The organism is Parapusillimonas sp. JC17, from assembly GCF_052180245.1.
In the GTDB taxonomy this organism is placed as follows: domain Bacteria; phylum Pseudomonadota; class Gammaproteobacteria; order Burkholderiales; family Burkholderiaceae_B; genus Parapusillimonas.
The window spans coordinates 4,646,586-4,704,256 of record NZ_CP197474.1; the positions used below are offsets into that span (position 1 = coordinate 4,646,586).

50 protein-coding genes (2 of these 50 cut by a window edge) are annotated in these 57,671 nt (G+C 60.9%); 4 read left to right on the top strand and 46 right to left on the bottom strand.

Going from position 1 to position 57,671, the window contains the following annotated elements; translation table 11 throughout:
* A protein-coding gene (locus tag ACSBPU_RS22205; RefSeq protein WP_442594294.1) for a cytochrome c biogenesis protein ResB crosses the window boundary here: on the bottom strand, positions 1-1,807 show its 5' portion. 254 nt of this gene lie to the left of the window's left edge; 1,807 of the gene's 2,061 nt are visible here — the first part of the coding sequence; its start codon is at positions 1,805-1,807; its stop codon lies beyond the left edge, outside the window.
* Between the two features lie 120 nt (positions 1,808-1,927).
* Complete coding sequence (locus ACSBPU_RS22210; protein ID WP_442594296.1) at positions 1,928-2,629, bottom strand: c-type cytochrome; 702 nt, start codon at positions 2,627-2,629, stop codon at positions 1,928-1,930.
* 152 nt (positions 2,630-2,781) lie between these two features.
* Between ACSBPU_RS22210 and yihA the strand changes: the two genes are divergently transcribed.
* Both yihA and hemB read left to right on the top strand, forming a co-directional pair.
* Positions 2,782-3,405, top strand: a complete 624-nt coding sequence (gene yihA, locus ACSBPU_RS22215; protein WP_442594298.1) for a ribosome biogenesis GTP-binding protein YihA/YsxC — start codon at positions 2,782-2,784, stop codon at positions 3,403-3,405.
* Entirely contained in the window at positions 3,402-4,412 is a 1,011-nt protein-coding gene (gene hemB / locus ACSBPU_RS22220; RefSeq protein WP_442594300.1) for a porphobilinogen synthase, read from the top strand. Before yihA ends, hemB begins: the two co-directional genes overlap by 4 nt.
* Before the next feature lie 256 nt (positions 4,413-4,668).
* On the opposite strand, the gene dsbD is transcribed toward hemB, so the two are convergent.
* From dsbD to galU, 44 genes are all read right to left on the bottom strand, one after another.
* Positions 4,669-6,564 (bottom strand): protein-disulfide reductase DsbD, encoded by a 1,896-nt coding sequence (gene dsbD, locus ACSBPU_RS22225; RefSeq protein ID WP_442598487.1) that lies wholly within the window; start codon positions 6,562-6,564, stop codon positions 4,669-4,671.
* 135 nt (positions 6,565-6,699) lie between these two features.
* Positions 6,700-6,984 (bottom strand): divalent-cation tolerance protein CutA, encoded by a 285-nt coding sequence (gene cutA / locus ACSBPU_RS22230; RefSeq protein ID WP_442598489.1) that lies wholly within the window; start codon positions 6,982-6,984, stop codon positions 6,700-6,702.
* Positions 6,985-7,295: 311 nt separating this feature from the next.
* Positions 7,296-7,679, bottom strand: a complete 384-nt coding sequence (gene rplQ, locus ACSBPU_RS22235; protein ID WP_180068534.1) for a 50S ribosomal protein L17 — start codon at positions 7,677-7,679, stop codon at positions 7,296-7,298.
* 196 nt (positions 7,680-7,875) lie between these two features.
* Complete coding sequence (locus tag ACSBPU_RS22240; protein WP_180068532.1) at positions 7,876-8,865, bottom strand: DNA-directed RNA polymerase subunit alpha; 990 nt, start codon at positions 8,863-8,865, stop codon at positions 7,876-7,878.
* Positions 8,866-9,011: 146 nt separating this feature from the next.
* Positions 9,012-9,635, bottom strand: a complete 624-nt coding sequence (gene rpsD, locus ACSBPU_RS22245; RefSeq protein WP_180068530.1) for a 30S ribosomal protein S4 — start codon at positions 9,633-9,635, stop codon at positions 9,012-9,014.
* 11 nt (positions 9,636-9,646) lie between these two features.
* Entirely contained in the window at positions 9,647-10,048 is a 402-nt protein-coding gene (gene rpsK / locus ACSBPU_RS22250; protein WP_180068528.1) for a 30S ribosomal protein S11, read from the bottom strand.
* 14 nt (positions 10,049-10,062) lie between these two features.
* Positions 10,063-10,428: a 30S ribosomal protein S13 gene (gene rpsM, locus ACSBPU_RS22255; protein ID WP_180068526.1), complete on the bottom strand. Its 366-nt coding sequence runs from the start codon at positions 10,426-10,428 to the stop codon at positions 10,063-10,065.
* Positions 10,429-10,463: 35 nt separating this feature from the next.
* Positions 10,464-10,577 (bottom strand): 50S ribosomal protein L36, encoded by a 114-nt coding sequence (gene rpmJ / locus ACSBPU_RS22260; RefSeq protein ID WP_003805360.1) that lies wholly within the window; start codon positions 10,575-10,577, stop codon positions 10,464-10,466.
* A gap of 33 nt (positions 10,578-10,610) precedes the next feature.
* The gene (infA, locus tag ACSBPU_RS22265) at positions 10,611-10,829 is read right to left on the bottom strand and encodes a translation initiation factor IF-1 (RefSeq protein WP_009523889.1); all 219 of its coding nucleotides are present in this window, start codon (positions 10,827-10,829) and stop codon (positions 10,611-10,613) included.
* Positions 10,830-10,837: 8 nt separating this feature from the next.
* The gene (gene secY, locus ACSBPU_RS22270; RefSeq protein WP_180068524.1) at positions 10,838-12,163 is read right to left on the bottom strand and encodes a preprotein translocase subunit SecY; all 1,326 of its coding nucleotides are present in this window, start codon (positions 12,161-12,163) and stop codon (positions 10,838-10,840) included.
* A 9-nt stretch (positions 12,164-12,172) separates the two neighbouring features.
* Entirely contained in the window at positions 12,173-12,613 is a 441-nt protein-coding gene (gene rplO / locus ACSBPU_RS22275) for a 50S ribosomal protein L15 (protein ID WP_180068523.1), read from the bottom strand.
* Positions 12,614-12,624: 11 nt separating this feature from the next.
* Positions 12,625-12,810 carry a 50S ribosomal protein L30 gene (rpmD, locus tag ACSBPU_RS22280; RefSeq protein WP_180068521.1) on the bottom strand — a complete coding sequence of 62 codons (186 nt, stop codon included), beginning with the start codon at positions 12,808-12,810 and terminating at the stop codon, positions 12,625-12,627.
* Between the two features lie 3 nt (positions 12,811-12,813).
* Positions 12,814-13,335 (bottom strand): 30S ribosomal protein S5, encoded by a 522-nt coding sequence (rpsE, locus tag ACSBPU_RS22285; RefSeq protein WP_180068519.1) that lies wholly within the window; start codon positions 13,333-13,335, stop codon positions 12,814-12,816.
* Positions 13,336-13,346: 11 nt separating this feature from the next.
* A complete protein-coding gene (gene rplR / locus ACSBPU_RS22290; RefSeq protein WP_180068517.1) occupies positions 13,347-13,712 on the bottom strand; it encodes a 50S ribosomal protein L18 in 366 nt (121 codons plus the stop codon).
* 21 nt (positions 13,713-13,733) lie between these two features.
* Positions 13,734-14,267, bottom strand: coding sequence for a 50S ribosomal protein L6 (rplF, locus tag ACSBPU_RS22295; protein ID WP_180068515.1), 534 nt, complete (start codon positions 14,265-14,267; stop codon positions 13,734-13,736).
* A gap of 10 nt (positions 14,268-14,277) precedes the next feature.
* Positions 14,278-14,673 (bottom strand): 30S ribosomal protein S8, encoded by a 396-nt coding sequence (gene rpsH / locus ACSBPU_RS22300; RefSeq protein ID WP_180068513.1) that lies wholly within the window; start codon positions 14,671-14,673, stop codon positions 14,278-14,280.
* A gap of 11 nt (positions 14,674-14,684) precedes the next feature.
* Complete coding sequence (rpsN, locus tag ACSBPU_RS22305; protein WP_180068509.1) at positions 14,685-14,990, bottom strand: 30S ribosomal protein S14; 306 nt, start codon at positions 14,988-14,990, stop codon at positions 14,685-14,687.
* Positions 14,991-15,001: 11 nt separating this feature from the next.
* Positions 15,002-15,541, bottom strand: coding sequence for a 50S ribosomal protein L5 (rplE, locus tag ACSBPU_RS22310; protein WP_180068507.1), 540 nt, complete (start codon positions 15,539-15,541; stop codon positions 15,002-15,004).
* A 12-nt stretch (positions 15,542-15,553) separates the two neighbouring features.
* Entirely contained in the window at positions 15,554-15,874 is a 321-nt protein-coding gene (rplX, locus tag ACSBPU_RS22315) for a 50S ribosomal protein L24 (protein ID WP_180068505.1), read from the bottom strand.
* Between the two features lie 11 nt (positions 15,875-15,885).
* Positions 15,886-16,254, bottom strand: a complete 369-nt coding sequence (gene rplN, locus ACSBPU_RS22320) for a 50S ribosomal protein L14 (protein ID WP_013743946.1) — start codon at positions 16,252-16,254, stop codon at positions 15,886-15,888.
* Between the two features lie 295 nt (positions 16,255-16,549).
* Positions 16,550-20,092 carry a cellulose synthase complex outer membrane protein BcsC gene (bcsC, locus tag ACSBPU_RS22325; protein WP_442594308.1) on the bottom strand — a complete coding sequence of 1,181 codons (3,543 nt, stop codon included), beginning with the start codon at positions 20,090-20,092 and terminating at the stop codon, positions 16,550-16,552.
* The gene (gene bcsZ / locus ACSBPU_RS22330; RefSeq protein WP_442594310.1) at positions 20,089-21,198 is read right to left on the bottom strand and encodes a cellulose synthase complex periplasmic endoglucanase BcsZ; all 1,110 of its coding nucleotides are present in this window, start codon (positions 21,196-21,198) and stop codon (positions 20,089-20,091) included. The genes bcsC and bcsZ (ACSBPU_RS22330) overlap by 4 nt, the downstream gene beginning before the upstream one ends.
* Positions 21,191-23,437, bottom strand: coding sequence for a cellulose biosynthesis cyclic di-GMP-binding regulatory protein BcsB (bcsB, locus tag ACSBPU_RS22335; protein WP_442594312.1), 2,247 nt, complete (start codon positions 23,435-23,437; stop codon positions 21,191-21,193). Before bcsB (ACSBPU_RS22335) ends, bcsZ (ACSBPU_RS22330) begins: the two co-directional genes overlap by 8 nt.
* Positions 23,438-23,441: 4 nt before the next feature.
* Positions 23,442-26,069 (bottom strand): UDP-forming cellulose synthase catalytic subunit, encoded by a 2,628-nt coding sequence (gene bcsA, locus ACSBPU_RS22340; protein WP_442594314.1) that lies wholly within the window; start codon positions 26,067-26,069, stop codon positions 23,442-23,444.
* On the bottom strand, positions 26,066-26,788 hold the full coding sequence (gene bcsQ, locus ACSBPU_RS22345) for a cellulose biosynthesis protein BcsQ (RefSeq protein WP_442598491.1): 723 nt from the start codon (positions 26,786-26,788) through the stop codon (positions 26,066-26,068). The genes bcsA (ACSBPU_RS22340) and bcsQ (ACSBPU_RS22345) overlap by 4 nt, the downstream gene beginning before the upstream one ends.
* 2 nt (positions 26,789-26,790) lie before the next feature.
* Positions 26,791-27,027: a BcsR/BcsP family cellulose biosynthesis protein gene (gene bcsR, locus ACSBPU_RS22350; protein WP_442594316.1), complete on the bottom strand. Its 237-nt coding sequence runs from the start codon at positions 27,025-27,027 to the stop codon at positions 26,791-26,793.
* A gap of 11 nt (positions 27,028-27,038) precedes the next feature.
* On the bottom strand, positions 27,039-28,712 hold the full coding sequence (gene bcsG, locus ACSBPU_RS22355; RefSeq protein ID WP_442594318.1) for a cellulose biosynthesis protein BcsG: 1,674 nt from the start codon (positions 28,710-28,712) through the stop codon (positions 27,039-27,041).
* 15 nt (positions 28,713-28,727) lie between these two features.
* Entirely contained in the window at positions 28,728-28,907 is a 180-nt protein-coding gene (locus ACSBPU_RS22360) for a hypothetical protein (protein ID WP_442594320.1), read from the bottom strand.
* 13 nt (positions 28,908-28,920) lie between these two features.
* On the bottom strand, positions 28,921-30,501 hold the full coding sequence (locus tag ACSBPU_RS22365; RefSeq protein ID WP_442594322.1) for a BcsE family c-di-GMP-binding protein: 1,581 nt from the start codon (positions 30,499-30,501) through the stop codon (positions 28,921-28,923).
* A gap of 156 nt (positions 30,502-30,657) precedes the next feature.
* Positions 30,658-31,827 carry an alginate O-acetyltransferase AlgX-related protein gene (locus ACSBPU_RS22370; RefSeq protein ID WP_442594324.1) on the bottom strand — a complete coding sequence of 390 codons (1,170 nt, stop codon included), beginning with the start codon at positions 31,825-31,827 and terminating at the stop codon, positions 30,658-30,660.
* 67 nt (positions 31,828-31,894) lie between these two features.
* Entirely contained in the window at positions 31,895-33,301 is a 1,407-nt protein-coding gene (locus tag ACSBPU_RS22375) for an MBOAT family O-acyltransferase (protein WP_442594326.1), read from the bottom strand.
* Between the two features lie 6 nt (positions 33,302-33,307).
* A complete protein-coding gene (locus ACSBPU_RS22380; protein WP_442594328.1) occupies positions 33,308-33,982 on the bottom strand; it encodes a cell division protein FtsQ in 675 nt (224 codons plus the stop codon).
* On the bottom strand, positions 33,979-34,641 hold the full coding sequence (locus ACSBPU_RS22385) for an SGNH/GDSL hydrolase family protein (protein ID WP_442594330.1): 663 nt from the start codon (positions 34,639-34,641) through the stop codon (positions 33,979-33,981). The genes ACSBPU_RS22380 and ACSBPU_RS22385 overlap by 4 nt, the downstream gene beginning before the upstream one ends.
* Before the next feature lie 25 nt (positions 34,642-34,666).
* Positions 34,667-37,234: a tetratricopeptide repeat protein gene (locus ACSBPU_RS22390; protein WP_442594332.1), complete on the bottom strand. Its 2,568-nt coding sequence runs from the start codon at positions 37,232-37,234 to the stop codon at positions 34,667-34,669.
* Between the two features lie 46 nt (positions 37,235-37,280).
* The gene (gene bcsB / locus ACSBPU_RS22395) at positions 37,281-39,446 is read right to left on the bottom strand and encodes a cellulose biosynthesis cyclic di-GMP-binding regulatory protein BcsB (RefSeq protein WP_442594334.1); all 2,166 of its coding nucleotides are present in this window, start codon (positions 39,444-39,446) and stop codon (positions 37,281-37,283) included.
* Complete coding sequence (locus ACSBPU_RS22400) at positions 39,436-43,518, bottom strand: cellulose synthase subunit BcsC-related outer membrane protein (RefSeq protein WP_442594336.1); 4,083 nt, start codon at positions 43,516-43,518, stop codon at positions 39,436-39,438. The genes bcsB (ACSBPU_RS22395) and ACSBPU_RS22400 overlap by 11 nt, the downstream gene beginning before the upstream one ends.
* A complete protein-coding gene (gene bcsZ, locus ACSBPU_RS22405) occupies positions 43,494-44,675 on the bottom strand; it encodes a cellulose synthase complex periplasmic endoglucanase BcsZ (RefSeq protein ID WP_442594338.1) in 1,182 nt (393 codons plus the stop codon). Before bcsZ (ACSBPU_RS22405) ends, ACSBPU_RS22400 begins: the two co-directional genes overlap by 25 nt.
* A 2-nt stretch (positions 44,676-44,677) precedes the next feature.
* The gene (gene bcsB, locus ACSBPU_RS22410) at positions 44,678-46,939 is read right to left on the bottom strand and encodes a cellulose biosynthesis cyclic di-GMP-binding regulatory protein BcsB (protein ID WP_442594340.1); all 2,262 of its coding nucleotides are present in this window, start codon (positions 46,937-46,939) and stop codon (positions 44,678-44,680) included.
* A 37-nt stretch (positions 46,940-46,976) separates the two neighbouring features.
* Positions 46,977-49,247 carry a cellulose biosynthesis cyclic di-GMP-binding regulatory protein BcsB gene (gene bcsB, locus ACSBPU_RS22415; RefSeq protein ID WP_442594342.1) on the bottom strand — a complete coding sequence of 757 codons (2,271 nt, stop codon included), beginning with the start codon at positions 49,245-49,247 and terminating at the stop codon, positions 46,977-46,979.
* Complete coding sequence (gene bcsA / locus ACSBPU_RS22420) at positions 49,205-51,427, bottom strand: UDP-forming cellulose synthase catalytic subunit (protein ID WP_442594344.1); 2,223 nt, start codon at positions 51,425-51,427, stop codon at positions 49,205-49,207. Before bcsA (ACSBPU_RS22420) ends, bcsB (ACSBPU_RS22415) begins: the two co-directional genes overlap by 43 nt.
* Positions 51,428-51,442: 15 nt before the next feature.
* Complete coding sequence (bcsQ, locus tag ACSBPU_RS22425) at positions 51,443-52,201, bottom strand: cellulose biosynthesis protein BcsQ (RefSeq protein WP_442594346.1); 759 nt, start codon at positions 52,199-52,201, stop codon at positions 51,443-51,445.
* A complete protein-coding gene (bcsR, locus tag ACSBPU_RS22430) occupies positions 52,198-52,677 on the bottom strand; it encodes a BcsR/BcsP family cellulose biosynthesis protein (protein WP_442594348.1) in 480 nt (159 codons plus the stop codon). The genes bcsQ (ACSBPU_RS22425) and bcsR (ACSBPU_RS22430) overlap by 4 nt, the downstream gene beginning before the upstream one ends.
* Positions 52,678-52,719: 42 nt before the next feature.
* Positions 52,720-53,175, bottom strand: a complete 456-nt coding sequence (gene bcsD / locus ACSBPU_RS22435; protein WP_442594350.1) for a cellulose biosynthesis protein BcsD — start codon at positions 53,173-53,175, stop codon at positions 52,720-52,722.
* Positions 53,176-53,204: 29 nt separating this feature from the next.
* A complete protein-coding gene (galU, locus tag ACSBPU_RS22440) occupies positions 53,205-54,041 on the bottom strand; it encodes a UTP--glucose-1-phosphate uridylyltransferase GalU (protein ID WP_442594352.1) in 837 nt (278 codons plus the stop codon).
* A gap of 503 nt (positions 54,042-54,544) precedes the next feature.
* Here galU and ACSBPU_RS22445 point away from each other — a divergent pair.
* Positions 54,545-55,972, top strand: a complete 1,428-nt coding sequence (locus tag ACSBPU_RS22445; protein WP_442594354.1) for an NAD-dependent succinate-semialdehyde dehydrogenase — start codon at positions 54,545-54,547, stop codon at positions 55,970-55,972.
* Positions 55,973-56,098: 126 nt separating this feature from the next.
* Positions 56,099-57,671: the 5' portion of an AMP-binding protein gene (locus ACSBPU_RS22450; RefSeq protein ID WP_442594356.1), read on the top strand. The gene runs 89 nt beyond the window's last position; only the first 1,573 of its 1,662 coding nucleotides appear in the window; the start codon lies at positions 56,099-56,101; its stop codon lies beyond the right edge, outside the window.

The following is a 57,671-nucleotide window of genomic DNA, read 5'->3' on the forward strand; positions in this document are numbered from 1 at the left end:
AAGACTTGAGCGTCATGAATACGGGCGCAGGATAATCGGGCAGGTTGGCCAGCCCGAGCAGCGCCATTTGCATCCATTGATCCGCCGCCTGGCCCTGAGGCCCATCATAGTCGATTGCCGGACGGCCCGAGCGCTCGCGCATGGCATTGCGCAATTCGATCAGGGACAGCTGGATCATCGGCACGGCAAAGCCGAGCACGTTCTCGCGGTCCTGTTCGGGCACATGGTCGATGATGCCGTTGAAGCCCGCGCGGCGGAATGTAAGCAACGCGTTCTCGGCCGCTTTCTGGAGCAGTTCTTCAGGCAGATCGCCGCTGCGGTTCTTCGCGACGAAACGCTGCACGGCCAGGCGGACCATGGCCGGGTCCGCCAGTGCGGCGCGCAAATCCATGAATTCGGCAACCGAATTCTTGTCGTCCACCGGTATGCGGATGTAGCGATACGGCACCGAGGCTGATTCCCGCACGCCCGCCAGGAACACCGGAACGCCATCGAGCACGATGGGGAGCATATAGTTGGTGAACTCATAAGCCTGGCCATCGCTGCCTATGATGCGGTATTGCACGCTGGGCCCGACATTCGTAAGATGTTCATTACGCGCACCCGCCGCGCTGCCGGTAACGGCCGCCACGTGCTCGATCATGGCCTTGGGCTGGGGTTCGGCGTCGCCCGACAGGTCCTCGACGTTGATGACACGCAGGCCGGAGAATTCGACCTTCAGGGGTATGCCTTTCCCCTCGCCCTCGACCGTCAATTCAGCATCTTTGCCGACCACGCCGTTCAGGTCGAAGGGGCGGCTCACGGCGCCCTGCAGCGGATACCCCACCATCTGCAGCGTGCTGCCGCCGTCATCGAAACTGGATTGATAGACCGTGACGCCTTTGTAGCGCAGAGGTTCGTTGACTTCTATGGTTTGAGAAAACGACGCGCCCGTTTCCGGATCGGTGACCTCGACTTCGCTCTTGAAACTGCTGGGCATACCCGTGGAGTAGTAGTCCACGATGAATTTGTTGAGCTTGAGCGCGAAGGGCAGCGGCTGCACCAGCACGCCGTTATCCACGCTGATGATGCCGTTGCTGCTGGTGGCGCCTTCAGGAACCAGCATGTTGGCCCGGAAGCTGGGGTTCGCTGGCGAAAGCAGCCCGGTGTCAGGGACATCGGAGATCAGCATGTTCTCGGTGAGGGGGACCTTGCCACCCAGCCATACCTGCAGGCGAACCGGCAGTTCGCTGTCCAGAAGCCCGCCCACGCAGACCACGACGATGGCCGCATGGGCAAAGATATAGCCCAGCCGATTCGCGCCGCCCTTCTTGGCAGCCACCATGACGCTGTCGCCATCGTGACGCAGCTTGTACTTATAGCCCTGGGCGCTCAGCCATTGCTGCATGCCCGCCAGGGCATCGGCCGTGGACAAGGCGGAAGTGGCTTCTACGCGATGGTGAAAGGAGCGCAGGCTGCTGGCGCGCACGTATTCGCGAAATGAACGCGCATCCTTGATCATCTTGGGCGAATTGCGCAACAGGCAGATGGTGGTGGATACGACCAGGAAGCCCATGACCACCAGGAACCACCAGCTGTTGTAGATATGCCAGATAGAGAATTTGTCGAACAGGGCGAACCAGAATGGGCCGAACTGATCGATGTAGGCGCTGGCCGCCTGATTCTGCTGCAATACCGTGCCGATGAGGCTGGCTACGCAAATGAACACCAGCAGGCTGACGGCAAAGCGCATGGAGCCAAGCAGTTCGAGGATGTCCGCGCTGAGTCGGCGCTTGGAAGTGGCAGTGTTCACAGAGGCAGAATTCATGAAAAAGAGGGGACGGCAAACGTGCCTCCCCTCTTATTTTAGACCTGAAAATGGGAATCAGACCCGGTACTCTGTAAGGGGTCAGACCCTGTACAGGGTCTGACCCCCAAGTTTTTTGTTTTAACGCAAGCCGGCGGCGTAGTCCGCTACCGCGGCGATGTCCGCGTCGGACATACGGTCGGCGATATCGTGCATGATTGTGTTGTTGGCGCGGTCGCCGCTGCGGAACAGCTTGAGCTGTTCGGCAATGTAGGACGGGAACTGGCCCGACAAACGCGGATAGGCGCCCGGTATGCCTGCGCCATTGGGCGAATGGCAGCCTGCACAGGCCGGCACCTTGCGGTCGGGCAGGCCGCCGCGCCAGATATGCTGGCCGCGTTCCATGGTGGCTTCATTGGTGGCGCTGGCCGCGGCTTCGGGGTTAGGGGTTTGCATAGCCAGGAACAGCGCGATGTTCTGGCGGTCTTCGGCCGTCAGCGGGGTAGCGAAAGCGGTCATGACGGAATTGGCACCGCCAGGACCACGGCGCGCGGGCGGGGTCTTGTCGTCTTTGGGGGCGAAATCGATCAATTGCTTGACGATGTATTCATGGGCCTGTCCCGACAGATTGGGGTTGGCGGGAATGGTGCTATTGCCGGCGTCGCCGTGGCAGCTGGCACAGGCCAGAATGCCGCGTGCGGCATCGCCGTTGACATAAAGTTGCTCACCCTTGGCGGCATCGGGCTTGGCGCCTGCCGCATCGGCGGCATGGACAAGTGAAACTACGGGAGAGCCCAGCAGCAGGCCGCTGGCAACTACGATTCTGGAAAGCACACGCTTCATGAAGACCTCGACGATCGCTATTCGATCCGGTGCCGTAGACACCACGATGACAATGCCACTTCCATGCAAGGAACCCGAAATGGAAATGACGCAACTGTTTCAAACCTGCGATTATACAATAGCGTATAAATTAAACCGATCTAGGTAACCCTGTGTCCATTTTGCATCGCGCCGCTTTCACCACCTCCGCCGCCCGGCTCGACCAGCTTCCGGCGCCGACCACGGCGGAAGTCTGTTTCGTCGGCCGCTCCAATTCCGGCAAGTCCTCGGCCATCAATGTGCTGACCAATCAGCGTCGGCTGGCCTTTTCCAGCAAGACACCCGGCCGCACCCGCCTGATCAATATGTTCGGCATACCGGATCCGGTCGAGCCCGACGCCTTCCTGGGCTTTCTCGTCGACTTGCCGGGCTATGGCTACGCCTCGGTGGCCCAACAGGCACGGGAAGAGTGGGCCGACGTGCTGGGCGGCTACCTGCGCGAACGCAGCTCGCTGGCCGGCATCGTGATGCTCATCGACATACGCCGGGGCGTCACCGACCTCGACCGCCGCCTGGCCGACTGGGTCGCCCCCACCCGCATTCCGGTGCTTGCTCTGCTGACCAAGGCCGACAAACTGCCCTATGGGCAGCGGGTACGCGCCGTCGCCGAGGTCCGGAAACAACTCGCCGATCTGGGCGCGCTCAAGGCACTGCCCTTTTCGGCCACTCACCGCATCGGCATCGAAGACGCCACCGCGCATATTGAAAACTGGATTTCTCCCAAGGTTGTGCCATGACATCTTTCATTCTCCCCGCCGACTTCCCCGCCGCACGCCCGCGCCGCAATCGCCGCGACGAATTCTCGCGCCGCCTGGTCCGGGAAAACGTTCTTACGACGAACGACCTGATCTACCCCGTATTCGTCCGCGAAGGCCAGGGCGTGCAAGAGCCAGTGCCTTCCATGCCGGGTATCGTGCGCTATTCCCCCGACACCTTGCTGGCCGTGGCGCAGGAATGCGTCGAACTGGGCATACCAGTGCTGGCGCTGTTCCCGGTCATCGATCCGCAATTGAAGACACCTGACGGCATCGAAGCCGCCAACCCGGACGGCCTGGTGCCGCGCATCGTGGCGTCGCTCAAGCAACGCTTTCCAGAGCTTGGCATCCTGACCGACGTCGCGCTGGACCCGTACACCAGCCATGGCCAGGACGGCGTCATCGATGATGAGGGCTATGTGCTGAACGAGCCCACGGTCGAGATCCTGTCCAGGCAGGCGCTTGTTCAGGCCCAGGCCGGCGTCGACATCGTCGCGCCTTCCGACATGATGGACGGCCGGATCGGCGCCATCCGGCAGGCGCTGGAGTCCGGACAGCATATCTACACCCGGATCATGGCCTATTCGGCCAAGTACGCCAGCGCGTTCTACGGCCCCTTCCGCGATGCGGTCGGCTCCGCCAGCAATCTGGGCAAGTCCAACAAGTTCACCTACCAGATGGATCCCGCCAACCGCAACGAAGCGCTGCGCGAAGTCGCCATGGACATCCGTGAAGGAGCCGACATGGTCATGGTCAAGCCCGGCCTGCCCTATCTGGATATCCTGCGCGATGTGAAGAACACCTTCGGCATGCCGACCTATGCCTATCAGGTAAGCGGCGAGTACGCGATGATCAAGGCAGCGGCCGCCAACGGCTGGCTGGAGCACGACAAAGTCATGATGGAGTCCCTGATCGCCTTCAAGCGCGCGGGCGGCGACGGCATTCTTACTTACTTCGCAATCGAAGCCGCCAAGCTCATGCGGGCATAGGTGGCAAGGTAGGGGTCAGACCCCGCATGGGGTCTGACCCCAGCGCCACACGGACATAAGTGCCAGGATAGGGGTCAGACCCCGTATGGGGTCTGACCCCATGCTTTTTTGCCGGCCGGGAGCCTCGCCGCTATGGACATTCGCGGCAACTGCGGTTATGGTGTCGATGTCTCGGGCGCTGGCGACAGCGACTCGAGTTTGTTGCGGTAGCATTTGCGCCAGTACAGTCCTGTACTGGCGTTTTTTCTTGCCGCGGTCAATCGCTCAACACGGTAGAAAGCACGGCCGAGAATTCCCGGGCATTCTTGAAACCCACCACGCGCGTGCGTTCAAGTTCCGAGCCTTGGGAATCGAAAAAAATGATGCCCGGCGGGCCGAACAGCCGAAAACGCTTGAGCAGCTCCCTGTCTTCGGGCGTGTTCCCGGTGACATCCGCCTGGACCAGGACGAACCGCGACATCAATGCCGCCACGCCTGGATCGCTGAACGTGAATTTTTCCATTTCTATGCAGGACACGCACCAATCTGCGTAAAAATCCAGCATCACCGGCTTATTGGTGTTCGCCAGCAGGTTATCGAGTTCCTGCACCGAATGCACACGCGTGAACGCGACAGGCGACGCCTGTGCGCCGGATCCTGCAAGCACCCCTGCGGCCGGCGTGAAGGGCGCCAGCGGCCGGAACAGATCGCGGCCGCCCGCCGATACGCCGACCAGCACGATCGCCGCCCAGACGGCAAGCAGCAGCCCCAGGGCCTTGCCCAGGTGCCGGACAGGACCGCTTTCAGTGCCTGCCGTGTCGAAAGTGCCCATCAAGGCCGACGCCCACAATGCCAGCAAGGCCCATCCCAGCATGTAGAGCCAGGCAGGCAGGATGGAATTGACCATCCACCATGCCGTGGCGACCAGGAGGATACCGAACAGGTATTTGACGCGATTCATCCAGGGGCCCGCCTTGGGCAGCAGCAGGCCCGACGAAGCGCCCACGGCCAACAGCAATAGGCCTTCGCCCCATGCCAGCGCAAACAAGGCGGTACCGCCCAGCACCAGGTCGCCGGTCTGGGAAATGAACAGCAGCACGCCGGCCAGCGGAGCAGCGATGCACGGTCCGACAATGAGGGCCGATATCATCCCCATCAGGAACACGCCGCCATAACGCCCTCCCGGGATCGCGGACAAGCGCCGGTTCAAGGCGGTCTGCATGCCGGTGGGAACCTGTAGCGTGAAGACATCGAACATGGCCAGCGCCAGGACCAGCAGCAGCAATGCGAAGATCGCGAGCACCCAGGGCGTTTGCAGCCAGACGGCAAGGCTTGCGCCGATCAGCCCGGCCACGATGCCAAGCACGGTGTATACCAGCGACATGCCCAGTACGAAAGCGGCCGCCAGGGAGAGCCCCTTCCAGCGAGATGCCGGCTTGCCACCGGCCGCATCGCCCGCCAGGATTGCCAGCAGGATGGGCACCATGGGAAGCACACAAGGCGTGAACGACAGCAGGAGGCCCAAGAGCAGGCACAGCGCAATCACCTGCAGCCATCCTGCGTTCGATAAATAGTCGGCGAAACCCGTATCCCCCAGGTTCAGCGCGCTGACCAGACCCCGTGCTTCGCTGGGGCCTGAAGCGGCCGAGAAGGCGGAGGCCGGCAGCTGGGCCACCACGCCGGCGCCGCTCGCCGCGTAGCCGCCCTCGACCGGCGTCAGCGTGATCTCTTGTGTCATGGGCGGATAGCACAGCCCTGCGTCCGCGCAGCCCTGGCTGGTGATGGCAAGCGTAAATGCCTGTTCGCGGCCGGGAAGCAGCGGCAACCTTACCAGGACCTGGTCATAATAGACTTCGAGATCCTGTTCGAAGGTGGGGTCGTATTTGACGATGCCTGCGGGATACTGCGGCTGGCCGATCGACTCCGCAGCGGCTTCGGGCTGTGTGGCGAAGGCGAAGCGCTCGCGGTACATGTAGTATTTGGGCGCAACGCGAAAGTGTACCGCCAGCTCGGTCGGCGACGTATGCGCCACGGACAGCACGAAGGCTTCGTCCGGCGGCAGGAAGTCCTCTTCGGCGTATGCCGGCCGTATCGCCGCAACAGCGGAAAACAGCAAGCCCAGGATGACGAATATCCGCAGCACCGCGGCCAATCCGGTGATGGCGACGCCCATGCGCATGAATCCGCCATTCGTATTGCACACGCTTGCCTGGGCCGCCAACGACCGCTGATACTGCAACATTCGACTTTCCTTATTGTGTTTAAGGGCCTGGTGACACCGAAAGCTAAGCGGCCCTAGCCCAACTGCCTATTCCCGGGATGCTTGGGCGCGCACCCATTCCAGATACTCGCTGGTACCCCCTATGACGGGCAGCACCAGGACTTCAGGGACCTCGTAGGGATGCAGCGCCAGCAGCCTGGCGATCATCTGCGGCGCCCGGACTCCCGTCGTCTTGATGGTGATGGGAATCTCGTCGGCGCCTTCCAGCGCACCCTGCCACATATACATGGACAATCCGGATTGCCCAAGGTTCACACAGGCGGCAAGATGCTCTTCGACGAGGATATGCGCAATGCGCTTGGCCAGCAGCATATCGGGCGCATTGGTCAGGACGACCACGACATCGTGGCTTGCCAGAGCGGCGTAACCGGAAGGATGCGGGACCGGCGTTTGGGCCGACGGTGATTCAGAGCTCACGCGCGATATTCCACAAAGGACAAGGGCCTGTCATTTTAACCGGCTCAAAAAAAACGGGCCGAAGCCCGTTTTTATGGGGTCAGACCCCGTACAGGGTCTGACCCCTTGTGCAATACGTGCAGGGCCAGACCCTCAAGCGGGGTCTGGCCCCTTGTACATACGCGTGGGGTGGGACCCCATACGGGGTCCCACCCCTTCATCCAAACTTATTCAGCGTCGGCAACTTCGACTTCAGGACGATCCACGAGCTCCATGAATGCCATGGGAGCGTTGTCGCCTTGACGGAAGCCCATCTTCAGAACGCGGGTGTAACCACCGTTGCGCTCTTTGTAGCGGGGGCCGATTTCGGCAAACAGCTTGACCACGGCGTCGCGATCGCGAAGGCGGGCAAATGCCAGGCGCTTGTTGGCCAGGGTGGGTTCTTTGCCCAGAGTGATCAGGGGTTCCACCACGCGACGCAATTCCTTGGCCTTGGGCAAGGTAGTCTTGATGGCTTCGTGTGTGATCAGGGAAACAGCCATGTTGCGGAACATGGCAAGACGATGACTGCTGGTGCGATTTAATTTACGCAGGCCACTACGGTGACGCATGATGATTTCCTTTGAATCTAATTGAACGGAGACATTTCCGTTGGTTGACCGGATCTTCTATCAGCCAGGCTGCGGTCCGGGAGGCGAAACTTTACCACAAAAAGCGTGCCCCTTTTCCTTGAGAAACCCCAAGGCGAAGGGCGCCGGTTCCGTCGCGGGGCCAGACCCCGTATGGGGTCTGACCCCATGCCATGGATCAGGGGCGTTCCAGGCCCAAAGGCGGCCAGTTCTCGAGCTTCATGCCCAGCGTCAGGCCACGCGCGGCAAGGACTTCCTTGATTTCGTTGAGCGACTTGCGGCCCAGGTTCGGGGTCTTGAGCAACTCGTTCTCGGTGCGCTGGATCAGATCGCCGATGTAGTAGATGTTCTCGGCCTTCAGGCAGTTCGCAGACCGGACGGTGAGTTCCAGGTCGTCGACCGGGCGCAGCAGAACCGGATCGATCTGAGGCGCACCACGCGACGGTACGCTGTCGTAGGAATCGCCGGCACCTTCCAGGGCGGCGAATACCGAGATCTGGTCCATAAGAATGCGCGCCGATTGGCGTACGGCTTCTTCGGGCGAGATGACACCGTTGGTCTGTATGTCGAGAACCAGCTTGTCCAGGTCGGTGCGCTGTTCGACGCGAGCGCTTTCGACGGCATAGCTGACACGGCGGACCGGACTGTAGGAAGCATCGAGAAGAATGCGGCCGATGGTATGGGTACGGTCGTCGGAAAGAGCACGAACGTTGCCGGGAACGTATCCGCGTCCCTGTTCCACCTTGATCTGCATCTCGAGCTTTCCGGCTTCGGTCAGCGTCGCGATCACGTGGTCGGGATTGATGATCTCGACGTCGTGAGGCAACTCGATGTCGCTGGCCACCACGACGCCCGGCCCTTGCTTGCGCAGGACAAGCGTGACTTCTTCGCGGTTGTGCAGCTTGAACACGACCCCTTTCAGGTTCAGCAGGATATCCACCACGTCTTCACGCACGCCGGCGATCGTCGAGTATTCATGCACGACACCCGTCATTTGGACTTCGGTGGGTGCGTAGCCGGTCATCGAGGACAGCAGGATACGGCGCAGGGCGTTGCCCAGCGTGTGGCCGTAACCGCGCTCGAACGGCTCCATGATGACTTTGGCGTGATTCTTGCCCAGGGGCTCGACTTCGATAGAACGGGGTTTCAGAAAACCTTGAGACGACATGGATATGTTCCTTTTCAATACCCTCGGCTCGTTACACCGATAAGGCTGACGGACAGACCGGAATACCCGGCGATTTCCATCGCGAAGCCCACCTCCGGAACCGGCAAGTGGGCTTCAGCGATGCGATGCGGTGCTGCTTGAAACGATTAGCGCGAATACAGCTCGACGACCATCGATTCGTTGACGTCGCGGGCGACATCAGCACGATCCGGAGCCTGCTTGAAGGTACCGGTGAGCTTGCTGGTGTCGACTTCGACCCACTGGGGCAGCCCGTTGCCGGTTGCCAGATCGAGCGATTCCTTGATACGGCCCTGCGATTTCGCCTTCTCGCGAACCGAGATGACGTCACCTGCCTTGACCAGCATCGAAGCGATGTCGGCGGTGTGGCCGTTGAGTTCGATTGCGCGGTGGTTGACCAGCTGGCGCGCTTCAGCGCGCGTGGAACCGAAACCCATGCGATACACGACGTTGTCCAGGCGCGATTCCAGCAACTGAATCAGGGTCTCGCCGGTGTTGCCACGGCGACGCTCAGCTTCAGCGAAGTATTTGCGGAATTGCTTTTCCAGAACACCGTACATGCGCTTGAGCTTTTGCTTTTCACGCAGTTGCAGGCCGAAGTCGGAGGTACGGGCACCGGAGGTGCGGCCGTGCTGACCGGGCTTGGATTCGATCTTGCACTTCGAATCGAGCGAACGACGTGCGCTCTTCAAGAACAAGTCGGTACCCTCGCGGCGCGAGAGCTTGCATTTAGGTCCAATATAACGTGCCAAGATGCTTCCCCTTAGATGCGACGACGCTTGGGCGGACGGCAGCCATTGTGCGGCACCGGCGTGATGTCTGAAATGCTGGCGATCTTGATGCCCAGCGCGTTCAGCGCACGCACGGAAGACTCGCGGCCGGGACCGGGGCCCTTGATGCGGACTTCAAGCGTCTTGATACCGTATTCCAGAGCGACGCGGCCAGCCGATTCGGCTGCAACCTGCGCTGCGAACGGTGTGGACTTGCGCGAGCCTTTGAAGCCGGCGCCACCGGACGTAGCCCAGGACAGTGCGTTGCCCTGACGGTCGGTAATGGTAATGATCGTGTTGTTGAAGGACGCATGGACGTGCGCGATGCCGTCCGATACGCTCTTCTTGATTTTCTTGCGTACGCGAGATGCGCCGCTGTTGGAAGCTTTCGCCATCTTCTAATCCTCGATTATTTCTTCAGAGAAGCAGCAGCGCGACGCGGCCCTTTGCGGGTGCGGGCGTTGGTACGGGTGCGTTGACCGCGTACAGGCAGGCCACGCTTGTGGCGCATGCCCCGGTAAGTTCCCAGGTCGATCAGACGCTTGATCGACAGTTGTACTTCACGACGCAAATCGCCTTCGACCGAGAACACGCCGACGTGTTCGCGGATGCGTTCGAGTTCAGCGTCGGTCAGATCTTTCACTTTCTTGGAATACTCGATGCCCGATGCTTCGCAGATCTTGCGAGCACGGGTACGACCAATACCAAAAATTGCGGTAAGACCGATTTCGGCGTGTTGATGCGGCGGAATGTTGATGCCAGCAATACGGGCCATGACTGTTCCTTGTTAAATCCGTTGCGTGTCGGCGATTAGCCTTGACGCTGCTTGTGACGTGGGTCAGTGCAGATGACTCGCACCACGCCGTGACGTTTGATGATCTTGCAGTTGCGGCAGATCCGCTTTACCGATGCCATTACCTTCATGGTTGACTCCTAGTTTCCTGTAACCGGCCGCTACTATTTAGAGCGGAAAACAATTCTGGCGCGAGACAGATCATAGGGCGTGAGCTCCACTGTGACCTTGTCCCCCGGCAGAATCCGGATGTAATGCATACGCATCTTGCCCGATATGTGGCCAAGCACTACGTGGCCATTTTCCAGCTTGACGCGAAAAGTTGCGTTGGGAAGGTTCTCGAGAACCTCGCCCTGCATTTGTATGACGTCGTCTTTAGCCATTCTTTTTCTTACCGCATTGGCAAGCCCGCGCCCTTGAAGTTGGCCTTCTTGAGCAACGAGTCGTACTGGTGGGACATCATGTAGGCCTGAGCCTGTGCCATGAAGTCCATTGCCACCACCACAATAATTAATAAAGAGGTGCCACCAAAGTAAAACGGTACGTTCCAGCGAGCCTGCATCAGTTCCGGCAGCAAGCAAACCAGAGTGATGTAGATGGCTCCGGCCAGCGTCAATCGCATGAGAATCTTGTCGATATAACGCGAGGTCTGCTCACCGGGGCGGATACCCGGAACGAACGCACCGCTTTTCTTCAGGTTGTCTGCGGTCTCACGGCTGTTGAACACCAGGGCCGTGTAGAAGAAACAAAAGAAGATGATTAATGCTGCATACAACGTGATGTACAGAGGCTGGCCGGGCGACAGGGCAGCCGCCAGATCGCCGAGCCAGCGCATGTTCGGATTACTGGAGAACCAGCTGGTCACGGTGGCCGGCAACAGGATGATGGACGAAGCGAAGATGGGCGGGATGACCCCGGACATGTTCAGCTTCAGGGGCAAGTGCGAGCTTTGCCCACCATAGATCTTGTTTCCGACCTGACGCTTGGCATAGTTGACCGTAATACGGCGTTGGCCACGTTCCACGAACACCACGAAATAGGTCACCGCAATGACCAGCACGAAGATGAACAGCGCCGACAACACGGACATGGAGTCGGTGCGGACCAGATCGAGCATGCCGGCAAGCGCGCTGGGAAGACCCGCCACGATACCTGCGAAGATCAATATGGAAATACCGTTGCCCATGCCGCGTTCGGTAATTTGCTCACCCAGCCACATGATGAACATGGTGCCGGTCACCAGCGTGACGACCGTGGTAAAGCGGAACAACATGCCCGGATCGATCACCAGCCCCGGCTGCGATTCGAGCGCAACCGAAATACCCACGGCCTGGACCAGCGCAAGAAACACCGTACCGTAACGCGTGTACTGCGTGATCTTGCGTCGCCCCGATTCGCCTTCCTTCTTGATGGCCTCGAGGGTAGGCACCACGACCGACATCAATTGCATGATGATGGACGCGGAGATGTAGGGCATGATGCCGAGCGCGAACACCGAGAAGCGTTCCAGTGCGCCGCCCGAGAACATGTTGAACAAACCCAGGATGCCGCCCTGGTTTTGCTGGAACATGTCGGCCAGCGCATCGGGATTGATCCCCGGCACGGGTATGTGCGTTCCTAGGCGATAGACCACCAGGGCGAGTATCAGGAACACGATGCGGCGCTTGAGATCGCCGTATCGGGAACCCGATTTACTCTGTGCCTGAGCTTTAGCCACCGTCACCCCTTAAGCCAGCGAACCGCCGGCAGCTTCAATTGCAGCGCGGGCGCCGGCCGTGGCGGCGATCCCTTTCAGGACGACCTTGCGGGACAGTTCACCGGACTTGATGACCTTGGCGTAACGCACTGCCTGGCCAATGACGCCTGCCTGCTTGAGCACTTGGACGTCGATTTCCTCGACGGGCAGGCGCTCCAGTTCGGACAGACGCACTTCGGCGGACAAATGCTTGCCCAGCGGTGTGAAGCCACGCTTGGGAAGACGGCGCTGCAAAGGCATTTGACCGCCCTCGAAGCCGACCTTGTGGAAGCCGCCCGTACGCGATTTCTGGCCTTTGTGGCCGCGACCGGCGGTTTTACCCAGGCCGGAGCCGATACCGCGACCCACGCGACGCTTGGCGTGCTTGGCGCCTTCTGCCGGTTTCAGCGTATTGAGTTGAGTTTCTGACATCTCGATTCCTTTCAGGCTTCCGAGACGGTAACGAGGTAATCCACTTTACGGATCATCCCACGCACCTCGGGCGTATCGATCAACACGCGACTGCTGTTGATGCGGCGCAGGCCCAGACCACGAACGGTGTCGCGGTGAGATTGCTTGGTGCCGATAACAGAGCGCACGAGAGTAACTTTGATTTGCTTCTGTGCCATGACTTACCCCAGAATTTCTTCTACTGTCTTGCCACGCTTTGCGGCAACATCAGCAGGAGTCGAGCAGGCACGCAAGCCGTTCAAGGTTGCGCGTACCAGGTTGTACGGGTTGCTGGAGCCGAGGCTCTTTGCGACCACGTTACGAACGCCCATCACTTCGAAAATAGCGCGCATGGGGCCGCCGGCGATCACGCCGGTACCTTCCGCCGCCGGCGAAATGAGAACGGTGGATGCGCCATGCTTGCCGACGACGGTGTGGTGCAGGGTGCCGTTCTTCAGGGCGACCTTGACCAGGCCGCGACGCGCCTGTTCCATTGCTTTCTGAACAGCGACGGGCACTTCACGGGCTTTTCCTTTGCCCATGCCAATGCGGCCATCGCCATCGCCAACCACGGTCAGCGCGGCAAAGCTCATGGTGCGACCACCCTTGACCACTTTGCTGACGCGATTGACCGCGATCATTTTTTCACGCAGGCCGTCGTCGTTTTCTTTTTCGGCGGCTTGCCTGCCTTGTGCTTTAGCCATTTGATAATTCCTTAGAATTTCAAGCCGGCTTCACGCGCGGCGTCGGCCAACGCTTTCACGCGGCCATGATAACGAAAGCCCGAACGATCAAATGCAACCAGCTCGATACCGGCAGCCTTTGCTTTTTCGGCTACGCGCTTGCCGACCAGGCCTGCAGCGGCAGTGTTGCCACCGTTGCCCTGTTGAGCGGCGAGCTCTTTGCGTACTTCGGGTTCGAGCGTCGAAGCGCTGACGAGCACGCGGTCGCCTTCCGGCGAAATGATGTTTGCGTAAATGTGCAGATTCGAGCGGTAGATCGACAGGCGATGTACACGCAGTTCGGAAATTTTCCGACGAGTCGCAACAGCACGACGCAAACGAGAGATTTTCTTGTCCATAATTCGTCCTTGCCTGCGCGTTTATTTCTTCTTGGTTTCTTTGATGATGACGCGCTCGTCCGAGTAACGCACACCCTTGCCCTTGTAGGGTTCGGGTTCGCGGTACGCGCGGATTTCGGCGGCCACCTGACCAACGACCTGCTTGTTCGCACCCTTGATGACGATTTCCGTCTGGGTGGGGCACTCGACCTTGATACCGGCCGGCATGTCGTGAATGATGTCGTGGGAATAACCAAGTTGCAGCTTCAGCGCGTCGCCTTGGACCTGAGCGCGGAAACCCACGCCTACGAGGTTCAAACGGCGCTCGAAGCCTTTGCTGACACCGGTAACCATATTGGCGACCAGTGCGCGCAGCGTGCCCGACATGGCCTTGGCCTGACGGGATTCATTGGCAACGGTAAAAGTCAGTTGGCCGTCTTCCTGGCGGATGACGACGTCACCGGTCAGCTCTTGGGTCAGGGTGCCCAGGGGGCCCTTGACGGAGATCTGGCCGGCACTGATCGTGGCTTCCACGCCCGAAGGCACGGCGACTGGGTACTTAGCAATACGTGACATGTGATTCTCCTTATGCCACGTAGCACAGTACTTCGCCGCCCACGCCGGTGGCGCGAGCTTTGCGATCGGTCATGACACCGCGCGGTGTCGACACGATGGCCACGCCCAGACCATTCATGACTTGAGGAATGGTCTTGCTGCCCTTGTAGATGCGCAGCCCAGGACGCGAAACGCGGTCGATACGCTCGATGACCGGACGGCCAGCGTAGTATTTAAGGGTGATCTCCAGGACAGGCTTGGCCTTGTCGCCGGTGACTTGGAAACTGTCGATATAGCCTTCGTCTTTCAGCACGGCAGCGATTGCTGCTTTCAGCTTCGAGGAGGGCATGCTTACCGACGTCTTGCTGACTTGTTGCGCATTGCGCACGCGGGTCAACATGTCGGCGATGGGATCGCTCATGCTCATGTGTATTTCTCCTACCAGCTGGCTTTGGTCATGCCCGGGACTTCGCCACGCAGCGCCATTTCACGCAGCTTGTGACGAGTCAAACCGAACTTGCTGAAAACGCCGCGAGGACGGCCGGTGACAACGCAACGGTTGCGCTGACGGGTCGGGTTGGCGTTGCGCGGCAGTTGTTGCAACTGCAGGCGGGCCTGATAGCGCTCTTCGTCAGTCTTGGACTGATCGTCGATGATCGCCTTCAGTGCCGCGCGCTTGGCCGCGAATTTTTCAGCCAGCTTGGCGCGTTTGATATCGCGATTGATGAGGGAAAGTTTAGCCACGTCATCGCCCCTTAATTGCGGAACGGGAAGCTGAAGGCGCTAAGCAGTGCCTTGGCTTCGTCGTCGGTCTTGGCCGTGGTGGTGATGCTGATGTTCATACCACGTACGGCGTCGATTTTGTCGTATTCGATTTCAGGGAAAATGATCTGCTCTTTAACCCCGATGTTGTAGTTGCCACGTCCATCGAACGCACGACCGGAAATACCACGGAAGTCGCGGACGCGAGGCAGGGCCACGGCGACCAGACGGTCCAGGAATTCGTACATGCGGCGGCCACGCAGGGTGACCATGCAACCGATGGGGTAGTCTTCACGGATCTTGAAGCCCGCGATAGCCTTGCGGGTCTTGGTGACTACCGGCTTCTGGCCTGCGATCTTGGTCAGGTCGGACACGGCGTGCTCGATGACCTTCTTGTCGGCGACCGCCTCGGACACACCCATGTTCAGGGTGATCTTGGTGATGCGGGGCACTTCCATGATGCTTTTGTAGCCAAATTTGGCTTGCAGGTCGGCCATGACCTTGCTGCGGTAAAACTCTTGTAAACGAGCCATGTTCTTCGCCCCTTAAGCCTTGGCGCCAACGACTGCGCCGCTGGAACGGAATACACGGACCTTGCTGCCGTCGACTTCTTTGACCCCGACGCGATCGGCCTTGCCGGTGGCGGGATTGAAGAGCGCCACATTGGAAATGTGGATGGGCATGGTCTTGTCGATGATGCCGCCTTGCGTGCCGGCCATGGGATTGCCCTTGGTGTGCTTCTTGACGACATTGATGCCTTCGACCAGAACGTGGTCGGCGTCGACGCGCTTGAGCACGGTGCCGCGGCGTTTTTTGTCGCGACCGGTCAGTACGATGACCTCGTCGCCTTTACGGATTTTTTCCATTTCGTCGCTCCTTACAGCACTTCTGGAGCCAGGGATACGATCTTCATGAACTTTTCCGTACGCAATTCGCGCGTGACAGGTCCGAAGATACGGGTACCGATGGGTTCCAGTTTGGCGTTGAGCAATACTGCGGCATTGCCGCCGAATTTAATCAGCGAACCGTCTTTGCGGCGAACGCCCTTAGCGGTACGAACCACTACTGCGTTGTAAATTTCGCCCTTTTTGACGCGCCCGCGGGGGGCCGCATCCTTGACACTCACTTTGATGATGTCACCGATGGCGGCATAACGGCGCTTCGAGCCGCCCAGCACCTTGATGCACATAATGGAACGTGCACCTGTGTTGTCGGCCACGTCCAGCGTGGTCTGCATTTGGATCATGATTTTTCCTGTTCCAACTTAACTGCGACACCCCTACAAGATAGCAAGGGCAACACAGCCAGTTTTGGTCCCGTCAGACTCTGGCCTGTAAGCTACAGGCCGAACCCTAGGTTGAAATCTTGCGAAAACAAAACGTTGCTTTACTTGATAAAAGGCGCAGGTAGGCTAAAACCCCCTTGGCACCCCTTATGCCCTGGGTATGTCCCTTGGGGCACCCTTCAAAAGCGGCCCAAAAGGGCGCCATAAAGGCAAGTAAGCATTGGATTCTACAATAGCAAGTAGATGAAAGCAAGCATTATTTGAAATCGGCATACGGCGCCAGCCCTGAGGGCGCAAGCTTCAGGTTCCCCTGCCAGGGCTCGAAGGTATAGCGCAAATACAACATCACCCGGCTGGGCGTGTAATCCTGGCCATGCTGCAGATCGAAACCCGCGCCCACCACCCAATGGTTGTTCAGCCGGCGCTCGGCCATGCCGCGCAGGGAATAGCCGAAGCCGTTGCTCTTGGAACCGGAAATCTGGTTGGCCGCCAGGAAGGCGTTTTCCGCGACCCCCATGCGGCCCAGTTCCTGCAGCGGGCCGGCAACAGGTCCAAGCAAAGGATAGTAATTGGAGTCCGAGCTGCGCGCAACGGAACGGGAAACCGAGCCTTCAAGGAGGAAGGACCAGTCGCTGCTGCGCCGAGCATAGCTGATGGGCAGCGAAATCGAGCTGTAGCGCTGGGGGCTGTAGTACCCGCCCTGGCCAAGGGTATATTCCCCCAGGTCCTTCTGATAGCGCCAATGCATGACATTGACGCCCACCGTCAGGCTTTCATCGGGCCGGTTGACCAGGCGCCGATAATAACCGGCCATGATCCGGGTACGATGGTTGTCCGCCACGTTTCTGCCGGTCAGGCGATGATGGCTCAGATCCGCCCAGACGCCGTCGGCGCCTCCCTGGTCCCAGCTCAATCCCAGGCTGGCCCCCGTGGCCATGACGCCCCCCCAGACAATGCCGGTGCGCGGGTCCCGGGCGCCGGCAAACGACAGCAGGGAGTTCGACATGGGGCGGCGCGACGCGGTAAGGCTCCATCCCAGTTGCTCCAAATCTCCTCGGTAGGTGATACCGCCTGCCCAGTTCGTGATGGGGAAGCCTTGGGGGGTCCTGCCCAGGTCGAAGGAAAGCCGGTCGCCCTGCCAGCCAACGGCGAAGCCGGTCCCGCTCGCCTTCTGCCGCAAGCCCGACGAGCATCCCGGCAGTGCCTGCAAGTCGCCTTGCGCATCCCGTCCTTCGAAGACACAGGTCCCGAACCGCGCGTCGATGACACCCGCCTCCGTCGTTTCAAAGCTGCCTGCATTCATGCGGACATGATCGGCCCGAAGAAAGCCCCTGCCGCCCGCCACGGGATGATCCAGCTGCAGTATCGTGGTGTTGGCATTCAGACGGGAAAGTCCCGGTGTGCCGTCCGTGCGCAGCCAGGTGTCATTGCTGAGGGTAAGCGTGGGGTTCTCGCGCTGGTACAACGCCTCGGCATCGCGGCGGATGCTGCGCTTCAGCCAGTCGTCGTCGGGCTGTTCCCGCATGGCCCGCGTAAAGGTAATCTTGTCGCCGTCGGCAAAACCGTCGGGCAGCATCCGGCCTTCGAGCATCGCCCTCTCGTAGAGCTTGAGGGCCTCCTGGGGCTGCTCTTCCGCCGTCGCCCTGGCATGATCCCTGATCAGCCAGGGCTGAGGGCCCTTGGCGCTGGCGACCGCATCGCTCAATTCGCGGCGCTGTCTGGCTGCGTCGCCGACCTGGCCCCACAAGGCTGCCACCCGTCGCCTGCCACTGGCATCGTCCGGCTGCAGGGCGGGAAGATCGGCGTCCATGAGACTGCGCAGTTCTGTGGTTTTTCCCTGGGCCGCCAAGGTTTCCAGTCGGCCCAGCCGGGCGTCGGCATTGTCGGGATCCTCGTGCAGGATGGCCATGTAAGCCGCCATGGCCTGGTCGCTGTTTCCTTGTTCCAGGTACCAGGCGGCAAGCTGAGAGCGGATTGCCGAGGTCGGCGGCTGCGCCTCGAGGAAGGCGATGGCCTCCTTGACATTGCCCGCCTCGTACAGCGCGCCGGCATGCAGGATCCGCTGCCGGGCCGACAGACGCTGATCCAGCTCGGCCATCTCGGGCAACCAGGCCTGACGCGGAATCCGGGCCAGCGAGTCACGGGCGTCCTGGAGCTGATCCGCCGACTCCAGAAGCAGCGCATGCGCGTAGCGGCTCGACGGTGCCGTGGAATGGCGGCGCAAATGCTTGTCGTAGGCGGCCATGGCTTCCGCCTCCCTTCCACCATTCCTGAGGGCGGTGGCCAGGCGGTAACTGAGCCATGGGTCGTCCATATCCAGTTGCTGGGCCTGCGCAAGAGCCTCCATGGCTTGCGGCCAGTCGCCATGTGCCATGGCGTGCGCGGCGCGCTCGTTCAGCATGGCGAGCTGCGCGTTGCGCCGCAACGGCGCCAGGCGGGACTGATGCGCGGCAGGCATGCCGTCCAGCATGGCAAGGGCGTGCTCGGGTGTCTCGCCGGCAAGATATCGACCTATCGCGCGCACCGTGGACTCGTCCGTCGGCGCCGTCCTGAATGCGCGAAGATAATATTCCCGGGCGGCGTCGCGCCGTGAAAGCGCCAATGCCGCATCGCCAAGCCCAATCAGTGCATGGAGGTCCGAGGGATTCTGGCGATGCGCTTGCTCATACAGGCGTTGCGCGACCATCCAGTCCGCGCGCTCCGCGGCCGCCGATGCATTCTGCAGCAACAGCCAGTATCGCGTCGACTCAATCAGGCTGACCCAGCGGGACGCATTGTCCACCCTGTCTTCCTTGTTCCTGGCCAGTTCGAACTGCTCAAGCGCGCGCGTCCTGTCGCCCGTTCGCATATAGGCCAATCCCAGCGCGCCGTGCAATTCCGCGTCATCGGGGTAAGCCTGGATCGCGGTGCGCAAGCGCGCTACTGCAGCAGCGCCGGCGCCCTGCTCGACGAGCCGCAAGGCTTCCCGGCCCCCACGCCATGCCGGGTCCGCGAGCAAGGCGGATTGACGGGCCAGCCTTTCCCCTGCACGGTCGGCGACAGGCAGACCCGGATAACGCTGGGTGAACGACTGCAGGGCCTTGACGCTCGCTTCGCCTGCCGGGAGGCTTGATAGGTATTCATACTCGCGGTTGGCGGCGGCTTCGCGCTGGGCCGGCTGCCGCGCCAGGCGTTCGAGGTACTGCAGCGCCTGCTCGGGATTTCCGTCGTTGAAGCTGTGATTGGACAGTGCCGACAACAGGCCGGCATGACGCGGATAAGCTTGAAGCAGACTGGTCAATTGCCGGACAGCGGCAGGACGGCTTTCGGGCTCGCGCGCACGCAACTGCCAATACTCCACGGCCAGGTCGGCGGTCGGATACACGCCCTGGAATACTTCGTCATAGGCTTTGCGCGCTTCTTCGATCCGTCCCGCGGCCGAGTACAGCCGCGCGCGCGTCAATACTTCGGCGGACGGCGCGGACGACAGCCGCACCAGCGCCGCGGCCTGGCGATATGCGGCGGAATCGGGAGCGGCCGCCTTCAAGCGCTCGAGCAACGCCGCGGCCTGATCGAGCTGTCCCCTTTGCACAGCCAGGCGCACTTCGGCCGCCAGCCCCTCCGGGTGATCCGGGGCGATGCGATATAGCCTCTGGACGGCGTCCTTGATCAGGTCGTCCCGATAAACCGACTCCCCCATGTGTATCTGCTCGACGAGCTGATCGGCCGCCCGGCCCTGCGCCTCGGACAAGGCATGGACGGGTAGGTGCAGGGCGCCGCCGGCCAAAGCGGCCAGCAAGGACAAACGCAGTGTTCTCATTCGCAGGTCTCCCACCGGGGGATCAAGCTGCCGTCTTTGTCGAATCGGTAGCGGCCTTGATCCCACCCCTCCCCAAACAGGGCAAGCATCTGGTTGTAATACCCCATGTCCTGGCTGGCGGCCCCCTTCAGCCGATCGCGCAGCCCATCCGCTTCGGCGTCCCCTCCGAACAAGGGCAGCAGGGCCGCCGAGAACCCCTCAGGCCCGTTGCCTTGCGCCGCGCCCCGTTGAACGTCGATCTTTTCCGGCGGCACACCTTGGCCGGAAATATAAGGACGCAAGGCTTTGAAATGCCGCTTGAGCGCCTGGGCGTGCGGCGCTTCGTCGTGCAGCATGCCCACCCACAGGTATACCCGGATCGCATCATAGCTGCCCGTCATTTCGTCTTCCGCCGTGGCTTCGAAGCCTTTGTTCGTCCAGCTGATCCAGTCCGGCGCCAGCCCCTTGGGAGCGCTGTCGATCAGAAAGCGGCTCGCACCCGATGCCACCGTCTCCCACGACCCGGCCAGCAGCACTGCCGCTCGCTGCGCCAGTTGCGGGGGCAGATAACTGGGGTTCAGCTTCCAGCGATGCTCGTGAACGAAGCCCTGCGCGCCGGGAAGCAAAGTCATGCCCAGGCCGGGAAGATCGGCGACTTCCTCACGCGCCATTCTCTGCAAGAGCAGCGTACCCAGCACGGTATAGCTGCGCTCCCGCCAGAGGCGTCCGGCCTCCAGCAGGCTGTATGCGATCCACAGATCGGAATCCGCGGCGGAGTTCTCATCGAGCACACCCCATTCTCCGGACGTGCGCCTGCCCCACAGCCAGGACGGCAGATGCGAGGTGAAGTCACCGCGCGCCAGATTCTGTTCCGTCCAGCGCGCCAACTGGCGAAACAATGTGCGGTCGTTGTCGACCAGCGCAAAAAACATGGCATAGCTCTGGCCTTCCGACGTGGTGATCTGCCTTTCGTCGGAATGGTCGATCACGCGGCCCTCGGGGCTGATCATCTGGGCGCGGACCTGTTCCCAGCGCGGCCAGCCGCCCGAGCCTTCGCACGCGGCATATCCGGCCGCCGGCAAAGCCAGGGCGGCAAGCATGCAGGCCAGAGCAAACCGCCTACGCATCTTTGGACAGCCGGCGCCGGGCCACCCAGCGCAACGACTTCCAAAGCAGGAAGGCGATCAGCACGACGGCGAACACGGCGATTCCCGAAAGCAGGACAGGCCTGTCGGAAAGGTGGAACCAGATCAATTGCCACCAGCCAAGCTTCCCCGAGAAGTAGCGCGGCCCGACGGTTTCGCTGGCCACTCCGGATTCGCGAACGATGACGACCGAACCTTGCATGGCGTCGCGCTTGCCCGGATCCGCGATGGCATTGCGCAGCAATGCATAGTCTTCGTCGGTGACGGCCATCAGGCCGACCAGGCTGCGCTGGGGAAAACGGCTGGATTGCATGCCGACGATGGCGGCAATGGGGGCGTTCGCCCGGACGCCTACCTGAGACACCGCGTCCATGTCGCTGCGGCTCGAATACTGCGTGCGGGGATTGTCCTCGCCTCCCCAGCCCGACCTCCTGGGCATGCGCAGGCGAGCCATCGTATCTTCCAGCAGCAGGTTGGCATCCGGCCGGCTCCTGAAGCCTTCGGGCGTCTGCCCTATCCATAGAAGATCGGCATCGACCTGGCTCGCCGCGTCCCAGTCGTCCATCAGCCGCAGCTTGTAGGCCGGGTAGCCGACTTGCGAACCGATGTGGCCAAGCGTCTCCAGCAGCGCGGCTGCCTGACCGGGCGTCGGCGCCGGCGGCACGACCACGACCGTTTCGGACAGGTCCGCCATGCGGCTGAAGGGAAAGCCGCTGCTGGCGAATGCGCCCAGATTCGGCATTTCGAGATAATGCTCATAGCCCGAGAAATCGATGACGGAGTTGCCGTCGATCGCCGCGCGCATGTCGGCCGGCAGCACGGTCTTGCACATGCCTGGCTGCGACGCGCCTTGCGTGCTGGCGTAGGAAAAATCGAACCGGATCTGGTTGTGCGTCCCGATCTTGAGCGCCGGAATAATCAGGCTTTCGTTATTGACCGATGGGTCGTTGCTGAGCACCGGCAGGCGAACGCGCGCGAGTCCGCTGCGCGCCGCGTCGGGCACCAACGGATAGCTTTCCACATAACGCCCATTGAGGCTCAAGGTGAGCCTGGAATCATCGTCGGTCCGGGGCGCCGTATAGCGATAGCGGATATCCATGGGAATGCCGTTATTGCGCCATACGAAGAGATCGGGAGGAAGATTCAGGCGGATCGCGATAGGGCGCGGACGCAATCCTTCGGCCTCCAGCTGACCGGGATACTCTTCCAGTTCCGAGAACAGCACGGGGCGATTGGTCGGCATCCAGTTCGGCGCGTCATAAGGCTTGCGCTCCGCCAGGGTGGCCACCTCGTCGATCTGCACGCTCTGGCCCCGAAACAGCGGTCCGCCCAGGGCCAGTGCCGCGACTGCCGTACTCAGGTCCTCATCGTTGCGCCCCAGCACGAGCAGCAGCTTCTGATAGGGATTGTCGGGTGCGCTGATCATTTCCACCGTCGGCCCATCGACATCGGGATAGGACTGAAGAATGCCGGGCCTTTGGCCGTTGACGGCGAAAATGACCGCATGGCCGGACGGCAGGGAGCCATAGGACACCGGAAACCGCAACGGCTTCCATTTGGCCTGGCTGCCGAAATAAGAAGCGAGCACCGACGCCGCCTGCAGCCGCGCGATGGACGGGGTATCCGCAAAGACGAATGGCAGTTCTTGGACAGCCATATCGTTCTTGTCGAAAAATGGTTCGGGAAAATAAGAAAGATCGTTCGCCAGCGGCAAAGCCTGCTGGTTGATCACGATATGGGTCTGGCGGCTGATATCCAGCCACAGGGAGCTGTGCGCCAGGTCCTCGCAGATATCGGTGTAGTGGCCGACGAACTCCAGGCTGACCCGGTTGAAGGACGCCAGGAACTGCGGATCGAGCGCCAGGGTATGCCGCTGTTGCCGGCCGGCCAGCGCTTCGTCGACCGGCACGACGCCCATCAGTTCGTCGTTCAGATACACGCGCAAATGCGACAGCTTGGGCAGCAGCGCGGGAGAAGGCGTGAATACGAGGTTCAGGCTGGCATGGCTGACCATCTGGTCGCTACGCAAGGTGAACTCCAGCGTCTGGCGATTGCGTACGCCATATAGCTTGAATTCCGAGCCCTGGGCCAGTTGGGGCAGCTCCAGCGTGAAAGACTGTTCAGGCTTCAGCTCCTGTGCCCGCACTAGACCATGCGCCGGTGCCAGGATGGCCAGCAAGGCAAGAAACCATAAGAAGAAAGCACGCAGGGAACAATGCATAGACTCAAACCAGATGTTTAAGAGAAGGGGTGGTCGGTTGCCGGCGGGGCAGGAACGAGATCGTCCATGTCGCCAGCTTGATGGCCCCATTCAATACAGCACTCAAAGGAAAAGGCAGATGTTCGGCAAGGCGCTTATAGCCGCCAAAGCCCATGATCACGATGTCGCGCAAGCCATGCAGCGGTCGATCCGGCGTAAATCGATCCTGCCAGGCCAGCCAGGAGTCGGCCCGTGCGAAGGTGCACTGCACGAAGTCGATCTGCTGTTCCTGTGACATGGGATCGAACTCGATGCCAACGCTGTTTCCGATGCAGCGCCCGACTTTCCCCGAAAAGCTGAATCGCCGCTCGCCTCGCGCCAACAGCAGATTGACCTGGTCGCCCCGGCCCATGCGGCGATGGCTGTTCAGGGTGAGCCCCGCTCCTCCTTCGGAAAAGTCGGTCAGAATCGCGGGATACACATGCCCGTCGGCCAATTGCAGATGCGCCGGCAAAGAAGCCGGGACACGATGGCTCTGGCGTATCTGCTTGACTTCCGCCGCCACGGCAATTGCACCGCCAAGTATCACCAGGTTGTAGAACACCCATGCCATGGTGATCAGCACGGTCGGGACTTCATGCGGGGGTCCGGTGAATATGCGCCAGATGCCGAAACCCAGCCCGGCGAAATTGGCGAGCGCCAGCCATACATAGGGATGCGAGATCGACCAGTCGAAGTATTGCTGCTCCACCAGCCCGCCCTTGGCGGTCACGTTGAAAGAGCCCTTGCGCGGGGCGAACAGCGCAACGGTGGTGGGACGGGCGATATACCACGCCAGGACGGTTTCATAGATCTCGCCCCAGAATGTCCGGCGGTATGGCCCCTGGGTATGCGCATTGGTCAGGTTGGCATGCATCATGTGAGGCACCACATTCAGCAATATGGCGACCGCCGGCGCATAGATGATGTAGGCGTGCGCCAGCAGGAACGCCAGCGGGGCGGTCAGGTAGATGATGCGGGGTATGCCCGATAGAAAATGCAGCATGGCATTCACGTAGCACAGCCGCTGGAAAAAGCTCAGGCCCTTGCCGAACAGAGGGTTGTCGGTTCGGAAGATCTGCACCATTCCGCGGGCCCAGCGTATGCGCTGGCCGATATGCGCCGACAGGCTTTCGGTCGCCAGGCCGGCCGCCTGGGGAATGCGAAGGTAGGCCGAATTGTAGCCATGACGGTGCAGGCGCAGGGCAGTGTGAGCGTCTTCCGTGACGGTTTCGACGGCAAATCCGCCAATGGATTCGATGGCGCTGCGGCGCAATACGGCGCAGGACCCGCAGAAGAACGCCGCATTCCATAGGTCGTTTCCATCCTGGACCAGTCCGTAGAACAGCGTGTTCTCGTTGGGCTGGGTGCCGAAATGCCCCAGGTTGCGCTCGAAGGGGTCCGGCGAAAAGAAGTGATGAGGTGTCTGCACCAGCGCCAGTTTGGGGTCTTTCAGGAACCAGCCCACCGTCATTTGCAGGAAGGAGCGCGTCGGGATGTGATCGCAATCAAAAATTGCCACCAGGTCGCCGTCGGTCTTGCCCAGTGCATGATTGAGATTGCCTGCCTTGGCGTGCCGGCCGTCCGGCCGGATGATGTAGTTGATGCCGACCTTTTCGGCAAAGGCGCGAAAGGCCTCGCGCCGGCCATCATCCAGCAAATGGATGCGCAGTTTATCCTTGGGCCAATCCATGCCCAGCGCCGCATAGACGGTGGGCGCCACAACGCTCAGGTCCTCGTTGTAGGTCGGTATCATGAGGTCGACCGTCGGCCACGCGTCGGTGTCCTCGGGCAATGCCGCGGGAGGACGCCGTAGCGGCATGGCCGTCTGCACATAACCCAGCACCAGGACGATCCACGAATACGTTTCGGCGCCCAGCAGCAACGAGCCAAAGAATACATCCATGGGGTCGCTCATGTTCAACGTCGATGTGTAGCGCCACCATATATAGCGGCAAGATACCGTCAACGACAGCACAATCAGCATGAAAGTCGAAAACTGCCCGGGTATGCGGCGCACGGCCATGGCCAGGCCCCATAGCAGGACGACGAACAGGAATTGCGCGAACAGAGTGAAAGGCTGCGTGATCAACAGCACGGTGAGGGCGAGAGCCAGGCATGCCAGCGCCACGTACAGCGTGCGCCGCGCGCTTCTGCCCATGCCGCCCAACGCCTTTTGGGCGCGATGCGCAAGCGAGGTTTCGCGCAGTCCGGCGGGAGCATGCTGCAAGCGGGCAATGATGCGGCCGCGGACTGCCAGCAAGCTTGCTGCCATGCCCCCCCAGATCGCTTTCGTACGCCGCCACCAGATCGGCACGCCCTGTTCTTGAGGCGGAATGATGAACAATACCCATAGCGCCTGAAAGGCATAGCGCAAGGGGTCCGCAGGCCGATAGGGACGACTCGACAGATGCAGGAACCAAGGGCGATACTGGGTGCGCACACGCTGCCAGGCCGGACCTTCCAGCTTCAGGAAAACATGCGCCAGGACCACGAGCACGGTGTAGGAGAAAGCCGTCCACTTTCCCATCTTCCAGTCATCACAGGCCTGACGGTGGATGCCCTTCAGCCCGCCAAGTGCCCTGGAAGTGAGAAAGAGAGACGACACGCTCATGCGTCAGCACCTCGCCGCGCCATACACCAGGTCGCCAGCGCGCGTGCATCGCCGGCAGCCGCGCTGTCCGGGAATCGTGCATACGCATTGGTTTTTTTCGCCAGCGCCTCATGGACTGCCTCGTCCCGATGCATGAGCACCGGCAGCAGCCGCGATCCATAACGGTGACGCCAGTCCAGCAGCAGGTCCCGGCTGAGCGGCCGGCTGGGATCGAAGGCGCTCACGAACATGCGCGTCTCCGGTGCGAACTGGGTTTGCGCCAATAAAACATGACAGCCCGCATCCGCGGTGGCCACGAGTAGGTCCAGGTCGGACCGCTTGCGCAGCAACGGGAACTCGCCGCCACCAGAGGGCAAGTCGAACAATACCCAGGAAAACCGCTCAGCCAGCCTGCCCAGAGCCGAGCACCAGAACGCGTCGGGATCCTCCGGCAAGTCCTTGTGTGAGCCGCCGCCCTGCCGGGCGTCCCTGCCATATGGCAATAGCCATAAGCCCTCTTCAAGAAAATAGGCCTGCTCGTGCCAGGGCAGCCGCGCGAGGCTTGCGGCGGCCCAGCCGTGGCGGTCCGAAAACGGAATATTGAAATGCAGGCGCAACATATCGGACCGGTTCAAATCGATGAGCAGCACCGGCTCGCCCATGGCGTGCAAGGCATCGCCGAGCATGGCAAGCATGCTCGTATTGCCGACCCCGCCGCGCAGGCCCCAGGAACTGATCACCTTCAAATCGGTTCTCCGTATGCGTCCTGGGTTGTCCGGGCATCCGCTTCATCGCCATGCTCCAGGCGCCCAAAGGCGTGCGTTTCCGCCAACAAGGGCCAGCGCCGGAGAGCTTCCTGGTGCGCTTGCGCGGCAGCGACGTCCACATAATCGAATCCGCCCCGAGGCAGGTGCTGTTTCAGCGACACGACGTCATCGGCCTGCAGTGCGAGAGAAGCGCGATCGCTTGTGTTGTGCATGACTCCGCCCCCTAACGTGGATACTCGATCCAGTTGCGATTGCCCAGGCGTACATAAGGCACGTCGTTATAAGGCATCAAGACCGTCCCGTCGTTCTCGGAAACCGGCTTGGTTTCGGGAAGGTCGGCTGCGAGTGCCTTCCAGTCGATTTTTTCCTGAGCAAACACATCTTTGGCGATCATGCGCGCCAACAGCTCCGACAAGGCCAAGTGGCTGGTCTGGCCTTCCACCCGCCACGGCTCTTGCGCAACGCGTCCCTTTGCTCCGATGACACGCACGCCCACCGGTACGTGCGTGATGTCGGGCGTGGGGATCTCGCGCATGCCGGCGATCTGCATCCTGTCGCCCTTGAGCGCCGCCCCGTGCTCGGGCACCAACATCAGCACGACCGGCCGGCCGCTTTTCTCCAGCTGGCCAATGAAGGCATTGAGTTCGTCGAGCAGCCTCTGGGCACGGGTAAGAAAGGGCGATGACCGGCCGCCGCCGTCGGCCGTCGCCTCGCGGTTCCCGTCATGCAGCGTAATCGTGTTGTACAGCAAGGCGGTACGCTCGGTGCCCGACGCCTCGCGCGTCTTCCACCAGCGCCCCAGCGTCTCCAGGTCGTCCCAGATGGGCGAGCCATCGAAACCGGTCATGGACGGGCGGACCTCGGTAGGAATATAAGGCTTGGGAAAACGCCCGCCGGCCGTGATCTCTTCAAGAAAGCCCTGGAATTCTCCGTTATGGTTGAGTACCGTCCTGGTCTCGAAGCCCAGGCGGCGCAAGTTCTCCAGCAAGTAGCATTGGTCGGGCGCCGGCTGATAGATTTCCGAATGCGAAGGCTGACCACAGCTCGCGCGCATCAGCCTGAGAACGGCGGGACCACTGTAGGCCGTCGCGGAATTGAAATCGTCAAAAATCAAATCCATGTTCGCGAGCAGGGGATGCGCTTCGAGCCCGCTCTGCCTGAGATCGTCCCAGGACAAGGAACATACATTGATCAGCAGCACATCAAAGGGCGCTGCCGTATTCGATGCCGGAAACTGCGTCTGCCGCGTTTTTTCCTGGTCGTAGAATGTCTGCAGCGCCAGGTTGAGCTGCTCGTTGGTCGGCTTGCCTTGCGGCGCAGCGCCGGCAGCGGGGGTGACGGGCTGGATGCGACCCGCCTCCGGGCCCTGCGCAAGCTGCGCCTGCGCGGCCGGCGGCATCGCCTGCGGCCACCAGGGCAAGGGCGGCAACGAGACCATGCCCGATAGAGCGACGAGGACGAGCGCGCCCACACTGAATACGGTCAAACGCAGCCACTGGGAAAGGAACAGGTAAGCAACCAATACGATGAAACCCGCGCCGACCATATCCCAGTTGACGAACCGCCCCAGCAGTTCCAGGAGATAGGCAGGAGAAAAATTGAGCACCTCCGGTTGGGCCAGCAAGCGATCGAAAGGCGGGAACCAGGAATCGTAGTAGAGCAGGGCAATGCCAAACGGAATCGCTATGGCATGCCGAAGCCGGTGCAGCCAGAGTGGCGCCAAGGGCACCAGCAGCGCCGCGGCGAAGAGCAGGTTGTAAAAAGCGTGGAAGTTCAGCGATCCCGCCCAATACAGCAACAGCTTGGCGGCAAAGTATAGATTCCATAGCCCAAGCCCCCGCCAGGGGCCCGCCGCGCTGGTAGTCTTTTCAGGGGTGTATCGCTCTCTTCTTAACATCCAGTATCCTGACGACTATCGTTGATCGTGCGCCCGGCGGCGCACGCCGCATTTCTTCAAATGACGCGCGGGCAGCACCCACAAGTCCAGCCATGCGATGACGTCCCGCATGAATAGACGCAATACGACGCCGATCGCCGCCCCAAAAAATGCGGCCAGCGCCACATACTTCCACCAAGCTAAATCACCTATCATCGACTTCACTCATTCAAATCAATGGCAACGCCATCAGGCGGGGCGCTTGCCGGCCGGCGCCCATGCCGGCCGGCACCCCTTTCGTCATCTGTTCCACGGATATGCCCCGCGTTGCGTCTGCGGTTCCCGGCGCGTTCGCCTTCTGCGCATCAAACAGCCGCCTCATCCGTCCATGCTCGGCGGCGATCTGGTCCATCGCTATGTAAGCGGCATGGTCGGAAAAGATTTCGCCGTAGGGGATGCCGAACACATTGCCAAGCGCCACCTCGACCAAATTCGGGTGGCAACCGAACAGGAACAGGTAGACCATTCCGCCTAGTTCGCAGGCGACGTCGCCGAAACGCCGCAGGTGCAGCTGGCCCATGGCCAAGTCCGGTGCCAGGCCCGGCACGGGGATCATGGCCACCAGAACGCCGGCAGCGGAGGCCGCCTCGTTCTGCTCCAGCATGTGGTCGAGATAATCCAGAAACTGGTCGACCCCGATGACCCCGCGCAACCTGACGGCGCGGCTACGCTCGATCAGTGCTTCGGGATCCTCCGCGAGTTCCCGCGCATACAGTTTGCCCTGCACCGTTTCGAGCAGGCTGAAGAAACGCGGCAAGGGCGTATCGGCGGGCACGATGAGCGTCGCGCCGCAGGCGAGCAGCAGCTGTTCATCCTGATAGCGTAGGGTCCTGTTCATTTCGCGGATGACGAGCTTGAGCGCCGGACCGCGCTGCTTGCGCAAGGCATGCAGCGTCCTGGCCAACGGCGGCAGATCGGTGCCCGACCTCAAGCCGAACACCACCGTCGCGGCAGTGGCCTGCATCGCCTGGCGCGCCAGTTCCGCTGCGCTGTCGAAGACATGCCAATCGTCCGCCATGAAGACGGGAACGCCTTCCAGGACCATGGCCTCGAACAGGAAACGGGCACGATCGTTTCCGACGGCGGCCGATGGCGCCCGCTGCCGAGATACCGCATACCCTTGCGGAGTCGAAGCCAGCCGCAGCTGCGTCAGGCCGACCGCGTCGATCGCGTTGCGCCAATGCAACACACTATAGTCATACTCGTCGCCCGATGGCATCAGGCTGGCCAAGCCGGACAGCACGTTGCTGAACCGCAACATGCCGTTTACGGCCTTCACGGCCGGCTCGCCATATGCCAGGACCAACAGGACGCAACCGTTGCTTTGCAACCATTCGCGCCAGCAACACAGCACTGCTTCCAGATGATCGCCCGCAGCGGAAAAGTATTCCGCCGAAAGACGCATGATGATGATGCGGCCCCGTGGACGCAGGCTGCGGTCCAGGTCTTTGGTCAGCGCACGCAGCGCCTTCAGGGGTTCGCCCGAAAGCCGATAGGTGCGCAAGTCGGCCGGCCCCTGATCCGGAGGCAGGTCGGCGAGCATGCTGGTTGGGTCAACGGAACAGATAAGGACGGCTCGCGCGTCGGGATCAGCGCCGCGCAGGAGCTGCATGATCAATGCAGAGCTATCGTTCTCGTCTACGAGAGCAACCCAGTACGCCTCGCCCTCGCGAAGCTGTGCGAGCTCTATGGGCAGGTCGTCAATCGCAAGATGACAGCCCTGGCTCGGCCCTCCTGAAGATGTGGCCATATTGTCTGCAAAAAACGTCCAACTGCGTCAAAATAAAACGCAAGGCACATTATGAACAGGCAATGGTTAGCCTGCATGTTGAAAACTGTAACGTTATCGGGAACCGATTTTAACGTCGATCAACATGGGATACGATGTATTTCCGGAAAAATTACATTAGTTAACAATGCATTGGGAGATTTCGCCGGATATTGCATCCTTACCAAATCCCGATGCCCACGCACATTCTTCCGGCTGCATTGGCATATTCAGCACTCGTTCTGGAATTTCCCAAATAACCAGCCGGGGGGGAGTTTCCAGGAACGACGGGCTCGCAAAATAGTATTTCGCGCCCCCCCAGAAGTCTCCGCCATCGCGGGCGAAGCTCGTGACACTTGTCGACAAGTGGTAGTCCAGATACCCAAGGAAGGAAGAAGTACGAGAAAACGATGTGCCGATCAGCGCAATATTAGGCAGGTTCTCGTCGCCGAACAAATCGCCGGCATCATCGTCCGCTGATTGCGACTTTCCGCCACCCGATGCCGCGGGTGCATCGACTTCATGAAACACGGGACTTCCAACCCATTCGCCTGCAGGCTGCAAGCGCGATGGAAGCCATTCGATGCCGGCCAAACGAACTAAATCTCCTTCCCGCCGTTGCGGGGCGCTTTCCTCCAACTTATATTGCTTGGATGGCTGAATATCGATACGCATGCGCTCAACGGCAACGGCAACTTGCCGCGCCGCGCGTTCGGCACCCAGCTCGCTCCAATGTGTATCGGTCCTGAGAAAAGGCGCAGCAACGTCGACCTCGGATGCTTGTCGTGACAACACCGGTTCGAGGTCGACGATGCGCACGCCGGCCGACGAAACATTGTCCATCCATGAGCGCAAACGCTCATCGAGCACCAGAGGACGAGGCAGTTCGCATAATTGCTCGCGTTGGATTCGGCTTTTGTCTGGAACAATCACGACCAGCAGCTCGATGTCTTTGCCCGCCAGCCACTGGTTCACCGCGGCGACGGTACGGCTTCTCAAGCGGCCGTTCTTTGCGGCATGCGGATGTACTGTCAGTTCGTCCGTGAGGAACAACCAGTCCGGACAACCTTGGCGTACCCGCGGCCCCAAGCTGCCCATGACCATCCAGCTCACACCGCGTTCAAACCGCGCCATGAACGCTGGAAACGGCGTCTTCGCCAGATCCGATGAAAGTTCGGTCGTCAGCTCACCGGTCAGGAACGCTCGTGCCGAGGGTTCAGGAGGAAACACGATACGGCCGGCTGCCACGGCGTAGATCAGCGACACAGCGCCACTGAGCATGACCAGCAACAATAGTATGCCTGGCATACTCCGCGCCAAGCGTCCTTGCGTTACATTTTCCGAAACCGCGTCCGTCATTATCTTTAGGGCCTGTTCAGAATTGAAAATAAAGAAACGGTACTGCGCCCCGGCTCACAATCAATGCAAACGACAGAAGAAATGCCGCAAGAGGCCACAAGGCCAGCTGCTCGCGAAGAGCGGCCGGCACACGATTGAGGTGCCTCGCCGGTATTGCCGGCACCATGATGCAAGCCACTCCCAGCAATGCAGCCACGCAATGCGACGGCTGCAACAACACGCGCAGCGCTGCGCCCATTTCCCAGCCGCCCAGGCCAAGCTGAGCTGCATACATCGACACCGCCGTTCCAAAATCGGGCGCTCTGAAGATGACCCAGGCCATGCAGACAAAAAGCAGAGTAGCAACCCGTGAAATCCAGCCAGGAACGGACGGCAAGGCCGTGCCTCTCCAGGCTCGCGCAGCGCACAGGGCAAGACCGTGCGCGAGGCCCCATATCAAGAAATTCCAGTTGTCGCTGCCATGCCACATGCCGGCAATCGCCATCGTCACCATTAAATTGACGTACGTGCGGCCCGGGTTGATCCGGTTGCCTCCCAATGGCACATACAGGTAATCGCGTATCCAGCCCGACAAGGAAATATGCCAGCGCCGCCAGAAATCCTGGATGCTCTTCGCGAGATATGGATGATTGAAATTCTCAGGAAAGTGAAATCCCAGCATCTGGCCAAGGCCTATCGCCATGGCGCTGTACCCGGCAAAATCGAAGAACAGCTGCAGCGAATATGCGCCACAGCCTAGCCAGGCATCCACGAAGCTAGGCTCTTCCAGTGAAAAGGCTATATCGACAACGGGCGCCAAGGTGTCCGCTACAAGCACTTTCATGCTCATGCCCACCATGAAGCGACGGGCGCCCAGCGAGAAATCGCTCCAGCTCAGTTGCCGGCTGGCCAGTTCGCGTTGAACCCAGTCATAGCGCAAGATCGGACCTGCAATCAGTTGGCCGAACATCGACAAGTACGCACCGTAATCAATGAAGTTGCGTTGTGCTTGCACTTGACCGCGATAGACATCCACCAAATACGAAATGGCCTGCAGGATGATAAACGACAACCCGATCGGCAAAGCCACACGTTGCCATTCCATGGGCATCGCGCCAGCGAGCATCCGCGCATCGTTATAGGTTTCGACCACCACATTGGCATATTTGAACCAGAACAGCGTAGAGGCATTGGCAAGGATCAGCAATGTAAGCCACGCGCGGCGCCACCATCCCGTGCCGGCGGCTTGAATGACCATCGCTCCGGCCCAGGACAGCACGATCAACCCTATGAAGAGCAACAGGTATACCGGACTCCACCAGCCATAGAATATCCAGCTGAAAAGCAGCAGGACGCCATTGCGCCATGACCGCGGGCTGGCCGCATACGCGAGAAAGAATAGCGGCAGGAAGAGAGTCAGGAACTCTAAGGAGGTGAAGACCATTTGGAGCTACTGGTTCGCCACTTCGTCCATGACAAAGAAGAACCGCGCCGCCGGGTCTCCCGGCGCAAGGAAAATGCTATAGCGCGCGCCCGCCTCCAGCCGTCCCATGTCCAACGGGCTGCCAACCGCCGCGCCATCGCAAACGAGCTCTACCGCCAGCTTCACGGGATTGACCAACCGTCTGCTGGCGGTGTCCTGCGCGATCGACTCGAATAGGAACACCTTGCGGCCGGCAACCTGTACGCTGGCCGAAGCGCACCTCGCATTCATGTTGTAGAAGGCTACGGAAGCCTTGACCGCTGTGAAGTCCTCGGGCTGCTCGCGCAGAATGGATAAAGAAAAAGGCGGCTCTTGCCCGGCACTCGCCACCACGGTGATGAACTCGCCGGCACTGGCCTTCAAGGCTATGTCTTGATCGAAACCCGCCGACACCAGTTTTCCCGTGATGTCCCTTCCCGCCGTCACCGGCAGAAAGCTCGTTGCCATGTTCGGTGCGCGAAGCTCGACCGAAGCGCCACTGCCTTTGGCCGAGATATCGAGCTTTTCAAGGCCGGCATTGACGAACCGGACAAATGCGGCGTCCTCGGTAGGTCCTGTCGGGTAAAGATCGACAGCATACGCGCATCCTCCGAGACCAAGCCATAGCAATCCCAGGATGCCTGATAAGCGAAAGCGGTTCATTTTTTCTCCAGTGCCTTGACGACCGGGGAAGCGGTGATCGCTTTGGTGATCGCCTTGCCCCAAGACTGATACCCGGATGCGGTGAAATGCTGGCCGTCCGTCGTCGCCCACTCGCCAGGTTTGGAAAACTTGAGGGAGTCGATGTAGTCGCAAGGTGCAACATTGGCGGAGAGGAATGCCGACATCTGCTCGACCCGCGCGAACGACTTCTTGTACTTGCCCCCTTCCGTTCCCCAAGCCGGGCCCACCCACACACAAGAAGTCTGCGTTTTGCCGATCGCTTTGGTCAGGCTGCCAATCTGCTGCCATGCCCAGGCTTTGGGAAATACCGGCTTGTCATAGCCGGCCATCGCATCACCCATGACTATGATCAGCAGATCGGGTTTCTCTGCGTCCAGCAAGCTTGTTATAGGTTGGGTCGGCCCGGTCCTACCCAGCAGCTTCGCCTTGTCGGAACCCACGCGCTCTGCGGAACCGCAAGTTCCCGGTACGGATTTCAGCCAGTCGCCCGCGTTCGTCCCGCAAACGCCCAGGGTGTGTACCTTCGCCCCTTGCTCCACGAGCCCCATATGCAGCGTTTCGATCAGATAGTGCGGTGTCGTAAGATGGCTGTCGCCGATGATCAGAATGGATAATCCTGCGAGAACGGAAGTCAGCATTGAATGCTCCTAATACGAAAAAATTTCAGCGCCCCGACGGGAGGGGATATGGAGAACGGCGTTGCTCACCGGCAAAAGGATTTGCGTGTCCCGCGGGAAGGGGTGCTCCAGTGGGCGGCTTGGCGCCTTTCTCCTGCTGAGCGACCGCCCTCTTGAGCAGGCTGACCGCCCGTCCATTCTTGCCTTGCGCTCGATAAATACGCGCTGCGCCGGCGAGTATTTCGACCTGGTCAGGCGCAAGCTCCACGGCGATATCGGCTTCCGTTGCGGCATAGCGCGTATCGTTGAGCTCCTGAGCAAGCAGTGCGGCGCTTAGATGCAATTGCGCGCTTCCAGGCTGTACGGCCAATACTTTCTTGTACAGTTCCAGCGCCTCCTCGTTGCGCCCTGCCGCGGCGTACATCCGGGCCAGCGCCGCCATGGCATCGACGTTGTCAGGGTATCGCGCCAGGACCGGGGCGATCATATCGTAAGCCGCAACCAGATCGCCACGCTCACGCAGGGACTCGGCCTGGCGGACGCTGTATACAGCCTTCAACTCGCCCAGCCCCTCTCTTTGGGAGCCGCTCAGTGACATGCTTTCCAGCTGCCGCATCACCGCCGCGGCCTCGGCGTCCTGCCCCGTACGCAGCAAAATGCCCGCATAGAGCAAAGAGGCATCCGCGCTCTGGGTGGCGCCGCCCGGGCGCATGGAACGCAATACGGACAACGCGCGCGAGGACTGGCCCATGTCAGCATAGACCTGCGCGACAGCACCGAGTATCTCGGGGGATTCCGCGGCACTCTCCTGCAACTGCGCAAGGTACGCCATCGCCTCGATGTCGTGCCCCTGGCGCCTCAAAGCGTCCGCTTGCTTCAAAAGCTGCTGCTGCGTCATGGACAGGCGCAATGCACTGACGGCACGCGTCTCGTATCCAGGCGGAATGCGCGCCAGCGTGTCCAGCGCAGCCTGGAAATGATTGCCTCGGCTGTACAGTGTTGCGCTGGCATACAGCGCTCTCGGGTCGTCCGGATCGTTCTTGAGGACGCCGTCGATCAGGCTGCGCGCCTCCTGCTCCTGGTTGGAGCGCATATACGAGCCGGCCAGCTCGAGACGTATCCAGACATTGGACGGATCATTTTGCAGTGCTTCTTCCAGCGCTGCATGTGCACGTGCCGGGTCACCCATCCTGTTCGCGGCCTTGGCCAAACCAAGGGCATAGGCCTCCCGCAGGCCCGATTGCCCACTCGCTGTTTCGGCCGCGTCCGGTGGCGCGGCCACAATCAGCGCCTGTGCTTCTGCGGCCCTGCCCTGCTGCGCCAGCGCCCCGACCAAGCCACGCAAGGCACCGATGTCGGCCGGGCGCGCGGCCAACACGCGGCGATACAGCGATTCCGCCATCACAAGCTGCCCCTCTTCAAGCAGCATGTCCGCTTCCATTGCGTCCGAAGCGCCTTCATTGGGGGCAAGCGCCCGCGCCTGCTTCAGCAGCTTTCGGGCTCCGTTGAAATCAGACGCCTGCCGCAACGCTTCGGCCTTTTGCATCAAGAGCCAGTATTCCGCCACACGCAAGGAAGCCTGCCAGGCCCTGGGGTTGCCCTTGCGAGCACGGGACAAGAGCTCGCGCGCCTGCTCCCAGTTTTCTTGTTTCAGCCTTATCACCCCCAGGCCGCCCAGCGCCTCGCTGTCATTGGGCCGCTTGGCCAGAACCGCCTTGAACTCGGCCTCTGCCACGGACAGGTCGCCACCCTCCAGCGTCTTCATGGCCGCATCCGTCCGCAGGCGCAAAGGATCCGGCTTGCTGGCCTGGACGGTGATCTTCGTCATGGCTTGCCCTTTGGCGAGCTGCTGGCGGATGTCCGCATCGTCGGGATTCTTCTTCAGATATTCTTCGAACAAGGGCCTGGCCTCCGGCCGAGGGGGCCCCAGCCATACCAGTGCGTCCCGCCAGCTTTCCGCAGCATCGCTTCCGATATCCCGCCGCTCCGCCAGCCGCGACAAGCGCCGGATGCCATCCAGCCGCGTCGCCTCGTTGCGTGCAAGATGCCTGGCCAGCGCAAGGCTCACCTGCGGGTCATCCGGCATCTTTTTTTCCAATCGGCGCAGGCCATCTATGGCTTCCTGCAAGCCCTGGTCGGTATAGCCCAGATATGCGTAGTATTCGCGACCCACGTCGCCCACAGGCTGCCCGCCTTCCACCGCCTCCCGGTACTTGGGCAGCGCCTGTTGCAGCTCGCCGGACGCGGCCAGCAGGCGCGCTTCCTCGAGAATGGCGGAACGGCCCCCGGTGCCCAGCACGATATCCTGCTCCAGCTGTTCCACGAGGCGGCTACCAGGATGCGCCGAGGCCAGTTTTTGAAGATAGGCCTTTGCCTCGCCAAGGCGGCCCGCCTTGATCGCGATGTTAGCCAGGCCGTACAAGGCATCGGCGTCGCCGGGCCGGGCCAACAAAAGCTTGTTCCACGTCTCGGCCTCCCGAACGGAGTCACCCTGCGCTCGCCAATACCGGCCCTGTTCCAGCAGCGTCCCAGCCAGGTTTTGCTGCGCGAACACGGTGCCTGATGTCAGAACGATCAGCACACAAGTGACTGCAAAGTAAAAAGTTCGAATCATATGCAATGCTTCAGATCTCGGCGTGCCTCGATGGCCACGGGCAATGTCAGAATGCGTCGGCCAGACCCGGCCAGTACTGCGCCAGCCGCCATTGGATGCGCGTCCATAAGCTCAGTTCGCCGACCGAATAGCTATATTCTTGCGCCAGAATGTTGACCTGCTTTTCGCGCACCATGGCCAAGCTACCCTGAATAGGCCGCTCATAGCCGGGCTCTCTGAGCAATGCCCGCTGCGCGAGCCCTTGCCCTTCAGGCTTTTCGCTGGAAATCAAAACTACGCTACGCCCGCTTTCCGCGGGTGACTCGAATCCCATGAACACGGCGCTCGCGCCATCGCTGCTATAGGACAAATCCGTCAAGCGGTTACGTTCAACCGTCCGGGGATCCAGCGGCGCCCAATCGCGCCGTTTGTCCTCGGCGGCAGCCATCACGACGGACCTTGTGCTGCCCTGGTGTACAGCCGCCATGCGCGGACGCCATTCCGACAGCCAGGCCTGGTCGCCGGAGGCGATGACCACCAAGTCCTTTCCCTTCAACGACAGCCCCTTCGCACCGAACGCTACCGTGATCGCCAAGGCCGGATATCCGGTCGACTCCCCGAACTTTCCCATGACAGCCAAGTAAGTTGAAATGTCGTGACGCGTCGGGTTGTCGGCGAGCACGACCGCGGTTTCCGCCAGGTCGGCCAATCGGGTGAAGGGGAAGCCGCTTTCCGAGAAAGCCTCCAGGTTGGGCATCGGCATGAAATGAGGATACGCAGACAGATCCACCGTCGACTCCGGATCGATGCGGCCAACCATGTCATCAAGCAGAATGTCGTGGCATTCGCCTTCTTTCAAATAATCGAACTTGAAGGTAAGCCGAAGTTCAGATCGGGCAAGCAGCAATTGCAACGGTATCTCTACATTGGCTTGCTGCCGCACCATGGGGCCGATATCCGTGTCCTGTACCGTTCGCTCTTCCCGGCCGTCCAATTGTTCGGCAGACGGCAGGTTGAACGATCTGAGAAACCGATCGTCGTTGCTCACAAGCAGCGTCGACTTCACGCGCCCTTCCCTGGGTGTGTACCAGTACCTGAGGTCCATGGGCACAGGCTTCGCCCTCCAGCCGAACAGGTCCGGCGGTACGCGCAGCGGTATGACGACCGGCCCTCCGGTGTACCCTCTGGTGGTCAGTCTCTGTTCATTCGCCAATTGGCCTAGCCGGACGGGGCCGTCGGTGCGCAACCATCTTGGGGCGTCGTATGGCAGACGAGGCTCTGCTGCGTCCATCCGCTCCACCTGGGCAGTGGGCCCCGACAACGAAGACGACGAGCGCACCAAGGCCATGGCGGCCTGCTTCAGCTCCGCATCGTCGCGCCCCATCACCAACAACAGCTTTCCTTTTTCATCGCCGGGATTCGGCACCATCGACAGCATGGGACCTGCCGGCGCAGGGGCATTGAGGCTGGGCAAGGCCTGGCTGCCCTTGATGAACACCACGGCGCTTCCGGCAGCCGGCAACATGCCTGTTTCCTGCACGGGGAAAGCCGCCCCGCGGTCGCCCGCAAGGCTTCCCAGCCAAGAGGCGACCATGCCGGCGGCCTCGAGACCGGTGGCGGACGGATTAGCATGGAAGACGAAAGGCAATTGCAGTTGGCGCTGATCGCGATGATCGACAAAGGGCAACGGCAGGATGGCCAAGTCATTGGGCAAGTTCAGCCGCTCCACCGCTATCTGCAGCTCGCTTTTGTTGCCTATGCTCGCCCACAAGCTGGAGTGCAACGGATCCTCGCATTCGAGCGTATAGTGGCCGGTCAATTGCAAGCGCAACTCATTGGAATCCGTCACTAAGTAGGGCGGCAGCTGGATTTCCTGCCTGAGGTTCTTGCCGGCGTTTTCGCGATCCAGCGGAATGGCCGCCGCGATTCCATTGTTGAGCAGCACGTTGATATACGAAAGGTCGCTCAATAGTGCCGGTGAATACGCATATTCCAGCTGCAGCTTTGCTCCGGTCGCCACTTCATCCGCCCGCAAATTGAACGTGACGCTGTCGCTTCCGTCCACGCCCCGCAAGGTGAACGGATGACGCGCACCCAGCTGCTCCAGCGTCATCGTATAGCCTCCCTCCCGGACGGTATCCGGCGCCGGCTGCGCAACCGCGCCCGGCGACGAGAAGGCGAGGCTGCATGCCAGCAGCGCCGGGAGCAGGCGACAGCGTGCATCAACGCCCATACGTTGCCCCATACGGCGAGCTGAAAGGCTCGACCGGCAAGTCCATGAGACGATTCTGCGGCTCGAAGTAGTAGCGCATGTAAAGCCCGCCCGCCCACTGGCTATAGTCGCTGGCGTTGTCCGCGCCTATCGTTGCGCCCATGACCAGCTGCGGCGTAACTCGATACTCGGCTGAGGCACGCAGGTTGTATCCGAGGCCCGTCTTGCTTTCGCCCTTGTATATGCCATTGGTCAAGCCTGAGAGCTCGGGCGAGGCCGAGCCGGCCAACGCATTCACCGCCCGCGCCTGCATTCCAGCATCGGTGGGGAACATATCGACGTCACTTTGCTTGAAATGCTGCAGGCCCAGCGCGCCATCCAGTCGGTAGGTCAGCTTCCCGTTGCGCTGCGCCCAGGTAACAGGCAGGCTCAGCGCATAGAAATTCTTGGGGCTGAAGTATCCGCCGTGGCCATACGTATAGTGCCCCTGGTTCTTGTTGAAGAACGTGGCATTCAGGTTCACGCCCATCATCAGCTTGGAATCGGGATCATCGATCACGCGGAAAAAGCTGCCGGCATTGAACTCGGTCCGATGATTGTTTTCCACGTTATGACCACGCAGACTGTGCCAGCCGGCAGAGCCGTATACGCCCGCGCTTCCCCAATCCTTTGAAATAGTGGCGCGCGCGCCCGTCGCCGAAACCCCACCCCACTGCATGCCTGTGCGCGGGTCCTCCGTGCCGGCGAACGACGTCAGGCTGTCGGTGACGGGACGCCGGGATAAATCCAGCCGATACGCCACGGTGCGCTGCTCGTCCATTGTTCCGCTGAAGAGCGCCCCACCGGTGTAGGTTTTGTATTGGAATCCGAGCGGAGTCACGCCGGCATCCAGCTTCAGGCCATCCCGCTCATATCCGATCGACATGCCGACACCGGTCGCCTTGTTGCTGTCGGGTCCCGCCAGAGCCATGACCTCCGGCCCGCCGCCAAAAGCGGCGCGGGAATAGAGGTCCGATCCCAGCCCGCCCGCGCTGAGGATGACAGGCGTCGCATTGAAGGTGACTTTGCCATCGCCCGCCGGGAACTTGATCTCCAAGGGCACCTGGGTTTCCGTCAGCTTGCCCATGCCGGCATCCCCGGACCTCGTCCGGAACTGCGTGCCGATGGTGGCCGTTGCGCTCCGCTCCTGTTGCAGATCAGCCAACTCTCTTGCGAGCGTAGAGCCCTGGAGCGGAGCGGGACCCGCCATAGGCGCTTGTGCGGCGAACTGCGGCGCGAGATAAGGGTCGGTGACGGGAGCGCCGACCGGGACCATGCCGCCGCCCGACACGTAGCTTGATGCCGGCGGCATGCCGACTGGCATCGCGGCCGTCGGAACCGGCATGGGCGCGTATGCCGGCGCCGCAGCCGGGGGCAGGCTCGCCGCCGGGCCGACGCCGCCGGCGGGAACATAAGCCGGTGCACCGGCCACCAAGGGCGTTGTCGGCACCAAGGTGTTATAGAGCGCCGGCATATCGAGCGCGGATGCGCTTTTCTGTCCCGGCATGCCCACGAAGGGATTCAGGGAACCGCTCGGGCTCCCGCCTGCCGAAGCGAGCATCGCCGGCGCACCTCCTTGCATCCCCTGATATACGACTGCCCGCTCCAGCAACTGTGCCGCCTCTTTGGTTTTTCCCTGGCTGCGGTATATCCGCGCCGCGCCGGCAAGGATCTCCGGTTGCTGCGGCGCAAGCGAAACGGCAGCCTCCGCCTCTTTCAGGGCGTAGGCGTATTCCTTCGCCTGCTGCCCCGCCAGCGCTGCGTTCAGGTGCAGCTGGGCATCGCTTTGATTGGAGATCAGCAGCCGTTCGTATAAGTCCAGCGCCTGCCGTCCCTGGCCGGCGGCGGAATACATTCTGGCCAGAGCTTCGGTCGCCTCGCGATTGGCAGGGTTTCTTTGCAATACCGGTGCAATCGCGTCATATGCCGCCACCAGATCGCCTCGCTCGCGCAGCGCGTCGGCCTGGCGCACCATGAAGCCGGTGGTCAGCTCGTCCAGCCGATTCCGCTGTTCAGGCGTAAGCGCCTGGCTCTCAAGATACCGGATGAGCCCAGAGGCCTCGACCATCTGGTTGGTCCTGAGCAGTATGCTGGCGTACAGCAGAGACCCGTCCACATTCTGCGCCTTACCGTCCGCTCGCAGTGGACGCAGCAGCGCAAGGGCGCGCCCCGGATCGCCGATGTCCGCATAAGCCTCGGCCAGCGCGCCCAACGTTGCGAGGTCGCCCTTGCTATTCGCCTCGACGTGCATCAGTATGCTGGCCGCTTCGGCTCGTCGCCCTTGGCTTGCCATGCCCACCGCCTGCCGGATGTATAGATGCTGCGACGACCGCTGGTAAAGATCGGCCATGGCCGGCGTGCGCAATTGCTGCGGCACGCGTGCCAGCGCGTTGTAGGCCGTGGTCCAGTCGCGGTTTTCGACTGCGTGTATGGCCGCCGCGTGCAAGGCCTCGGGGTTATTTGGATCCGACACCAATATGCCCTGCATCAGGCCATTCGCCTCCTTCTGGTATCCGCTGCGCTGATACAGCCGCGCAAGCTCCAGCCGAACCCAAGGATTGGAAGGGTCGCTTTGCAGGGCCTCTTCCAGAGAAGCCTGGGCCGACGCATAGTTGCCCGCGCTCAGTGCCGCCTTCGCCTGGCCTGCCGCATACAGCCCGCGCATGCGGGTCACGCCTCCGGCCTGCTCCAGCGCGGCAGGCGACATGCCTTGCACGATTTTGCGCGCCTCGTCCGGCTTGTTGCTTTGCGCAAGCACGGTCACCAGCCCGCGCGTGGCATCCGGATCGCCGGGATGGCGCCGCAAGGCGTTTCGGTATGCCTTTTCCGCTTGGGCGAGCTTGCCTTCGTCGGCGAGCATGTCCGCAAGCATGGTTTCGGCCGCTGCCTCTTTGGGCGCGAGCTTTTCCGCCTGAGCCAGCAGCTTGCGCGCACCGGCAAGATCACCCGCGCGCCGGGACGCCGAGGCGCGGTCTATCGTGTGCCAGTACTCCACCAGATTCCGAGAATTTCGCCATCCCGACGGATTGCCCTTGCTTGCCCGCGCGAGAAGCTCGTTGGCTTGAGCCCAGTTTTTCTGGCGCATGCGAATGATGCCTAACCCACCCAAGGCCTCGCTGTCGTTGGGATGCTCGGCCAGTACCGCCTGCAACTCCGCTTCGGCCTGCGCGAGCTGGCCGCCGTCGATCAGCCTCATGGCGGCGTCCGTACGCTGCCGCCATGGGACCACGCTGCGCGGCGCCTTGGCGCTGGCCAGCGCCGTGGACTGTTGGATGCCCCTGTCCAGCTGTTGCTTGATGGCCGTATCGCCGGGATTTCGCTTCAGATAGTCCTGGAAAAGCGGTTGGACAGCAGGCCCCGGTGGACCAACCCATAGCAGCGCTTCACGCCAACTTTTTTTTGCGTCGGCTCCAAGTTCGGTATCAGCGGCCAATGCCGACAGCTTGCGTATACCTTCCAGGCGGGTCGGTTCGTTCCGGGCAAGATGGCGCGCGAGCGCCAAGGCAGTTCGTGCATCGTTCGGCGAGTCTTGCGCCAAGCGGCGCAGACCGGCGATCGCTTCCTGCAAGCCGCCTTCCGTGTAGCCCAGCGAGGTGTAATATTCGCGCCCGAGCGCCCCCTGCGGCGCAGTTCCCTGCAACACTTCCTTATACTTCCCAACGGCGGAATCCAGCTCGCCCGCCGCGGCCTCCTTGCGTGCCTGATCAAGCGCCTGGACCTTGCCATCCGTGTTCAGCATCAGATCCTGCTCCAGCCGGGCGACGATCGCACTGCCGGGATGCGCCGCGCGCAGTCTCTGCAGGTAAGCTCTTGCGCTATCCAGGCGCTTGGCGCGGATATCCAGCGTCGCCAGGCCGTACAGGGCTGCCGGATTGTCCGGACTGATCAGCAGCAGCTTGTTCCACGCCTCGGTGGCGCGCTTCGTGTCGTAGCGTTCCTGCCAGAACTGGCCTTGCTCGATCAAGGTCTTGCTGGCATCGGCCTGAGCCCAGCCGGCGGAGTGCAAAGCCGCGGCCAACAAGCCCAGAACTATTTGGCTGGAATATCGAGACATGCCTTCTCCCACGGTAAAGATAAAGTTCCATCCGGGCGGAAATCGTAATATTGATCCATCCAGCCCATGCCGAAGAGACTCAGTACAAAGTCATAGTAGGGAGGCTGGGTGTCTGTGTTGTTCAGACTTGCACGCAGCATGGATTCAGCGCGCTGCTTTTGAAGCTGTGCCAGCGCCGGTTCGCCGGCAGCCTTGAAATATGGAACCAAGGCTGCCGAGAAGCCGAATGGACCTTCGCCCGCCGCCTGACCCGTCAAAGTATCGACTTTCTCGGGCGGAACGCCCTGATCGCGTGTGAAGGGCTTCATGCCGTCGAGCGAAATCATGATCGCACGGAACAAGGGATCGGACATCGGCGTCATCCCCGCCCATAAATAATTGCGGATGGCGTCATAACTACCCGTAGCACCTTTGACCGGATCCGCCGCAAACGCGCCCCCGCCGGCTTTTTGGATTCGATAGGCCGTCCAGTCGGGTGCGAGGCCGTATGGTGTGATCCGCGCCAACACCTTGGCCGTATTGCCCGCCAGATCTTTCCATGGCCCCGACGGGTACTCGAGCTCCAGCCGCCGCAATAGGGGAATGGGAAGGTAGCTGGGGTTAAGGCGCCACTCTTTCCCGGGAGTGACGAAACCTTCTTTGCCTGGCAGAAGCATCCAGCCCAGGCCCGGGATGTCCAAGAGTTCGTGGGTTTCAACCAATCGCAGTAGCGCATGAGCCGAACGAGTGTAGTCCGGCCGGTTCCAAAGCCGACCTGCCTCGAGCAACGCGTAGGCGAACCATAGGTCGGCATCCGAGGCTGAGTTAGCGTCCAGTACCCGCCAGGTTTTTTCGTCATCGACGCCCCAAATCCAGGCGGGCAGGCGCTGCGACATGTCGCCGCCCGCCAGATTGTCGACCGCCCAGCGCCAGATCGCGTCGAATGCCTTTTCATCACCCGCCACCAAGGCAAAGAACATTCCATAGGATTGCCCCTCGGACGAGCTGTGCTGCATCTTGGTGCTGGCATCGAGTACGCGCCCGCTGTCCTGCACGAAATGCTTCTTGAAAAGTTCCCATAGCGGCCAGTCCGACGTCTTGCAGGACGCCACGGCGGACGCCGGCAGCGGCATGGCCAGCGCCAGTACAACGAACCAGATGGAAAAAAGCCTGTTCATGATCATTTGCCTTCGACCCGATGCTTGCCTTTCAAGCGACGCCGCAACCAAAGCACAAGCATGACGGCGACCAGGCTACCCAGAATAGCGGCGACGTTGCGTAGCGGTGGAACCCCGGGCCAGTATTGGGCGATTTTCCATTCAAGACCGCGTAGCAGTCCGAGGCTTCCTGCTGTGTAGCTGTACTCCGCTACCAGAGGACTGATGCGCTTTTCATGCACCACCACCAAGCTGCCCTGGATCTTCTGTTCGTAACCTTCTCCACCCAGCAATGCGTCAGCGGCAAACTGCTGCGCCTCGGCGTTTCCTGCCGAGATGAGAACCACGCTGCGCCCTTTTTGCAGGGGAGATTCGAAACCGGCGAATATGGCATTGAATCCCGCACTGTCGTAGCGCAGATCCGATTTGATGCGGCGCTCGGCGTCGCGCGGATCCGGAGTCATCCATGCACGCGACTTGTACTGGAGGTCGGAGTTGTCGAATTTCTTGCTCGCTCCGTCCAGCATGGCAGGCACCCGCTCGCCGAACTGGGCCAACCATGACTGGTTGCCCGACGAAATGATGACCAAATCCTTATCGGCGAACTGCAGGCCTTCCTTGCCAAAGGCGACGCTGACTGCAGTGGCTGGAAACCCCGTCGACTCGCCAAAACGGCCCATCATGGTCAGATAGGTGGCAATATCCTGAAGCGCCGGCCTGGACTGGAATACGACCCCCGTTTCCGATAGATCCGCCAAGCGTGTGAAGGGGAAGCCGCTTTCGCTGAATGCAGCCAGGTCGGGCATGGGAAGGAAGTGCGGATAGCCGCGGAGATCGATGGATGACTCAGGGTCGATACGACCCCGGACATTGTCGATCAAGGCATCGCGGCACTCTCCTTCCTTGATGTAGTCGTACATGAAGCGGTATTGCAGCTCCGAATGCCGCATCAAGCGGTCAAGCGGAACCTCTGCCGGGGCGCGCACGGGCAATAGCTCGTTGAATGTCGACCTTTCGATCCAGCCTCGCTCCGCAAGCTGGGCGACGGACAGAAGCGGAAAGGACCGCAAAAATCCCTCATTGACGTCGAACAATAGCGTGGAGTCGACAACGCCGGCCTGAGGGGAATAGCGATAGCGTAAATCCATCGGTACGGGGGGCGCCCGCCAGCCAAAGAGATCCGGCGGCAGACGTAGCGGAATACGGATTGCATCGGAACCATAGCCGGGCGCTTCGAGCGCCTGCATGGGCACGAGCTCGCCGAACTTCACAGGCCGGTCCGTACGCAGCCAATTTGGCGCGTCGTACGGCTTGCGGGGCTGCAACTGTTCGAGTTGCGTAATGGTGGCTTCGGAGCCGACGAGCGCATCGAATCCCAAACTCAGTGCACGGGCCGCGCGCTTCAGCTCACTGCCATCCCGCCCCATCACAAACAGGATCTTGCCATGCGGATCGCCGGGGTTGGGCATGATCTTGAGCATCGGGCCGGTGATCTTTTTGAGGGGCGGCAGGCCAATGGTTTCGGTGCTGCCCTCCTTGAGGAATACGACCGCGTTGCCTTTTGCCGGCACGGCTCCATCGAGGTGCACGGGGAACCTTGCGCCTCGATATCCTGCCAGGGCTCCAAACCATGAAGCAATGGTGCCTGCGGCTTCCAGCGTCGGCGCATCGGCGCTGGAAAAAACAAAGGGAAGCTCAAGCCTGCGCCTGTCGCGATGATCAAAAAAGGGCAGAGGCAGAATCGACAGGTCATCGGGCAGCGCAAGCCGGTCCACCTCCATTTCCAGCACGCTCTGGTTGCTGATGTTCGCCCACAGACTGGAATGAAGCGGATCTTCGCACTCCAACGTGTAATGTCCGATCAGTTGCAGCCGTAAGCGATTGGTATCCGTGACGAGGTGGGCCGGCAAGTCGACGATTCGCTGCTGGTATTTGCCGGCATCCGCCCTCGGAACGGGCAACGACGCGGCCACGACATCGTTCAGCAGCACGTTGATATGCGAAAGCTCGCTGATCAGTGCGGGCGAGTATGTATAGCCCAGCTTGAGCCGTGCTTGGGTAACGACCTCGTCGGCCCGGACGTCGAAGTATGCGCTGGCGCTTCCGTCGACGCCTTTCAATTGAAAAGGGTAGCGCGCCCCCAGCTGCTCCAGGCTGAGCTGATAGTCTGCGCCTCGAGCATGGACGGGGGTCGCCACCGATTGCTCGCCCCGCGCGACACCCTGCGCCGTCGCGAACGCAGCAAGGGCGGTCATCAACGCCCAGACAGGACGAAAACGCTTCATGCAGGATTCCATGTGTTGTAGTCTCTTTTGAATAGCTTCATCGTCCGTCAACTCGAAGTCGGCGCTCGGCGCGGGACTTCAGCCCCACATAGAACAAGGTTCCCACCAGCAGCGCTCCCAGCATATAGATGAAGACCAGTATCAGCGGATGCTGGGCGAAGAACCATTGCATCGAACCGAATGCTCCCAGACTCCCCACGTAATAGGTTTTGTCGTCCGACAGCGACTCGAATCGATCGCCGTCCAATATCACGACGCTTCCCTGTATCCTTACCGCCTCGGGGCTGTTCTTCGCCATGAGGCCAGCCATGCGAATCAGGGCGGCATCTGTCGCGCCACTCATGACGACGACGCTGCGCCCACGCGTAATGGGTGACTCGAATCCCGCCAGCATCGTGGAATTGAGTCCGACCGACTGCTGAAGCACATGTTTATCAAAGCCCAGTACGTTCGACAGGCGGTCCAATGCGCCGCCCACGGTCCAGAACGCCGTACTCGAGGACGCCGGCCGAATGGCGGTTTCCGGCAAATGCTCTAGCCACGCGTCCAACATGGGAATTGACCGACCGGTTCCGATGACCAGCACGTCCTTGTCCTTTAGTTCCTCGGCCTCGCCACGGGTGGTGACCTTGATGCCAACGGCGGGGTAGGCGGTCGACTCGCCTATGTTGGCCATGACATTGAGATACGCGGCCACCTGCGGTTCGCTGGGTTGGGGTGGCAGCAGTACCACCGACTCGGAGAGATCCGCCATGCGGGAAAACGGAAAGCCCGCGCTGTAGAACGTCCCCAGATCAGGCATGGCCAAGTGGTGGGTCAATCCGGAAAAATCCAGAGTAGACTCCGGGTCGATGGCACTGCGCCGGGTGTCCACGAGCGTTCCGGTGCATTCGTTCTCGGGAATATGCGGGTAGCGGAACTTGAACTGAAGAGTGGTATCCGGCACCACGGCATACAGTGGAACCTTGAAGTCATCTCGGATGATTCCAGTCGCGCGCGCCCCAAGCTTCTCCATGACGCCTTTCTCGGGAGCATCGAGTTCATAATGCTTGATCAAGTTTCCATTCAGCGAGACATCCAGGCGGGAATCCGCCGGGACTCGGTGATTTGCATATCGAAAGATCAGATTCATGGGGACACTGTCCACGCGCCAAGCGGACAGGTCCGGTGGTACTCTCAATCGCATGCGAACGGGCCATGGGTCCCGTCCAGCCACGGTGAGCGCTTGTGGCGGCAGCAGTTCTCCAAACCGCAGGGGCCGATCCACCGGCACCCAATTGGGTGCGTCATAAGGCTTGCGCGGTGCCCGGTCGACCTTCCTCAATAAGGCGGACGGTCCCGTCAGCGACTCGCTGCCCAATACCAAGCCGGCCGCGGCGGTCTTTACCTCGTCGCCATTTCTTCCGGCGATGACCAGCAGTTTTCCGGCAGGGTCTTGCGGATTGCTCACGACGGCGACCGTCGGCCCTTCTATTTTCATCGGCGCCATGCCCGGCGGCACTCTATTTGCGCCCAATATCAGCACGGCGTGGCCTTGCTGCGGCAACTGGCCCTGCGCTGAGAATCGAACGCCCCTGTAGTCAGCAAGCGCGCCGAACCATGAAGCAATCACGCCGGCAGCCTGCAGGCTATCGTCGTCGGTGTCCGGCATGATAAACGGAAGGTCCAGACGGCGCATGTCCCGGCCGTCGAAGAAAGGTGCGGGCAGCATGGCCAACTCGTCGGGCAGTATCACTGGATCGACGTCCAGCAGCAGACGACTGCCCCGGTCGATGTTGGCCCACAAATCGGGGTGCAGTGGATCTTCGCAGCCAAGCGTGTAGTGCGAAACGAGCTGGATATCAAGTTGATTGTGGGGACGCAGGAAGGCTACGGGAAGCTCCGTCGTATGCTGCAGCTTGCCTTCATGCTCCTGCTTTGTCAGGACAACGGTGTCCACCACCTCGCCATTGAGCACCACGTTCAGGTGTGAAAGCGTTTCGAGCAGCGCCGGCGAATAGGAGTATGAAAGCTCAAGACGTGCCCGCTTGACCCGTTCGTCGGTCCTCAGGCCGACGTACACCCCCCGCTTCGCCTCCACGCCAAGGAGTTCGATATCCGCCAACGAGGCAAGCTGGCTGAACTCGACCGCATAGGACCGCAGCCCCCAAGGTTTGCTGAGTATCGCATCCTGTCCGGACGCTCCGTGACTGGCTGGTACCGCACATAACGCGGTTATCCCGGCCAGCAGGATCGCGAGAAGAACTCGCCAACGGCGTCCGGCAGTCACGATACCGCCTCTTGCGCCTTGGGCGTCCTGCGGCGCCACCGGCGCCCTCCGACCACTGCCCACAGGCTCTCGCGCAACAGCACCTTGAAACCATGCATCGCGACTTGGCCAAGTTGGCGGCCGGCCACCAAAGGAGTATCAGGCTCGCCTTCGTTCCAAGGGTCGGTCCAGATATCCGCACGGGCGAACGTCATTTGCGATAGCTCGACCTGCTGCGCAAGAGTCAGATCCCTGAATCGCAACCCGAGCCGCTGGTCGGAAACGAAAACCACGGTCGCGGGGAAAATCCCTTCCACGTCGTCCCGGAATATCGAGACCTGCAGTTGGTCACCCACCTGTACCGGTACGCTGTCCGGCAAAGCGACGCCAAGCCCGTCTTGCGAAAAGTCGCTGGTCTGGCATGCAACGCCATAGCCGCCCGGCAAATGCAAGGTTGCCGTCAGTGTCGCGCCCACGCGGGGGGAAGCGCGAATCTGGCGCTGCTCGCCCGCCACCGCCACACTGGCGCTGCAGATCACCACGTTATGCAACGTCCATGCCATATTGATGAGCGCGGTAAACACCAACCCGGCATCGTTCATGTTGTGAATCACCTGCCACGCTCCGATCATCATGCCGGCCAGGTTGAGCACAAGCAAGATGATATAGGGACGGGACAATGTCCAATCGAAGTAGGACTTCTCGATGGTGCCCCCCTTGGCCGTTACGTTGAACGTCGCGCTGTTAGGCGCGATCAGCGTTGCCAAGGTCGGACGCATGATGTACCAGGCGAGCACCGACTCGTACACCTCGTTCCAGAAAGAATGGCGAAACCTGCCTTGTATCCGCGAGCCGGTGACATACGCATGAACGATATGCGGCAGCACATACGCCGCGATCATCAATGCCGATGCCTGGAAAACGTGCGCGCCAAAAAACAGATAAGCCAGCGGGGCGGTCAGGAATACCAGCCTTGGCAAGCCATAGAAGAAGTGCAAGGCGGCACTGGCGTAGCAAATGCGTTGGCTGAGCGTCAGGCCCTTGCCAAGGAAGGGATTGTGGCTGCGAAAGATCTGGGCCATGCCTCGTGCCCAGCGTATGCGTTGTCCAATGTGTCGCGACAGGCTTTCAGTCGCCAAGCCGGCTGCCAGCGGAATGGCCAGGTAAGCGGTGTTGTATCCCGCGCGATTCATCTTCAAGGCCGTTAGCGCATCCTCGGTCACGCTTTCTACCGCCATGCCCCCCACTTCAAGCAGCGGCTCACGCTTCAAGACTGCGCATGAGCCGCAGAAAAACGTCGCGTTCCACAAGTCGTTGCCATCCTGCGTCAAGCCATAGAAAAGGCGCCCCTCGTTCGGCACTTTGCCGAATACGTCAAGATTCTTTTCCAGGGGGTCGGGCGAGAAGAACACGTGCGGGGTCTGCAGCATCGCCAGTTTCTGGTCCTTGAGGAACCAGCCTACGCAGACCTGCAGAAACGAGCGGGTTGGAACGTGGTCGCAGTCGAAGATTGCAATGTATTGGCCATGTGTCTTGGGCAGCGCAGAATTGATGTTGCCGGCCTTGGCGTGCTTGTTGTCTGGACGGGTCAGATAGCCCACGCCGACCGAAGCGCAAAAGGAGCGGAACTCCTCGCGTCGCCCATCATCAAGCACGTAGATATTCAGCTTGTCCATGGGCCAGTCTTGAGAAAGCGCCGCGAACACCGTCTGGCGCACCACACTCAATGACTCGTTGTAAGTCGGAATATAGATGTCGATGGACGGCCAAGAGCCGGTATCGGGCGGCATCATTGCGGGTTTGCGCCTCAAGGGCCAGGCGGACTGGAAGTAACTGAACAGCAGCACCAGCAGGGCATAGATTTCGGCCAGCAGCAGACCGTAGCCGAAACCCATATCCAACCAGGTCTCGAACCCCAAAGTGGCTGTAATACGCCAGTACATGTAGCGCAACGAGGCCACGACCGAAATGACCACCAACACCAGGGTGACGAGCCGCCCCTCGGACAATCTGCCAAGCAGCATGGCCAGCGCGAACGACGTCAGCGCAAACAGAATCTGATATTCCAGGTCCAGAGGCGTGCTCACCACTGCAACGAACAATAGAGCGGAGATCAACAAAGTCAGGATTCTGACAAGCCGGTAATCCCACAAGGACAGGCCGACCAGCCAGTTGGCCAGCTTGCGGGCACCTCGTTCTACCCCGGAATCTGTTGTGCTGAGCGCTTTTTGTTTGGCCAAGACACACCTCTTTCTTTAAAGATCCAGCCGTTGCGTGACCCATTGCGCGCACGCCACCAGATCACGCGCGCTGACACTGTGCGGGCGATACTGGAAAATATTCTTGCCGTGTGCCAGGGCTTCGCTCAATGATTGATCCAGATGCACCAGGCCCGCCATGCGGTCCCGGAATGTGGTCCGCAGCACCTGCGTAATATCCTTGCTCAGTTGCTGGCCCTGATCGACTTGATTGACCACGAAGCCGTAACCGGAAAAATTGTCGCGACCTTCGCAATACGTTGAAATCAGCGTATTTAACTGTGGCAGCGTGGCGTATGACCCAGCATCCGGCAACACGACTGCGACCGCTAGGGAGGCCGCGGTCAAGGCTTGCGTCATGTATGCCGATGGCCCCGGCGGAGTATCGATGACGACGACCACGTCACGTCCCAACTCTAGGTTTCTCAAGCGGCTTATGAGCCACGAGGCATCTGTACGCAACTCCGCTTCGAATGCCTGCCTCTCGGGCTCGGTGCAATCGCCATAGGGGATCAACGCTACCCCCGACTCCGTCGGGCGTATGAGTGCCCGCCAGGCGTCTGCATCTTGCGGCGCTTGCACCAACCCCGCCATGGACGAAGGTTCGAGCGTGAAGTGATAGCGCAGTCCGTTCTGTGGATCCAGATCGATGGCGAGCACTGTATGGCCTTGCTGCTGCAGAGCCGCTGCCAAATTCGCGCTTACCGTGCTTTTTCCCACTCCTCCCTTGGCGGAGACAACTGATACTACTTTCATGACCGACGCAATCTTTGAAAGATGGACGCAATTCCTTTCGAAGGGCCAGCGTCTTGTCCGGAAAGGGGTTCCGCCGCTTTCTCGACTGTCGAATCCCCCGGCTCCCGTCCAATTCGCCTAAAGACATCCTGCAGCGTGCCGCGCTGCGGCATCACCTCGGGGACGGATGAATGCTGGACAGCGCCGGGAACGTCATTCGTGGAAACATCGCCCGCCCCCCCTGTGGATGGCGCCAGAACGCGCAGGGAATGGAAGGAAGGCAGGGGAATATTGTTGCCGGCAGCGGAAATTTCCGGCTTCTTCGACTGTTGGTCTAATTTTCGTGCCATCGGCGCTTGCAACGGAATCTGCTCCAGCATGGGCCAACGGGTGCGCGACGCATCCTGCCGGTCATGATCAACGATTTCTCGATATTCTTCCGCTGCATTTCCACCAAAAGATTTGAACAGTTTGGCGATATCGGTTGAACCAGTCATTGAGTCGATCCTTTCATTATTCAGCACTAGGGGAATGGACTCCTAGCGTGCCAGCCTATAGACAAGCCCGCCGTACGAATCCGTGCCACCCTCCTGCCTGACCAAGAGGTCGCGGCCCGCGCCCAGCATCGTGAACCACTCTTGATACACGCCCTCGAGAAAGCCGGCAGCCCACGCCATGGCCGGCTCGCCAAGCGTGGCGCGAAGCGGAGCAAAGCGGTGCTCGATGGAGAGATGGCCGCTGTATTCCTGAAACGTGACGATGCCCCAGCCCAGGCGCGACCAATGATCATTGGCCGCGGCCTCCATCTGCTGAAGCGACTCGCATGCGGGCAAAGGCATTTCACGGCCTGCCCGTATGCCGGCGCTCCGGGCCAAGCCGCGCATTTCCTCGTTGGTCACGTGGCTCAACAACTCCTGGACGAATGGTCCAAGAAAAAATGCCCAGGCCGAATTGTGCAACTGGCCGTTCAAATACTCGGAAAACTTATCATGCATGCAATACCCCGTTATTGATGTCGTTGAGATCATGCCGTCAGGCCGTGATACTTGCGTCCCAGCTCGACGGTGGCGCGGAAGAACCCCTCTTTGCTGCCACAGTCGTACCGCAGGCCTTCATACTTGCATCCGTATACCGCCCGGTGCGTCAGCAGCCTGGCGATACCGTCCGTTAATTGAATTTCCCCGCCCACGCCGGCGGAGGTCGAACGCAGGCACTGGAAGATCTCGGGCTCAAGGACGTATCGCCCGACAACGGCCTGGGTGCTGGGCGCATCGGCCGGCTGGGGTTTTTCGACGATGGCGTCTACCCGCATACAGTGCTTATCCAGCTTGCGTCCCGCCACGATGCCGTACTTGCCGGTGTGCTGGCGTTCTACCGACTGCAAGGCCAGGACGCTGCCATCGTGGCGATGCGCAGCCTCTACCAATTGCCGCGTTGCCGACACGTCGGAGTCGATGAGGTCGTCGGCCAGCAACACTGCGAACGGTTCGTTTCCGACAATGGGTTCCGCGCACAGGACAGCGTGCCCCAGCCCCAGCGGCACCGCCTGCCTGGTGTAGATACAGGTCACCGAAGGAGGAATGATGTTCTTGACCGATTCGAGCAGCGCATGCTTGCCCTTGGCCGCCAATTCGGCCTCGAGCTCGGGTAGCCGATCGAAGTGGTCCTCGATGGACCGTTTATGGCGTCCTGTCACGAAGATCAGTTCAGTGATGCCGGCGGCGATGGCTTCCTCGACCGCATACTGGATCAGTGGCTTATCGACGACGGGCAGCATTTCTTTGGGCATGGCCTTGGTGGCGGGCAGAAAGCGCGTGCCCAGGCCGGCTACGGGAAATACTGCCTTGCGTATTGGCTTCATTGCGGTGTTGCGAAAAAAAGAGGACGAACGAAAGGCACGAGCACCGGCATGCGGCCGACCTCGCTGATGTAATGGAGAATTAACTAGCAAATACGCCTTGACGGAGGGACTCACGTAAAAGCTCGCTATGGTGTGGCAAGGCGGAGCTACGGGTTTCCGGCCCGTATTCTTGAAGCATGACCTTGCGTCTGGGCAAAATGCCGTAAGCCTTGAAGCCGCAAGCATTCTTTTGAATATGAAACTTTTCCGGTTCAACTGTTACCAGATTCGTTCCAGTGCTCAGAATTGTATCGGTAAATTTCAGCAATGGCTATATTTTCAGGGCGCTGGAGCGTGCCGGACTACAACAATTGTTAAGTTTGCGATCACGCGTGGCAAGACATACGGCACGGGGATACCCATCATGGTTCGTGGCTGCGTCCGCGCTCCGTGCTATAAATGACGGTGCATTCCATCCCCTCCCCGCTGCCACGGCGGATTCCAATCAGAAGTGAAACAAAACAATGTACGAGACACTTGCGCTATATATAGATGGTGAATTTCTTGCCGGCGACGGCCGCGAAACCGAAGAGGTCACCAACCCCGCTACCCTGGAGGTCCTGGGCCATCTGCCCCATGCCCGAACGGCGGACCTGGATCGCGCGCTCGCCGCCGCCGACCGAGCATTCCAAAGCTGGCGCAAGAGCTCGCCCATGCAGCGTTCCGAGATCCTGCGCAAGGCGGCCCAGCTTTCACGCGACCGGGCCCAGGAAATCGGTCGTAACATGACCCTGGATCAAGGCAAGCCGCTGGCGGAATCCGTGGGTGAAATCATGTCCTGCGCCGACCATGCAGATTGGCACGCCGAAGAATGCCGCCGCATCTATGGACGCGTGATTCCGCCGCGCAATCCCGACGTGCGACAAATGGTGCTGCGCGAACCCATCGGCGTATGCGCGGCATTCACCCCGTGGAACTTCCCATACAACCAGGCCATACGCAAGATCTGCGCGGCAATCGGCGCAGGCTGCACCGTCATCCTCAAAGGCCCTGAAGATGCCCCCAGCGCGGTGATGGCCATTGCCCGCATCTTCCACGACGCCGGGCTGCCTCCCGGCGTGCTCAACATCGTGTGGGGCGTACCCAGCGTGATCTCAGACTATCTGATTCGTTCACCCATCGTGCGCAAGGTGTCATTCACCGGCTCCGTGCCGGTGGGCAAGCAATTGGCGGCGCTGGCCGGAGCCCACATGAAGCGCGTCACCATGGAGCTTGGCGGGCATTCCCCCGTGCTGGTCTTCGACGATGCGGACGTGGATCGCGCCGCACAGCAACTGGCCCGCTTCAAGGTGCGCAATGCCGGGCAGGTGTGCGTGTCGCCCACCCGCTTCTATGTGCACGAGAAAATCTACGATCGGTTCCTCAGCACCTTTGTCGACACCCTGAAATCCGTCAAGGTCGGCGACGGTCTCGAGCCCGACACGCAAATGGGCCCGCTCGCCCACGCGCGGCGGGTGCCGACAATGGAAAAGTTCGTGGACAACGCCCGCAGCCTGGGCGGCAAGGTCGTGCTGGGCGGCGAACGCCTGGACCTGAAAGGACACTTCTTCTCTCCGACAGTCGTCACGGACCTCCCCGAAGACTCCATGCTCATGACGGAAGAACCCTTTGGCCCGATCGCGCCCATCGTCCGCTTTACGGATACCGATGACGTCATCCGCCGGGCCAATTCCCTGCCTTTCGGCCTGTCGTCCTACGTGTTCACCAATTCGCTTCAAACCGCCACCAAGGTGTCCAATGGCATCGAGGCCGGCATGATCAACATCAACCACTTCGGCAGCGCCTTGCCCGAAACGCCATTCGGCGGCATCAAGGATAGCGGCATCGGCAGCGAAGGCGGCATGGAAACCTTCGACGGCTATCTCGTCACCAAGTTCGTCACCCATATCTGACGAAGGGACAGACCCCATTGGGGGTCTGTCCCTAGGCTTGCGGTAGTAGGGTCAGTTATGGGGTCAGACCCCGAATGGGGTCAGACCCCGAATGGGGTCTGACCCCTTCCAAAGGAGGCAATGAGCATGGAGCGCATCTGGCTCGACCAATACCCGCCTGGTGTGCCGGCCGAAATCACCGAGGACGCGGCCGGCTACGATTCGCTGTTGGCGGTGCTCGAGGAAAGCTGCCAGAGATACGCGAAAAACGTCGCCTACATCAGCATGGGAACCGAGCTGACCTATGCGCAGGTCAATGCACATTCACGCAGATTCGCCGCCTGGCTGCAATCGGTCGGAGTCCGGAAGGGCGATCGCGTCGCCATCATGATGCCCAATCTGCTGCAGTATCCCATATGCTTTTTCGGTGTGTTGCGCGCCGGCGCGGTGGCAGTGGGCATCAATCCCCTGTTCACGGCCAGTGAACTCCGGCATCAACTGGCGGATTCGGGCGCTGAGGTCATCGTCATTGCCGAGAACTTCGCCCATACCTTGCAGCAAGCGCTGCCGGAGCTCTCGCTCAAGCATATCGTCGTCACCAGTATCGGAGACATGCTCGGCACCCTCAAGGGCACGATCACGGATTTCGTGGTCAGGCATGTCAAGAAGCTGGTCCCGGCATACGAGCTGCCCGGTGCCTTGCGATTCAAGCAGACGCTGTCATCGGGCCGCGATACGGGCTACACCCGGCCGCGCATGGAGCACGACGACCTGGCACTGCTGCAATACACGGGTGGTACGACCGGCGTGTCCAAGGGCGCCATGCTGACGCACGGCAACATGGTGTCCAACCTGTGCCAGGCCCATGCGTGGCTGCAACCCTACGTGAAGGGCGAGCAGGAATGCATCGTCACCGCCTTGCCGCTGTATCACATCTTTGCGCTCACTGCCAATTGCCTGGCGTTTTTCAGGCTGGGCGCATGCAATCTGCTCATCTTGAATGCAAGAGATATCCCGGCGCTCGTCAAGAGCATGTCGCAGACCCGGTTCACCGCCATTACCGGCGTCAATACGCTTTTCAATGCTTTGCTGAACCACCCCGGTTTCGCCAAGCTCGATTTCAGCGCATTGCATATCGCCCTGGGTGGCGGGATGGCGGTACAGGAAGTCGTGGCCAAGCGCTGGCTGGAAGTCACCGGTACGCCGCTCGCGCAAGCCTATGGCCTGACGGAGACCTCTCCCGCCGTCTGCATCAATCCACTGGACAAGCGCAGCTTCACAGGCTCCATAGGTCTGCCGGTGCCTTCGACGGATATCGCGATACGCGACCATGAAGGTCGCGAGGTGCCGCTGGGAGAGAACGGCGAAATCTGCGTCCGCGGGCCCCAAGTCACCCGGGGATACTGGAACCGGCCCGAAGAGACCGAAGCGGTTCTCGGTGCGGACGGCTTCCTGCAGACCGGCGACATCGGCTGCGCGGACAAGGACGGCTACCTGTATATACGAGACCGGAAGAAAGACATGATCCTGGTGTCTGGATTCAATGTCTATCCCAATGAAGTCGAGGCCGTGGCGGTCCAGCACCCCGACGTCCAGGAAGCCGCGGCCGTAGGGGTGCCCGATGAGCACTCCGGAGAAGTCGTCAAGCTCTTTGTTATTCGCAAGAATGACCGCTTGACCGAGAAAGAGCTCATCGACTTCTGTCGCGGCAAGCTTACCG

Excerpts from the sequence above, each read along its gene's own strand:
- ACSBPU_RS22210 (WP_442594296.1), bottom strand. The coding sequence starts at position 2,629 with ATGAAGCGTGTGCTTTCCAGAATCGTAGTTGCCAGCGGCCTGCTGCTG.
- hemB (WP_442594300.1), top strand. The coding sequence starts at position 3,402 with ATGACATCTTTCATTCTCCCCGCCGACTTCCCCGCCGCACGCCCGCGC.
- dsbD (WP_442598487.1), bottom strand. The coding sequence starts at position 6,564 with ATGGGCGTCGCCATCACCGGATTGGCCGCGGTGCTGCGGATATTCGTC.
- cutA (WP_442598489.1), bottom strand. The coding sequence starts at position 6,984 with ATGCTGCTGGCCAAGCGCATTGCGCATATCCTCGTCGAAGAGCATCTT.
- rplQ (WP_180068534.1), bottom strand. The coding sequence starts at position 7,679 with ATGCGTCACCGTAGTGGCCTGCGTAAATTAAATCGCACCAGCAGTCAT.
- ACSBPU_RS22240 (WP_180068532.1), bottom strand. The coding sequence starts at position 8,865 with ATGTCGTCTCAAGGTTTTCTGAAACCCCGTTCTATCGAAGTCGAGCCC.
- rpsK (WP_180068528.1), bottom strand. The coding sequence starts at position 10,048 with ATGGCGAAAGCTTCCAACAGCGGCGCATCTCGCGTACGCAAGAAAATC.
- rpsM (WP_180068526.1), bottom strand. The coding sequence starts at position 10,428 with ATGGCCCGTATTGCTGGCATCAACATTCCGCCGCATCAACACGCCGAA.
- rpmJ (WP_003805360.1), bottom strand. The coding sequence starts at position 10,577 with ATGAAGGTAATGGCATCGGTAAAGCGGATCTGCCGCAACTGCAAGATC.
- infA (WP_009523889.1), bottom strand. The coding sequence starts at position 10,829 with ATGGCTAAAGACGACGTCATACAAATGCAGGGCGAGGTTCTCGAGAAC.
- rplO (WP_180068523.1), bottom strand. The coding sequence starts at position 12,613 with ATGTCAGAAACTCAACTCAATACGCTGAAACCGGCAGAAGGCGCCAAG.
- rpmD (WP_180068521.1), bottom strand. The coding sequence starts at position 12,810 with ATGGCACAGAAGCAAATCAAAGTTACTCTCGTGCGCTCTGTTATCGGC.
- rpsE (WP_180068519.1), bottom strand. The coding sequence starts at position 13,335 with ATGGCTAAAGCACAAGGCAGGCAAGCCGCCGAAAAAGAAAACGACGAC.
- rplR (WP_180068517.1), bottom strand. The coding sequence starts at position 13,712 with ATGGACAAGAAAATCTCTCGTTTGCGTCGTGCTGTTGCGACTCGTCGG.
- rplF (WP_180068515.1), bottom strand. The coding sequence starts at position 14,267 with ATGTCACGTATTGCTAAGTACCCAGTCGCCGTGCCTTCGGGCGTGGAA.
- rpsH (WP_180068513.1), bottom strand. The coding sequence starts at position 14,673 with ATGAGCATGAGCGATCCCATCGCCGACATGTTGACCCGCGTGCGCAAT.
- rplE (WP_180068507.1), bottom strand. The coding sequence starts at position 15,541 with ATGGCTCGTTTACAAGAGTTTTACCGCAGCAAGGTCATGGCCGACCTG.
- rplX (WP_180068505.1), bottom strand. The coding sequence starts at position 15,874 with ATGGAAAAAATCCGTAAAGGCGACGAGGTCATCGTACTGACCGGTCGC.
- rplN (WP_013743946.1), bottom strand. The coding sequence starts at position 16,254 with ATGATCCAAATGCAGACCACGCTGGACGTGGCCGACAACACAGGTGCA.
- bcsC (WP_442594308.1), bottom strand. The coding sequence starts at position 20,092 with ATGAGAACACTGCGTTTGTCCTTGCTGGCCGCTTTGGCCGGCGGCGCC.
- bcsZ (WP_442594310.1), bottom strand. The coding sequence starts at position 21,198 with ATGCGTAGGCGGTTTGCTCTGGCCTGCATGCTTGCCGCCCTGGCTTTG.
- bcsB (WP_442594312.1), bottom strand. The coding sequence starts at position 23,437 with ATGCATTGTTCCCTGCGTGCTTTCTTCTTATGGTTTCTTGCCTTGCTG.
- bcsA (WP_442594314.1), bottom strand. The coding sequence starts at position 26,069 with ATGAGCGTGTCGTCTCTCTTTCTCACTTCCAGGGCACTTGGCGGGCTG.
- bcsR (WP_442594316.1), bottom strand. The coding sequence starts at position 27,027 with ATGCACAACACAAGCGATCGCGCTTCTCTCGCACTGCAGGCCGATGAC.
- bcsG (WP_442594318.1), bottom strand. The coding sequence starts at position 28,712 with ATGTTAAGAAGAGAGCGATACACCCCTGAAAAGACTACCAGCGCGGCG.
- ACSBPU_RS22360 (WP_442594320.1), bottom strand. The coding sequence starts at position 28,907 with ATGATAGGTGATTTAGCTTGGTGGAAGTATGTGGCGCTGGCCGCATTT.
- ACSBPU_RS22365 (WP_442594322.1), bottom strand. The coding sequence starts at position 30,501 with ATGGCCACATCTTCAGGAGGGCCGAGCCAGGGCTGTCATCTTGCGATT.
- ACSBPU_RS22370 (WP_442594324.1), bottom strand. The coding sequence starts at position 31,827 with ATGCCAGGCATACTATTGTTGCTGGTCATGCTCAGTGGCGCTGTGTCG.
- ACSBPU_RS22375 (WP_442594326.1), bottom strand. The coding sequence starts at position 33,301 with ATGGTCTTCACCTCCTTAGAGTTCCTGACTCTCTTCCTGCCGCTATTC.
- ACSBPU_RS22380 (WP_442594328.1), bottom strand. The coding sequence starts at position 33,982 with ATGAACCGCTTTCGCTTATCAGGCATCCTGGGATTGCTATGGCTTGGT.
- ACSBPU_RS22385 (WP_442594330.1), bottom strand. The coding sequence starts at position 34,641 with ATGCTGACTTCCGTTCTCGCAGGATTATCCATTCTGATCATCGGCGAC.
- ACSBPU_RS22390 (WP_442594332.1), bottom strand. The coding sequence starts at position 37,234 with ATGATTCGAACTTTTTACTTTGCAGTCACTTGTGTGCTGATCGTTCTG.
- bcsB (WP_442594334.1), bottom strand. The coding sequence starts at position 39,446 with ATGGGCGTTGATGCACGCTGTCGCCTGCTCCCGGCGCTGCTGGCATGC.
- ACSBPU_RS22400 (WP_442594336.1), bottom strand. The coding sequence starts at position 43,518 with ATGTCTCGATATTCCAGCCAAATAGTTCTGGGCTTGTTGGCCGCGGCT.
- bcsZ (WP_442594338.1), bottom strand. The coding sequence starts at position 44,675 with ATGAACAGGCTTTTTTCCATCTGGTTCGTTGTACTGGCGCTGGCCATG.
- bcsB (WP_442594340.1), bottom strand. The coding sequence starts at position 46,939 with ATGAAGCGTTTTCGTCCTGTCTGGGCGTTGATGACCGCCCTTGCTGCG.
- bcsQ (WP_442594346.1), bottom strand. The coding sequence starts at position 52,201 with ATGAAAGTAGTATCAGTTGTCTCCGCCAAGGGAGGAGTGGGAAAAAGC.
- bcsR (WP_442594348.1), bottom strand. The coding sequence starts at position 52,677 with ATGACTGGTTCAACCGATATCGCCAAACTGTTCAAATCTTTTGGTGGA.
- bcsD (WP_442594350.1), bottom strand. The coding sequence starts at position 53,175 with ATGCATGATAAGTTTTCCGAGTATTTGAACGGCCAGTTGCACAATTCG.
- galU (WP_442594352.1), bottom strand. The coding sequence starts at position 54,041 with ATGAAGCCAATACGCAAGGCAGTATTTCCCGTAGCCGGCCTGGGCACG.
- ACSBPU_RS22445 (WP_442594354.1), top strand. The coding sequence starts at position 54,545 with ATGTACGAGACACTTGCGCTATATATAGATGGTGAATTTCTTGCCGGC.